General features: G+C 60.8%; 59 protein-coding genes (1 of these 59 running past the window's edge). 33 read left to right on the forward strand and 26 right to left on the reverse strand.

Features of this window, described 5'->3' with window-relative positions; genetic code table 11:
* Together IG629_RS12825 and IG629_RS12830 are read right to left on the reverse strand one after the other, a co-directional pair.
* Positions 1-110, reverse strand: partial view of a DUF427 domain-containing protein gene (locus tag IG629_RS12825; protein ID WP_193172331.1) — the 5' portion only. Its footprint begins 196 nt before the window's first position; the window shows 110 of its 306 coding nt (coding positions 1-110); the start codon lies at positions 108-110; its stop codon lies off the left edge, out of view.
* Between the two features lie 13 nt (positions 111-123).
* The gene (locus IG629_RS12830) at positions 124-993 is read right to left on the reverse strand and encodes an alpha/beta hydrolase (protein WP_193172332.1); all 870 of its coding nucleotides are present in this window, start codon (positions 991-993) and stop codon (positions 124-126) included.
* Positions 994-1,092: 99 nt separating this feature from the next.
* Between IG629_RS12830 and ribA the strand changes: the two genes are divergently transcribed.
* The 3 genes from ribA (at position 1,093) to IG629_RS12845 (ending at position 3,851) form a co-directional block, all read left to right on the forward strand.
* A complete protein-coding gene (ribA, locus tag IG629_RS12835) occupies positions 1,093-2,250 on the forward strand; it encodes a GTP cyclohydrolase II (RefSeq protein ID WP_226886662.1) in 1,158 nt (385 codons plus the stop codon).
* 75 nt (positions 2,251-2,325) lie between these two features.
* Entirely contained in the window at positions 2,326-3,252 is a 927-nt protein-coding gene (locus IG629_RS12840; RefSeq protein ID WP_193172334.1) for a hypothetical protein, read from the forward strand.
* Positions 3,253-3,311: 59 nt separating this feature from the next.
* On the forward strand, positions 3,312-3,851 hold the full coding sequence (locus IG629_RS12845) for a L,D-transpeptidase family protein (protein ID WP_193172335.1): 540 nt from the start codon (positions 3,312-3,314) through the stop codon (positions 3,849-3,851).
* Here IG629_RS12845 and IG629_RS12850 read toward each other — a convergent pair.
* The 5 genes from IG629_RS12850 to IG629_RS12870 all read right to left on the reverse strand — a co-directional run bounded on the left by IG629_RS12850 (position 3,848) and on the right by IG629_RS12870 (position 9,803).
* Entirely contained in the window at positions 3,848-4,555 is a 708-nt protein-coding gene (locus IG629_RS12850) for a YggS family pyridoxal phosphate-dependent enzyme (RefSeq protein WP_226886663.1), read from the reverse strand. The two genes, IG629_RS12845 and IG629_RS12850, sit on opposite strands and share 4 nt — an antisense overlap.
* Positions 4,536-6,467 (reverse strand): tetratricopeptide repeat-containing sulfotransferase family protein, encoded by a 1,932-nt coding sequence (locus IG629_RS12855; protein WP_193172336.1) that lies wholly within the window; start codon positions 6,465-6,467, stop codon positions 4,536-4,538. The genes IG629_RS12850 and IG629_RS12855 overlap by 20 nt, the downstream gene beginning before the upstream one ends.
* Positions 6,468-6,487: 20 nt before the next feature.
* The gene (locus IG629_RS12860) at positions 6,488-7,333 is read right to left on the reverse strand and encodes a sulfotransferase domain-containing protein (protein ID WP_193172337.1); all 846 of its coding nucleotides are present in this window, start codon (positions 7,331-7,333) and stop codon (positions 6,488-6,490) included.
* 19 nt (positions 7,334-7,352) lie between these two features.
* Positions 7,353-8,540, reverse strand: a complete 1,188-nt coding sequence (locus IG629_RS12865) for a JmjC domain-containing protein (protein ID WP_193172338.1) — start codon at positions 8,538-8,540, stop codon at positions 7,353-7,355.
* Positions 8,541-8,687: 147 nt separating this feature from the next.
* On the reverse strand, positions 8,688-9,803 hold the full coding sequence (locus tag IG629_RS12870) for a porin (RefSeq protein WP_193172339.1): 1,116 nt from the start codon (positions 9,801-9,803) through the stop codon (positions 8,688-8,690).
* Positions 9,804-10,116: 313 nt separating this feature from the next.
* Between IG629_RS12870 and IG629_RS12875 the strand changes: the two genes are divergently transcribed.
* From IG629_RS12875 to holA, 4 genes are all read left to right on the forward strand, one after another.
* Positions 10,117-10,668 carry a DUF3576 domain-containing protein gene (locus tag IG629_RS12875; RefSeq protein ID WP_193172392.1) on the forward strand — a complete coding sequence of 184 codons (552 nt, stop codon included), beginning with the start codon at positions 10,117-10,119 and terminating at the stop codon, positions 10,666-10,668.
* Positions 10,669-10,764: 96 nt separating this feature from the next.
* Positions 10,765-13,326, forward strand: a complete 2,562-nt coding sequence (leuS, locus tag IG629_RS12880) for a leucine--tRNA ligase (RefSeq protein ID WP_193172340.1) — start codon at positions 10,765-10,767, stop codon at positions 13,324-13,326.
* A gap of 100 nt (positions 13,327-13,426) precedes the next feature.
* Positions 13,427-13,837, forward strand: coding sequence for an LPS assembly lipoprotein LptE (gene lptE, locus IG629_RS12885; RefSeq protein WP_193172341.1), 411 nt, complete (start codon positions 13,427-13,429; stop codon positions 13,835-13,837).
* Between the two features lie 11 nt (positions 13,838-13,848).
* Positions 13,849-14,889, forward strand: coding sequence for a DNA polymerase III subunit delta (gene holA / locus IG629_RS12890; protein ID WP_193172342.1), 1,041 nt, complete (start codon positions 13,849-13,851; stop codon positions 14,887-14,889).
* Positions 14,890-14,895: 6 nt separating this feature from the next.
* Here the strand turns inward: holA and IG629_RS12895 are convergent, their stop codons facing one another.
* The 5 genes from IG629_RS12895 to mnmE form a co-directional block, all read right to left on the reverse strand.
* A complete protein-coding gene (locus IG629_RS12895) occupies positions 14,896-15,960 on the reverse strand; it encodes a ParB/RepB/Spo0J family partition protein (protein WP_319025077.1) in 1,065 nt (354 codons plus the stop codon).
* Complete coding sequence (locus IG629_RS12900) at positions 15,957-16,784, reverse strand: ParA family protein (protein ID WP_193172343.1); 828 nt, start codon at positions 16,782-16,784, stop codon at positions 15,957-15,959. The genes IG629_RS12895 and IG629_RS12900 overlap by 4 nt, the downstream gene beginning before the upstream one ends.
* Positions 16,756-17,382: a 16S rRNA (guanine(527)-N(7))-methyltransferase RsmG gene (rsmG, locus tag IG629_RS12905; RefSeq protein WP_193172344.1), complete on the reverse strand. Its 627-nt coding sequence runs from the start codon at positions 17,380-17,382 to the stop codon at positions 16,756-16,758. Before rsmG ends, IG629_RS12900 begins: the two co-directional genes overlap by 29 nt.
* Before the next feature lie 29 nt (positions 17,383-17,411).
* Complete coding sequence (gene mnmG, locus IG629_RS12910; RefSeq protein ID WP_193172345.1) at positions 17,412-19,274, reverse strand: tRNA uridine-5-carboxymethylaminomethyl(34) synthesis enzyme MnmG; 1,863 nt, start codon at positions 19,272-19,274, stop codon at positions 17,412-17,414.
* A gap of 117 nt (positions 19,275-19,391) precedes the next feature.
* Positions 19,392-20,753: a tRNA uridine-5-carboxymethylaminomethyl(34) synthesis GTPase MnmE gene (gene mnmE, locus IG629_RS12915; protein ID WP_193172346.1), complete on the reverse strand. Its 1,362-nt coding sequence runs from the start codon at positions 20,751-20,753 to the stop codon at positions 19,392-19,394.
* Between the two features lie 102 nt (positions 20,754-20,855).
* On the opposite strand from mnmE, the gene IG629_RS12920 reads away from it, so the two are divergent.
* The 4 genes from IG629_RS12920 to IG629_RS12935 all read left to right on the forward strand — a co-directional run bounded on the left by IG629_RS12920 (position 20,856) and on the right by IG629_RS12935 (position 25,148).
* A complete protein-coding gene (locus IG629_RS12920; RefSeq protein ID WP_226886666.1) occupies positions 20,856-22,883 on the forward strand; it encodes a thioredoxin domain-containing protein in 2,028 nt (675 codons plus the stop codon).
* Positions 22,880-23,368: a methylated-DNA--[protein]-cysteine S-methyltransferase gene (locus IG629_RS12925; RefSeq protein WP_193172348.1), complete on the forward strand. Its 489-nt coding sequence runs from the start codon at positions 22,880-22,882 to the stop codon at positions 23,366-23,368. The genes IG629_RS12920 and IG629_RS12925 overlap by 4 nt, the downstream gene beginning before the upstream one ends.
* Before the next feature lie 88 nt (positions 23,369-23,456).
* The gene (locus IG629_RS12930; RefSeq protein ID WP_193172349.1) at positions 23,457-24,155 is read left to right on the forward strand and encodes a dienelactone hydrolase family protein; all 699 of its coding nucleotides are present in this window, start codon (positions 23,457-23,459) and stop codon (positions 24,153-24,155) included.
* A gap of 18 nt (positions 24,156-24,173) precedes the next feature.
* Entirely contained in the window at positions 24,174-25,148 is a 975-nt protein-coding gene (locus IG629_RS12935) for a quinone oxidoreductase family protein (RefSeq protein ID WP_193172350.1), read from the forward strand.
* Between the two features lie 88 nt (positions 25,149-25,236).
* Here the strand turns inward: IG629_RS12935 and rho are convergent, their stop codons facing one another.
* From rho to hemE, 3 genes are all read right to left on the reverse strand, one after another.
* Positions 25,237-26,499, reverse strand: coding sequence for a transcription termination factor Rho (gene rho / locus IG629_RS12940; protein WP_193172351.1), 1,263 nt, complete (start codon positions 26,497-26,499; stop codon positions 25,237-25,239).
* 206 nt (positions 26,500-26,705) lie between these two features.
* Positions 26,706-27,140, reverse strand: a complete 435-nt coding sequence (gene hemJ / locus IG629_RS12945) for a protoporphyrinogen oxidase HemJ (protein ID WP_193172352.1) — start codon at positions 27,138-27,140, stop codon at positions 26,706-26,708.
* A gap of 27 nt (positions 27,141-27,167) precedes the next feature.
* Complete coding sequence (gene hemE / locus IG629_RS12950) at positions 27,168-28,199, reverse strand: uroporphyrinogen decarboxylase (protein ID WP_193172353.1); 1,032 nt, start codon at positions 28,197-28,199, stop codon at positions 27,168-27,170.
* 406 nt (positions 28,200-28,605) lie between these two features.
* On the opposite strand from hemE, the gene IG629_RS12955 reads away from it, so the two are divergent.
* Genes IG629_RS12955 through dnaQ form a run of 4 tightly spaced genes read left to right on the forward strand, consistent with a single transcriptional unit; the run spans position 28,606 to position 31,354 of the window.
* Positions 28,606-29,430: a pyruvate, water dikinase regulatory protein gene (locus IG629_RS12955; RefSeq protein WP_319025078.1), complete on the forward strand. Its 825-nt coding sequence runs from the start codon at positions 28,606-28,608 to the stop codon at positions 29,428-29,430.
* The gene (locus IG629_RS12960) at positions 29,430-30,068 is read left to right on the forward strand and encodes a Maf family protein (protein ID WP_193172354.1); all 639 of its coding nucleotides are present in this window, start codon (positions 29,430-29,432) and stop codon (positions 30,066-30,068) included. The genes IG629_RS12955 and IG629_RS12960 overlap by 1 nt, the downstream gene beginning before the upstream one ends.
* Positions 30,069-30,072: 4 nt before the next feature.
* The gene (coaE, locus tag IG629_RS12965) at positions 30,073-30,669 is read left to right on the forward strand and encodes a dephospho-CoA kinase (RefSeq protein WP_193172355.1); all 597 of its coding nucleotides are present in this window, start codon (positions 30,073-30,075) and stop codon (positions 30,667-30,669) included.
* A complete protein-coding gene (gene dnaQ / locus IG629_RS12970) occupies positions 30,662-31,354 on the forward strand; it encodes a DNA polymerase III subunit epsilon (RefSeq protein ID WP_193172356.1) in 693 nt (230 codons plus the stop codon). Before coaE ends, dnaQ begins: the two co-directional genes overlap by 8 nt.
* Here the strand turns inward: dnaQ and secB are convergent, their stop codons facing one another.
* From secB to IG629_RS12985, 3 genes are read right to left on the reverse strand one after another with little or no spacing between them, the layout of a single operon-like run.
* Positions 31,355-31,873 (reverse strand): protein-export chaperone SecB, encoded by a 519-nt coding sequence (gene secB / locus IG629_RS12975; RefSeq protein WP_193172357.1) that lies wholly within the window; start codon positions 31,871-31,873, stop codon positions 31,355-31,357.
* A 46-nt stretch (positions 31,874-31,919) separates the two neighbouring features.
* Positions 31,920-32,474 carry a histidine phosphatase family protein gene (locus tag IG629_RS12980; protein ID WP_193172358.1) on the reverse strand — a complete coding sequence of 185 codons (555 nt, stop codon included), beginning with the start codon at positions 32,472-32,474 and terminating at the stop codon, positions 31,920-31,922.
* Positions 32,475-32,515: 41 nt separating this feature from the next.
* Positions 32,516-33,034, reverse strand: a complete 519-nt coding sequence (locus IG629_RS12985; protein WP_193172359.1) for an FxsA family protein — start codon at positions 33,032-33,034, stop codon at positions 32,516-32,518.
* Between the two features lie 161 nt (positions 33,035-33,195).
* Between IG629_RS12985 and IG629_RS12990 the strand changes: the two genes are divergently transcribed.
* From IG629_RS12990 to IG629_RS13020, 7 genes are all read left to right on the forward strand, one after another.
* Complete coding sequence (locus IG629_RS12990; protein WP_193172360.1) at positions 33,196-33,867, forward strand: Tim44/TimA family putative adaptor protein; 672 nt, start codon at positions 33,196-33,198, stop codon at positions 33,865-33,867.
* Between the two features lie 40 nt (positions 33,868-33,907).
* The gene (gene mltA / locus IG629_RS12995) at positions 33,908-35,089 is read left to right on the forward strand and encodes a murein transglycosylase A (protein ID WP_226886667.1); all 1,182 of its coding nucleotides are present in this window, start codon (positions 33,908-33,910) and stop codon (positions 35,087-35,089) included.
* 63 nt (positions 35,090-35,152) lie between these two features.
* The gene (locus IG629_RS13000; protein WP_319025079.1) at positions 35,153-35,929 is read left to right on the forward strand and encodes a (Fe-S)-binding protein; all 777 of its coding nucleotides are present in this window, start codon (positions 35,153-35,155) and stop codon (positions 35,927-35,929) included.
* Positions 35,929-37,362 carry a LutB/LldF family L-lactate oxidation iron-sulfur protein gene (locus tag IG629_RS13005; RefSeq protein WP_193172363.1) on the forward strand — a complete coding sequence of 478 codons (1,434 nt, stop codon included), beginning with the start codon at positions 35,929-35,931 and terminating at the stop codon, positions 37,360-37,362. Before IG629_RS13000 ends, IG629_RS13005 begins: the two co-directional genes overlap by 1 nt.
* The gene (locus tag IG629_RS13010; protein WP_193172364.1) at positions 37,362-38,048 is read left to right on the forward strand and encodes a LutC/YkgG family protein; all 687 of its coding nucleotides are present in this window, start codon (positions 37,362-37,364) and stop codon (positions 38,046-38,048) included. Before IG629_RS13005 ends, IG629_RS13010 begins: the two co-directional genes overlap by 1 nt.
* 22 nt (positions 38,049-38,070) lie before the next feature.
* The gene (locus IG629_RS13015; RefSeq protein WP_193172365.1) at positions 38,071-38,673 is read left to right on the forward strand and encodes a Smr/MutS family protein; all 603 of its coding nucleotides are present in this window, start codon (positions 38,071-38,073) and stop codon (positions 38,671-38,673) included.
* Positions 38,674-38,692: 19 nt separating this feature from the next.
* Positions 38,693-39,064 (forward strand): helix-turn-helix domain-containing protein, encoded by a 372-nt coding sequence (locus tag IG629_RS13020; protein ID WP_193172366.1) that lies wholly within the window; start codon positions 38,693-38,695, stop codon positions 39,062-39,064.
* A gap of 16 nt (positions 39,065-39,080) precedes the next feature.
* Here the strand turns inward: IG629_RS13020 and hslU are convergent, their stop codons facing one another.
* Both hslU and hslV read right to left on the reverse strand, forming a co-directional pair.
* On the reverse strand, positions 39,081-40,388 hold the full coding sequence (hslU, locus tag IG629_RS13025) for an ATP-dependent protease ATPase subunit HslU (protein ID WP_193172367.1): 1,308 nt from the start codon (positions 40,386-40,388) through the stop codon (positions 39,081-39,083).
* 53 nt (positions 40,389-40,441) lie between these two features.
* The gene (gene hslV, locus IG629_RS13030; RefSeq protein WP_193172368.1) at positions 40,442-41,005 is read right to left on the reverse strand and encodes an ATP-dependent protease subunit HslV; all 564 of its coding nucleotides are present in this window, start codon (positions 41,003-41,005) and stop codon (positions 40,442-40,444) included.
* Between the two features lie 169 nt (positions 41,006-41,174).
* Here hslV and hisB point away from each other — a divergent pair, with 169 nt between their 5' ends.
* From hisB to IG629_RS13065, 7 genes are read left to right on the forward strand one after another with little or no spacing between them, the layout of a single operon-like run.
* Positions 41,175-41,783: an imidazoleglycerol-phosphate dehydratase HisB gene (gene hisB / locus IG629_RS13035; RefSeq protein ID WP_193172369.1), complete on the forward strand. Its 609-nt coding sequence runs from the start codon at positions 41,175-41,177 to the stop codon at positions 41,781-41,783.
* Entirely contained in the window at positions 41,780-42,457 is a 678-nt protein-coding gene (gene hisH / locus IG629_RS13040) for an imidazole glycerol phosphate synthase subunit HisH (RefSeq protein ID WP_193172370.1), read from the forward strand. The genes hisB and hisH overlap by 4 nt, the downstream gene beginning before the upstream one ends.
* Before the next feature lie 11 nt (positions 42,458-42,468).
* On the forward strand, positions 42,469-43,023 hold the full coding sequence (locus IG629_RS13045) for a GNAT family N-acetyltransferase (RefSeq protein ID WP_193172371.1): 555 nt from the start codon (positions 42,469-42,471) through the stop codon (positions 43,021-43,023).
* Positions 43,020-43,763, forward strand: coding sequence for a 1-(5-phosphoribosyl)-5-[(5-phosphoribosylamino)methylideneamino]imidazole-4-carboxamide isomerase (gene hisA, locus IG629_RS13050; RefSeq protein ID WP_193172372.1), 744 nt, complete (start codon positions 43,020-43,022; stop codon positions 43,761-43,763). Before IG629_RS13045 ends, hisA begins: the two co-directional genes overlap by 4 nt.
* Positions 43,763-44,524: an imidazole glycerol phosphate synthase subunit HisF gene (hisF, locus tag IG629_RS13055; protein ID WP_193172373.1), complete on the forward strand. Its 762-nt coding sequence runs from the start codon at positions 43,763-43,765 to the stop codon at positions 44,522-44,524. The genes hisA and hisF overlap by 1 nt, the downstream gene beginning before the upstream one ends.
* Positions 44,521-44,841 carry a phosphoribosyl-ATP diphosphatase gene (locus IG629_RS13060; protein ID WP_193172374.1) on the forward strand — a complete coding sequence of 107 codons (321 nt, stop codon included), beginning with the start codon at positions 44,521-44,523 and terminating at the stop codon, positions 44,839-44,841. The genes hisF and IG629_RS13060 overlap by 4 nt, the downstream gene beginning before the upstream one ends.
* A gap of 31 nt (positions 44,842-44,872) precedes the next feature.
* Entirely contained in the window at positions 44,873-45,238 is a 366-nt protein-coding gene (locus IG629_RS13065; protein WP_193172375.1) for a histidine triad nucleotide-binding protein, read from the forward strand.
* A 30-nt stretch (positions 45,239-45,268) separates the two neighbouring features.
* On the opposite strand, the gene IG629_RS13070 is transcribed toward IG629_RS13065, so the two are convergent.
* Entirely contained in the window at positions 45,269-45,667 is a 399-nt protein-coding gene (locus IG629_RS13070; RefSeq protein WP_319025080.1) for a DUF427 domain-containing protein, read from the reverse strand.
* Positions 45,668-45,968: 301 nt separating this feature from the next.
* Between IG629_RS13070 and IG629_RS13075 the strand changes: the two genes are divergently transcribed.
* From IG629_RS13075 to IG629_RS13085, 3 genes are all read left to right on the forward strand, one after another.
* Positions 45,969-47,231, forward strand: a complete 1,263-nt coding sequence (locus IG629_RS13075) for a pentapeptide repeat-containing protein (RefSeq protein WP_193172376.1) — start codon at positions 45,969-45,971, stop codon at positions 47,229-47,231.
* 77 nt (positions 47,232-47,308) lie between these two features.
* A complete protein-coding gene (locus IG629_RS13080) occupies positions 47,309-48,835 on the forward strand; it encodes a YifB family Mg chelatase-like AAA ATPase (protein WP_193172377.1) in 1,527 nt (508 codons plus the stop codon).
* A 75-nt stretch (positions 48,836-48,910) separates the two neighbouring features.
* Positions 48,911-49,735 carry a DNA/RNA non-specific endonuclease gene (locus tag IG629_RS13085; RefSeq protein WP_193172378.1) on the forward strand — a complete coding sequence of 275 codons (825 nt, stop codon included), beginning with the start codon at positions 48,911-48,913 and terminating at the stop codon, positions 49,733-49,735.
* Between the two features lie 4 nt (positions 49,736-49,739).
* Here IG629_RS13085 and gshB read toward each other — a convergent pair whose 3' ends face one another.
* From gshB to rsmI, 5 genes are all read right to left on the reverse strand, one after another.
* On the reverse strand, positions 49,740-50,678 hold the full coding sequence (gshB, locus tag IG629_RS13090) for a glutathione synthase (protein ID WP_193172379.1): 939 nt from the start codon (positions 50,676-50,678) through the stop codon (positions 49,740-49,742).
* An 82-nt stretch (positions 50,679-50,760) separates the two neighbouring features.
* Entirely contained in the window at positions 50,761-51,582 is an 822-nt protein-coding gene (locus tag IG629_RS13095; protein ID WP_193172380.1) for a SirB1 family protein, read from the reverse strand.
* Between the two features lie 3 nt (positions 51,583-51,585).
* Positions 51,586-52,176: a BON domain-containing protein gene (locus tag IG629_RS13100; protein WP_193172381.1), complete on the reverse strand. Its 591-nt coding sequence runs from the start codon at positions 52,174-52,176 to the stop codon at positions 51,586-51,588.
* Positions 52,177-52,185: 9 nt separating this feature from the next.
* Positions 52,186-52,587 (reverse strand): YraN family protein, encoded by a 402-nt coding sequence (locus IG629_RS13105; protein WP_193172382.1) that lies wholly within the window; start codon positions 52,585-52,587, stop codon positions 52,186-52,188.
* Positions 52,587-53,489, reverse strand: coding sequence for a 16S rRNA (cytidine(1402)-2'-O)-methyltransferase (rsmI, locus tag IG629_RS13110; RefSeq protein ID WP_226886668.1), 903 nt, complete (start codon positions 53,487-53,489; stop codon positions 52,587-52,589). The genes IG629_RS13105 and rsmI overlap by 1 nt, the downstream gene beginning before the upstream one ends.
* Positions 53,490-53,581: 92 nt before the next feature.
* On the opposite strand from rsmI, the gene IG629_RS13115 reads away from it, so the two are divergent.
* On the forward strand, positions 53,582-54,241 hold a 660-nt coding region (locus IG629_RS13115), incomplete at its 3' end, for an ABC transporter substrate-binding protein (RefSeq protein WP_193172383.1).

Below are 54,241 nucleotides of genomic sequence, written 5' to 3' on the forward strand. Positions count from 1 at the left end.
ACGGAATCCGGCGGAAAATAGACACTTCCCTCGACTGTCACGGTGTCCCGCTCCGGCGCCCGGGCAATTTCCGTCTCGCCGAGACGCGCCACCAGAACCTGATCGAACATCGTCGTCCGCCCCTCAAAAAGCCGGTGCCAGAATCAGCCGGAGCATGGCCAGGCAGAGCGGGTGGTGCGGATCGCCGAACGCTTCAAGTGCGGTAAAATGATCGCGATCTGGCAAATCGATACACTCGACCGGCTGCCGTTTCTCCCTCAACGCAGCCGCAAGCTCGTCCCGCTGGCGCAGATATTCCGGCCCCTCGAGCCCACCGACCGTAAGCAGATGAGGCGGCAAGCGCAGCCCGGCAGCATTCGCGTTACGCACCAGCCGGATCGGCGACAATGCGCTCACATCACTTTCAGTGAGAGAAAGTGCGTCGTTCAGATAACAGAGCCGGATCGGCTCCAGATCATGCAGGCCGCTGACAGAGCAAATGCCCTTCAACGTGCCTGCCGCGACTCCCGCCGGGCCACCCATAAGGGCCGAGAGATGACCGCCCGCCGAATGGCCCGCGAGATAGAGGCGGTTTGGATTGCCGCCGAAGCGGGTTGCATTGTCCTTCACCCAGGCAATCGCCGCGCGAATGTCATCGGCGATATCCGCCACCCTCACCTCCGGGCAAAGCCGGTAGCCGACAGAGACGAAATTGATGTCCGCCGCGATGAAAGTCGGTGCCAGAAAATGCGCGATCGACTTGTCGCGCATGTGCCAATAGCCGCCGTGAATGAAGATCAGTACCGGCGCGTCCCGTTTCCCGGCAGGAAAAACATCGACGCACTGGCGTGGATGATCGCCGTAAGGCTGGTCGAGATCGACCGAGAACTGTTTCCGCACATCGGCGCCAGCCGCTTCCCAACGTGCTGAAATCTCAGCACTGTTGGCGACTTTCGCACGATTGTCGTATTCGCGGTCGAGCCCGGCGCGGTCATAGGAATTGAAAAGAGTCATGTCCCGGTCCATCTGTGCACATCTCCTGTAACAGTGCGGGAGGGACAAAGCCGGTTCAAGGTGCTTGACCTCCGGCGCGGTCGGAAGATGATGCGGTCCATGACAGATACACTCCCAAATCAAGGTGCCGGCGCGCCCGCAGGCTCACCGACCCAGACCCATGTTGACCGGGCGATCTCCGAGCTGCGCCGTGGCGGCCTGATCCTGCTACACGGTTCGGCCGAGGAAAGCGTGCTGCTGGTCCTTGCCGCAGAAATGGCAAACGAGAGCGGGCTTGGTACAATGATCCGGCTCGCCGGCAGCCTGCCGTCGGTCATCGTGCCGAAGAACCGGGCACGCGATATCACCGGAAACCCGGAGCTTCCTGCCTATTCGAGCATGGCCCTCCCCAGAGGCGCCGATGCCGCCCTGATCCGGCAGATCGCCGATCCGCTGTTTGAGCCGGAGAAGTTCGGTGCGCTCGGTCGCGGCCTTACCGTGGTCCCGGTGCGCTCTGGCCGGCTGGGGCCGGCGGCGGTACAGCTCGCAAAATGGGCTCGGCTTCTGCCGTCTGTCGTTGTGGCCAGGCTGACCGATGTGAAAGTCGCCGACGCCGAATCCTGGGCGCATGGGCAGGGCCTCCTGTCAGTCAGTGTTTCGGACACCGAAGATTACGTCGCGGAAAGCGCGCGGCGCCTCACCAGGGTTGCCTCTGCGCGGGTACCCCTGGCGGATGCCGAGCAATCGCGCATCGTTGCATTCCGTCCTGCTGACGGTGGTGAGGAACATCTGGCAATCGTTGTCGGAGAGCTGGATGTCAGCCAGCCGGTTCTGGTCCGCCTGCATTCCGAATGCCTGACCGGTGATCTGCTCGGCAGCCTGCGTTGCGACTGTGGCGACCAGCTCCGGGGCGCCCTCCGGGAGATTGGCAAGCACGGGTCCGGAGTTCTGCTCTATCTGGCCCAGGAAGGCCGGGATATCGGTCTGATCAACAAGCTCCGAGCCTATCAACTTCAGGATCTCGGCAGCGATACTGTCGATGCCAATGAGCAACTTGGCTTCGAAGCGGACGAGCGGGTCTATCTGACCGCCGCCGAAATGCTGCACCAGCTCGGCGTCAATGCTGTCAGGCTGATGACGAACAATCCGGAAAAGATTGCCCAGCTCCGGAGCTCCGGGGTCAATGTGGTCGAACGGGTAGCTCATATTTTCCCGTCCAATACCCACAACGAAGAGTACCTGCGGACCAAAGCGAACCGCACAGGCCATCTTTTCTAGGAAAACCGGGTTTTTACAACGCCACCTGTCAGTGGTACGCGGCTTGCATCAAAGCGGGGCAAAGGAGCCTTCGCGATGGATGTCAGTCAAACGGCAGCACAACCGGCCTGGTGGTCACAATCCTCCCCGAGCGGAGAATTGGACCTTAAAGAGGATATGTACAAGCCGGCTCAGGTCGCCTCCGAAGCCGATGATGGCGGCTGGGGTCCTGACGGTTTCGGTTTCGACGATTTCGTAGATATCGTAAATCCGCTGCAGCACCTGCCATTTATTTCCACCCTCTATCGGGAATTCACCGGCGACACGATTGCGCCTGCGGCTCGTACCGCTGGAAGCGCACTTTATGGCGGACCCGCAGGCCTGGTGGCCGGCGTCGCAAACGTGATGTTTGAGGCGGAGGGCGGCTCCGATATCGGTGCGACGATGATTGCTGAGCTTAAGGGGGCCGGAACCACGCCAGCGAATGCCAATGCCCTCCCGGCAGAAGAGACGCTGCTGGCTGAAGCGCCGCAGACATCATCTCCGTCACCGGTACCCACCCCGACCGATGGCGCGATCACACCGGCTGCCGATCAACGCAGTTTTGCTGTTGCCGGCGTACAGACCGCCAGTACGGATGCCGCCATGACGCCCGAGGCCATGGCCGCCTACGCCCGGGCAAGTGCCCTTACAGCGCCGACGCCCGGCAGCGGTTCGGTGGACTGGACCAGTGGCGTGATCACGCAGCCCGCTGCCGAGGCCAGCCCCGGCATCCAGTCAGTTTCCGGAGGGGGCCTCGATGCCCTGATCCGCAGCAGCCAGGCGAAGACTGCAACACGGCGGCGTGGTCCAGCCTTGCCGATGCTGGTGCAGCCCGGCCTGAAAACCCGCGGCGCCCAGGCTCCGGCGAGCGAACCCGCTCTGCCGATCGACCCCTCTCAGCGTGCCGGGTTGGCGGATTGGATGATGAAGGCGCTCGATAAATATGGAACCATGAAAGTCAGTGGTAGCGGCGTCGGGTAAACCCCATCAGACGCCACTTTCCGGCGTCTGACAGGAGTGCCCCCTTGGACCGTCCCCCTTTGGATCTCATCCTCCGCCGTGAGCAAAACGGCTCCCATAGCATCGTGCTGGATGGACATGCCTTGACCTGCGCTATCGGCAAAGGCGGCGTCCGCGAAGACAAGCGCGAGGGTGATGGCGCAACGCCGATCGGGCAATTTCCCTTTCGGCGGATTTTCTACCGGGCAGATCGCCTGGAGCATATTCCCGGATGCCCGGATGCGATCCCGATCGAAGAGGATCATGGCTGGAGCGACGATCCGGCTGACCCGGAACAGTACAACCGGCTGGTCAAACTGCCTTATCCGCACTCTCATGAATGCCTGAAGCGCGAGGATGCGGTCTACGATGTGGTCGTAGAGCTGGGATACAATGATTCGCCGCCAACTCCAGGCCGCGGCAGCGCGATTTTCATGCATGTGGCCCGGCCGGACTATTCCGGAACGGAAGGCTGCATCGCATTGGCCCTTCCCGATCTGCTGCGGGTCCTGGAGCAGGCCGGGGGCAACGGCACCGTTGTTGTACCGCCAGAGCTTGCTGACAAAAGCGGGCCGTCTTAACCGGCGGGCTTCAGCCTGTCACCGAAGATAGCCGTGCCGACGCGGACGTGGGTCGCGCCGAACTCGATCGCAACCTCATAGTCCCCGCTCATACCCATGCTGAGCTTTTCCAGCCCATGGCGCAGGGCAATTTCACGCAACAAGGCGAAATGGAGCGCCGGCTCGTCATCCGCCGGGGGAATACACATCAGGCCGACGACGTTCAGGCCATGCTCGTCCCGGCACGCCTCGATGAACGCATCCGCATCGCCCGGCAGGACGCCTGCTTTCTGGTCTTCCTCGCCGGTATTAACCTGCACGAAACACTCCAGCGTCCGGCCCTGCTTTTTCATTTCCGCAGCCAGAACCCGGGCCAGTTTGGGCCGGTCGACCGTCTCGATCACATCAAAGAGCGCAATGGCGTCCGCCGCCTTGTTGGTCTGCAGCGGGCCGATCAGATGCAACGTCACGTCAGGATAGCGGGCCTTCAGCTCCGGCCATTTTCCCTGCGCTTCCTGCACCCGGTTCTCGCCGAAAATACGCTGCCCTTCCACGAGGGCCGCCTCGACCTTCTCCACCGGCTGCACCTTGCCAACAGCGACCAGCGTGACATCTCCGGGTGCCCGGCCAGCTGCCTTTTCAGCAGCCTCGATCTGTGCCTTCACAGCCCGGAGATTGGCCCCGACATCAACCGTCGCACCCGCCTCAGCCATCTGCTGTTCCATTACTCTCGTCCCCATATCCGAACGCTTTTATTTCTGGTCGGAGTTCCTCGGCAACCACTTCCATGGCCGGGCCATAACGCTTCCACCGCGCGACCGCATGACCATAGAGCGGCTGTGTCACCTGCGCATAGCTAGGCGTCGCGATGTGTCCGCGCCGACGCGCATGTTCATGGAACCCCATCATCCGATCATCCCAATCCAAACCGAGAAATCGCAACACCGGCTCGGCCGCAGCCTGAAGATCACGGGTCATGTCCTCATATTTCACCGTCACTATGCCGGGCTTCAGGTGCTCCACATAAAGCCGCCAGAGACCGAAAACCTCACGATAGAAACGGGCTGTATCCGGCAATGAGCAGAAAACCGCCATGGAATGGTTCAGATTGAAATTCTGCATCAGGCAACTGAGGCAGACATCGCACGGATGCCGGAGAGCGAGGATAAACCGCGCCTTCGGAAAGATCCTCATAATCAAGCCTGCGTGCACAATATTGAGCGGCATCTTGTCGATATAGACAGCACCTTCAGACGGCACCAGAAACCGGTCCCGTTCTGCGAAATACGCGGCCCGCATTTCCGCACGCACGTCTTCCGGAAGGCTTTCCAGCGCACTCGGATATCCTGCCGTCACTGCCAACCGGGCAGAGAGCCCGGAGATAAGCGGGCGCTCCTCGAGCACCTGCACTCCAGGGTGCGCATCAAGGACCTGGTCGAGAAGGGTGGTTCCGGAGCGCGGAAAGCCGACAAGAAATACGGGATCTGTCTCACCCACCTTGCCTTGCGGACCATTGTCGGCCCAGGACGGTGCGTTTTTGAATGCCGACGTGAGAGTCTCAACCTCGGCGAAGGCCCGCTCGGGATCGACAAGTCCCCCTCGAAACTCTTTCATCTGGGTCCGGTTTGCGCTCTCGAACCAGGTAAAAGCGTCGGCGTAGTGCCCTTGGGAGTCGAGGGACTGCGCAAGCTCGAAACCGAGGCGATGCATATCCGGACCCGGCACAGCCCCCTCAAGTGCCTCCCGCAGACAGGAAGTTGCTTCATCAAAGCGTTTGAGACGCCTCAGCGCCCGGCCCTCAAGCGCCACGAGATACTGTTTTCCTGGCTCCAGCCACAATCCCCGACGGGCAACCGACAGCGCGGCTTCCATTGCCGACGTCCGGTCCAAAAGCTCCGCCAGCATTGTATAGGACGCAACCTGAGACGGATCGAAGATCAAGGCACGGGTGGCTAGCCGGACCCCTCGATCCGCATGCCCCGTATCGCGAGAATAGACTGCGAGTGCCCGCAAGGCACGCGGGTCCGAGGCACCGCTCTCCGCCAGCCTGTCAAACAGTGCTCGGGCCTCGTCAAAACGCCCGGTCGCGACATAAATGCCCGCCAGATTGCCTTGAATCTCAATGCTGTCATCACCCAGCATCGCCCGTTCCAAGGCAACCGCCGCCCGATGCAAATCACCCTGGCCGCGATAGATCAGGGCAAGATTGTTCAACACCGCCGGGTCGTCCCCTTGGCGCAGCGCAATTTCCAGAGCCGGAGCCGCTTCATCATGCCGACCCATTTCCAGCAACGCGGTTCCGTAAAGCTTCTGGACCGCGGGATTATCCGCGAAGCGGCCCGCAAAAGGACCAAGCAACTCCAGCGCTTCCGTGGGCAATCCGCGATGAAGCTGAACCTGAGCCAGATTGATGATTATCTGAGGCTCCGACGGCGCCTGCGCGCGGGCTTTCTCCAGCGCCTTGGCCGCCCGATCGAAATCACCGCCGGAAGCCTCGATCATGCCGGCCATATAATATGGCCGCCAATCGCTGCCGGCCTTACGGAGTATCCGGGCATAGCGCTCCCGCGCCTCGCGCCAACGGCCTGCACTCGCGAGTTTGCGGATCGGATCGAAGTCAGATAGCTGCATGGACATGATTGCAGGCACTCATTGGCTCAGACACGGGGTTTCCCGGATTTGAAAACATAACCCAGCTCCAGAAGCAGATCATAATGCCGCTCCGTCAGGCGTTTTACATGATCGTCGCTCAAAAGGTCCCGATACCCGCCAACCCCGCCCGAGCGGAAGAATTTCTGCGATTGATGCACGCGTTCGCGGAAGCCGCTCTGTTTTTCCTGACCGGAGACCACCCTGAAACTGCTGTTCTTGATCGCCCGCTTCAGCCGTTCGGGGTTTTTCGGCACTCCTAGATAACGCATGAAAGAGCCAAAGGCCTTCATCGGGCTCTTGACCATGTCCTCGTATCTCAGCGTCAGCGGATTGAAGTTCTCCACCGCGTGCCAGCTGCGGTAATGGTCTGTCCAGGTACCAAGGACCTGAAAGACCGCCGCCGGACTGGTCCGCGTGGTCTGCAACCCCGAGGTCATTGCCTCGACCGCATCGTCAAGCGTGAGCCGATAGTGATCCGCATAGGAAACCGTCACATCGAACACATTACGCACGACATAGGCCGCGCCCGCCGTGCATTCGAGATAGATGAGCGGCCGCCCCTCATGCATTGCAAGCGCATTGTGGGTCTTCACGATGGTCGTCTGTGCTTCCTGCGCCCATTGCTTTTGCAGGGGCTCGCGCAATGCATGCAGCTCGGCATCGCTCATTTCCTGTAGCGGCTTTCCGGCGATCTTCTCGTAGAGCGGCCCCATCATATCGCCGTAGCGGACCACGCCGAGCTCATTGATCGAGACCGGCTCCGCACTGTTGCGGAACAGGTTCTCGATAAAGACCCGGAGCCAGGTGTTGCCGGACTTTGGAAAGGATGCGAGCCAGAGGATGCCGCTCATGAAGTCTTGCCAGCCCAGCTCATCCGCGCAGGCGCCAGATCACGCGACTCTGGTCCAGCGCTTTGAGCAAAGGCTCGAGGTGCGCGGCGCGCTCGGGGAATTTCGCACGCAGATCCGAAAGCCAAAACTCCTCTGACTTCACGATATAGTCGGCAACCGCGAAATCGTCCTTGGTGATATCGAGCGTAAAGCCTTCCCCGGTAAGCGTCGCAGCCTGACCACGGCGGGCCAGTTTCAGCGGGCGGCGGGTCACCATGAAATTGATGTCGGGTGTGCGGTCAGGCAGCGTATGCCGGACAACTTTGTCAGCGACTTTGCTCATCAGGACGCTGCGAACATGGCTGTGAAACTCGGGACGGGCCATATGATTGGCAACCCGTTTTCCAAGCTCGGTTATGTAGTCTTCCATGTCTGTCCCATCATCAAAATGTGGGATTCGTTTCCGGAAAAACTCATCCTGATGCAGGAAGGGCGCAAGCATCGAGAGCGAGGTGTGGCCATCGACATAGGTCGCGCCGAAAGACAGATGCAGCGAGGCTGTATCGGTGGTCATTGCATCGTGATAGAGGCCGCGCGGAAGATAGAGTACATCGCCCGGGCGCATCACGATCTGCTGCATGATTTCGCCCTTTTGCCGATCATGCTGCTCGCGGGAAAAATCGCCCGGACGTACTTGCGGGACGTCGATCGCTTCGTTCACGCGGCCGCGATAGATGTTCCAGGTCTTCTCACCCTCAACCTGGACCGCGAACACGCACATCGTGTCAAAATGTGAGTGATAGGCCTGAACGCTCTTCCAGGAACAGTACGCGTTGCAGGAAACATGTGTTCCCGTCAGGCGCTCGATAAAGCGTGTGGCGTCCTGGATAGAGGGATGAATGCCCTCGATATAGTCGAGAACCAGACTGGCACCCTTCGACATCAGGAAGCGGACGCGCTCCGGGTCTGGAACCAGCACGTTCATGCCCTTCCGGTCGAGCCCCGGACGGCAATACTGCTCGGACGGCAGGACGTTTCCGTCAACTGCCATCTCCATATAGTTGGCGTGCCAGAGCTTGGAGCGATTGACCAGATCGTTCATCTGATCCCAGTTGAACAGATCGCTGACGGGATCGAAGGCCCCCTGCTCGAAATAGTAGGCCTTGTCCCAGTAGTCTTTCAGGAACTGATCGCGTGTGATTTTCTTGAAGAAAGTCTCGAACTGCACCGTCTTGCCCCCAGATACCGGTTGGTAGGTGATCTGTATAACAAGGACGTTGTGAGTTCCAGAGGGCAAGCCGCTTACTGAAGAGATAAGCAAAAGAAAAGGGGCCGCGCGAGGCGGCCCCTTCCCATAGTCCCTAACCCGTTTGGATTAGAAGGACACTTTCATGCCGACGACGAAATAGGTGCCGTCGGTTTCGCTGTTGCCAACCGACGCGGTGTTGTCGGTGGTCAGCTCGGTATAACCGAGAGTGGCGGCTGCGGTGACACCCGGGCCCAGAGCGTACTTGCCGTTCAGGGAGTAGGTGTTGTGCTCGCCGTCGTTGGTGATCACGCCACCGGTGTTGATCGCATCGCTTTCGCCATGGAAGTAGTTCAGGCTGACGCCCCACGGACCGGTCGCATAAGCAGCACCGAGAGCGTAACCGGTTTCTTCGTCACCGGACGTGGTGCCTTCGCTGGCAGCATAAGCGGCACCGAGGGAGAAACCGCCGAAACCAGCGGTAGCACCGAAGGAATAAGCAGCCGGATCTTCATTGCCAGCCACACCGTCGGTGAAAGCACCGTAACCAGCGGACAGGCCGAGGTTGAAGCCGTCGAAGTCGCGCTTGAAGTTGGCAGCGATGGCATAACCATCGGACACTTCGGTGGTGCGATCAACGGTACCGTTGTCATCCTGGCCGGATTCCGGAATGTAGGACACACCGAGCTGGAAGCCTTCGATACGCGGCGTATAGTAGGTCAGCTTTTCGGAGTCGTTTGTGCGGCCCGGCTCAACGTTGGTGGAACCGAACGGGCTGCGGAAGAAGCCGCCGGAAGCACCGACCGAGTTCGGAACCCACGCGGTCTGGTCACCGGAGTTGATGCCGATACCGTAGTCAGACGGACCGTAGTTCATCTTGTAAAGCGCGGAGTTTTCAGAACCCAGGTTGATCTCACCAAAGTTGCCTTTGACGATCAGGTAGGATTCATCAATCTGGTCGTTGCCCTGATTGGCGCCATTGGTGTTGGCTTCGAGCTGGACATTGACGCCGACAGAGATGCCGTTGTCGAGGGTGGTCATGCCCTTGAAGTGGATTTCCGCATCAGAGACGATAGCGAAGCCCTGATAATCAGCAGAGCTTTGATCGTCAGCAGTCGTATAGCCGAACCACTGTTCCATGTAACCACCGACAGACACTTTAAGCTTTTCAGCAGCGTCGACGGACGGTGCAGCGATCATGCCAGCGGCAACAATCGCAGTCGTTCCGAGAAGAATCTTTTTCATCTTTTCCCCTACTCCCGAGAGTCATCGGTTAAGTAACGTGGTAAGTTGTTTGCAGACAATCTGCCTAACCCCCTAACCTCACGTCACAGCATCACTATTCTCTCGCCATATGACCGTCAAGAAAGACAGACCGGGCATTTATGCAAATGTGTCTCAATGTGGCGAAAATGCCACAAATCGGTGGCTGCGCTTGTATTTATCGGGATTCTTGCATGCAGAACCGGCGTGATCATATGTCAAGTTGTTCACGGGCAAGAGAAACGGTAAAAGGCGTCTCGTCCGTATCGAAACGCGAGTGCGAGTCTTGGCTGATATGAAAATTCCGGGTCTTCTGGAGCTAAACAAGAGCCTGCGCCTGCTGGCGCTGCTTGGGGTGGCATCCCTTACGGCATGTTCAGGTGCTGATATCGAGTATGAGTATCCGCGCTCCGGTGCCGGAGGAAAACCGACCTACGAGAAAGAAGAAAAGATCTTTGGCGAGGACGGCTTCACGCTGCTCGGGAGCGATGTGGACGACCAGCAGGCTTCTGTCGGCTCCGGCATTGCCGTCAACAGCTACCTCTGGCGCGCCTCTCTCGACACGATCTCCTTCATGCCTCTGGCCTCGGCAGATCCGTTCGGCGGCGTCATCATCACCGATTGGTATTCGCCGCCAGACACGCCGAGCGAACGCTTCAAGATCAATATCTTCATCCTCGACCGCGCATTGCGGTCCGACGGCATAAGGGCAAAGGTCTTCAAGCAGAAGCTCGCGGCATCCGGCCAGTGGCAGGATCTGGGCATAGAAGAAAAGCTGCACAGAGACCTCGAGGACGCGATTTTGACGCGGGCGCGGCAATTGCGCATCGGTTCCACCAAGAACTGACCCTCTCTCGTCCAGATGCATTTTGGCACCGGCCCCGATACAGGCCGGACCATCACAGAAGACCAGGCGCAGAGCGCCACCGACTAAGGCCAAGCGATGTCCCGTTATAATTTCCGTGAAACCGAAACCAAATGGCAGCGTGCCTGGGAAGAGAACCGCTGCTTCGAAGTGACGGAAGACCCGGCCAAGCCGAAGTATTATGTGCTTGAGATGTTCCCCTACCCGTCGGGGCGCATCCATATGGGACATGTCCGGAATTACACGCTCGGCGATCTGGTTGCCCGCTACAAGAAAGCCAAAGGCTTCAACGTTCTGCACCCGATGGGCTGGGATGCCTTCGGCCTGCCGGCGGAAAACGCCGCCTTCGAGCGTGGCGTTCATCCGGCGAAATGGACGCATGAGAACATCGCTTCGATGCGTGACCAGCTGAAGACCATGGGTCTGTCCTACGACTGGCGCCGTGAGATCGCGACCTGCGATCCGGACTATTACCAGCATGAACAGAAGATGTTCATCGACTTCTACAAGGCTGGCCTCGCCTACAAGAAGGAAAGCTGGGTCAACTGGGATCCGGTCGAAAACACCGTACTGGCGAACGAGCAGGTGATCGACGGCATGGGCTGGCGCTCCGGCGCGCCTGTCGAAAAACGCCTGCTGTCCCAATGGTTCCTGAAAATCACGGAATATGCCGAGGACCTGCTGCAGGCCCTTGAAGGCCTGGACCGCTGGCCGGACCGGGTCACACTGATGCAGCATAACTGGATTGGCAAATCCGAAGGCGCCCGTGTCTTCTTCAAACTGAAGAATGCGGACGACAAGCTTGAGGTCTTCACCACCCGGCCGGATACGCTGTACGGCGCCTCCTTCTGTGCGATCGCGGCCAATCATCCGATCGCGGCGAAGGTTGCCGAAAACAATCCCGCCCTGGCCGAGTTCATCGCCGAATGCAACCGCATGGGCACCAGCGAGACCGAGATCGAAACCGCCGAGAAGAAAGGCTTCGATACCGGCCTCAAGGTCACGCATCCGCTGGACGACAGCTGGGAGCTGCCGATCTATGTCGCGAATTTCGTGCTCATGGAATACGGCACCGGCGCCATCTTCGGCTGCCCGGCGCACGATCAGCGCGATCTGGATTTTGCCCGGAAATACGATCTGCCGGTGACCCCCGTGGTTCTGCCGCCGGAAGCCGATGCCGACAGTTTCGAAGTCGGCACCGAAGCCTATACCGGCCCCGGCAAGATCTACAATTCGGACTTCCTGGATGGTTTGTCCGTCGAAGACGCCAAATCAACAGTTGCCGAGCGCCTGCAAGGTGCCGGACAGGGTGAGAAAACCACGACCTACCGTCTGCGCGACTGGGGCGTATCCCGTCAGCGCTATTGGGGCTGTCCGGTTCCTTTCATCCATTGCCCGGATTGTGGCGAGGTTCCCGTTCCGGAAGCCGACCTGCCGGTGGAGCTGCCGGAAGATGTCGATTTCGAGGGTACCGGCAATCCGCTGGACCGGCATCCGACCTGGAAGCATGTCACCTGCCCGAGCTGCGGCGGCAAGGCCGAGCGCGAGACCGACACATTCGATACCTTCTTTGAATCCTCCTGGTACTTCGCCCGTTTCGCGGATGCCAAAGCCGAAAATGCCTTCTCCAAGGAAGCGGCCGAGTATTGGCTTCCGGTGGATCAGTATATCGGCGGCATCGAGCATGCGGTCCTGCATCTGCTCTATTCCCGCTTCTTTACCCGCGCGCTCAACAAGTGCGGTTATCTGGATCTCGACGAGCCGTTCGCCGGCCTGATGACCCAGGGCATGGTCTGCCACGAGACCTTCAAGGATCAGAACGGCGCCTGGCTGTTCCCGACCGAGGTCCGCAAGGAAGGTGACAACTACGTCACGATCAAAGACGGTGCGCCGGTCAAGACCGGCCGCATCGAGAAAATGAGCAAGTCGAAGCGCAACGTGGTCGATCCGGAAAACATCATCGGATCCTACGGCGCAGACACGGCTCGCCTGTTCATGCTTTCGGACTCCCCGCCCGAACGGGATCTGGAATGGACGGAGTCCGGCGTAGACGGCGCCTGGCGTTATCTCAGCCGCCTCTGGCGCTTGATCACCGAGCCCGCGAAACCCTTCGCTCCGCATGGCACAGCCCGGCCGGCCGATATCGGCAAGGCTGCGGAAGCGGCTGAGCGCGCGACACATAAAGCGATCAAGGCAATTGAAGAGGCCGTGGAACGGTTTCGCTTCAACACTGCGGTCGCTCAGGTCCGCGAACTCAGCAACAGCCTTGCAGAGCTCGATGGCGACGATGACGGCTCAGCCTGGGCGCGGCGCTTCGGTTACGAAACGCTGGTCCGGCTGATCGAGCCGATGGTGCCGCACATTGCCGAGGAACTCTGGCAGCAACTCGGCGGTGAAGGCATGCTGACGGACCGGCCCTGGCCGAACTTCAATGAAGCCCTCGTCACCGACGACACGCTGACCATCGGCGTTCAGGTGAACGGCAAACTGCGTGGCACAATTGAGGTGGCGCGCGACGCCGACAAGGGACTGGTTGAAGAAGCCGCCCTTGCCGTTGAAAATGTGCAGAAGATACTTGAAGGTAAACCGCCGCGCCGCGTGATCGTGGTGCCGAACAAGATTGTGAATATCGTTGCCTAGGTCGCGAACAGCTCTCGTTCTCCTTCTTCTGCTGACGCTCGGCGCCTGCGGATTTCAGCCGGTTTATGGCACGCGGAGTCCGGGCAACGCGAACAGCAGCGTGACGAGCGACCTGGCCGCCATCAAGATCGCTCCGATCGCCGACCGCGCCGGCCAGTTGCTCCGCAACAGCCTGCAGGACAAGCTGACACCGCGGGGCGTTCCGGCCCGGGCCCGTTACCGGCTTGATGTCCGCCTGACCGAAAATCGCTCTGATCTTGTGATCCTGAAGGATTCCACCTCGACCTTTTCCAAGGTCCGGTTTGTCGCGGATTTCGTACTGGTGGATCTGACAAATGGCCAGCCGGTCAATCGTGGCCAGGCTGAGTCCACCACAACCTTCAACCGGGTGGATTCCGATTTCGCCATTCTTGCGGCGGAGAAGGATGCTAGGCGCCGGGCCGCTGATGAAATCGGCGAAGATATCCGGCTTCGGCTCGGTCTCTATTTCAACCGCATTCGCGGCACCTGACCGGATAAGCGATGAAGCTGAAATCCAACGAGATTGCTGGTTTCATCCGCCGCCCGCCGGACAGTGTCGGGGCCGTTCTGATCTATGGCGCCGATGGCGGACAGGTTCGCGAAGTCTCTGATAAAATTGCCAAAACTATCGTCGAGGATCTGTCGGACCCGTTTCAGGTCGCGGATCTTACGCCGGAAGTTCTGAAAGACGAGCCAAGCCGCGTTGCCGATGAGGCCGCAGCGATTTCACTGACCGGTGGTCGTCGTCTCGTTCGCTTGCGCGGCGCAACCGATACGGTGACCGCCGCTGCGGAGCTGGCACTGAACGCCGAGACCGGCGATAGCATGATCATCATCGAGGCCGGCGCCCTTGAAGCCCGCTCGAAGCTCCGCAAACTTTTCGAGACAAGCAAGAGCGCGGCCGCCATCCCCTGCTATCTCGACAGCGGTGCAGGACTGGACGCGGTGATCCGGGAAACACTCGGCTCTTTCGAGGTCCGGGCCACGCCGGATGCCCATGCCTACATGATGGAGCATCTGGGCGGTGATCGGCGGGTCACGCGATCTGAGCTTGAGAAGCTTGCGCTCTATGTCGGCAAAGGTGGCGAAGCGAGCCTCAAGGATACGCAGAGCATGGTCGGGGACAGCAGCGCCCTCGCCCTTGACCAGATTGCGATCGCGGTGGCCAGCGGCGATATAACAGCCGCCGACCGCCTGCTCCGGCGTGGCTATGCGGACGGACTTAATCCGGTCGGTGTCCTCAGAGCGGCGATCCGGCATTTTCAGCGCCTGCATCGGGCCGCGTCGCATATCGCCGCCGGCGACAGTGCAGACCAGGCCGTGCAGAAGTTAAGGCCGCCATTATTCTTCGCCGTGAAGCCTGCCTTCATGGCTCAGCTCAGATCCTGGCCAATTCAGCGGCTTCGTCTCGCTTTGACCAGGCTTTCCGAGGCTGAAACGCTCTGTAAGTCCACAGGAACGCCGGATCTCTCTGTTGCGGGGCAGACCCTGCTGGGACTTGCTTACAGTGCCGCCAGAGGGCGTCCTAGAGGGTCGCGATAAACCGGTTCAGGCCGGTTTCGCCGTATCGCCCTCTTCCATCGGGTCGCTGAAGTCGATCGAATTGCCATCCGCACCGGCAATCTCGTCCGCCGGCTCTTCATCGTAGTCCGGAACGTCCGCCAGAAATCCGGACATGGCCGGCGCACTCATGTCGGCCGACACCGTCCTTGGCGCGCTCATGATCGCTAGCAGCGAGTCCAGTTGCTCCAGGGACTCATACCGGATCATCACCGCGCCCGACTGACCGTCGACGCCCGCGGCGATTTCCACATGCAGCCCGAGCGTGTCCGAAAGATCCTTTTCAAGCGCCCTGGTATCCGCGTCTTTCTCTGCCGATTTTTTCTGCCGGGGCCGACGCGACGCCGAGGGTGAGGAAGGCTGCTTCTCTTTCTGCACCAGACGCTCGGTCTCGCGCACATTGAGATGACGCCGGACAACTTCGGAAACCAGTGCCGCCGGATGCTCCGCCGTCAGCAGAGCCCGGGCATGACCAGCCGAAATATCCCCATCTTCGAGATGCGTTCTGACCTCAGCCGGTAGTGCCAGGAGACGCATCATGTTAGCGACGTGACTCCGGCTCTTTCCAACGGCTTGCGCCACATCGGACTGGGAGTGGCCATGGCCGTCCACGAGGCGTTGGTAGCCCTCCGCCTCTTCCAATGGGCTGAGATCCTCGCGCTGCACATTCTCGATGATCGCGATCTCGAGCGCTTCGCGGTCATCGAACTCGCGGATCTGAGCCGGGATCTCATGGAGCTGCGCACGCTGGGCCGCCCGCCAGCGGCGTTCGCCAGCGATGATCTCGAACGTGCCGTCCCGGTCCGGATCCCGCCGCAGCAGGATCGGCTGGATGACACCCTTCTCGCGAATGCTCTCGGCAAGCGCCTCGAGCTCGTCTTCGTTGAAAATGCGGCGTGGCTGGAAACGGCCCGGATGGACATGCTCAATCGGCACCGTCCGGCTTTGCTGCATCCGGTCGACCGAGCCGGTCTCCGAACCGTCCTCGCCAAGCAGAGAGGCAAGCCCCCGTCCGAGGCGGCGTTTCTTTGCGCTGCCCTCTTCCGTACTCACGCGGCAATGCTCCTTTCGCGCTTCATCACTTCGCTGGCCAGATGGATATAGGCCTGCGAGCCGGTGCAGCGCATATCATAGACAATCACCGGCAGCCCATGAGACGGGGCTTCCGAGATCCGCACGTTGCGCGGGATCACCGTCCGGTAAACCTTGTCCCCGAAATGCTCCCGCACATCCTCTGCGACCGCAAGGGAGAGATTGTTGCGGCGATCGAACATGGTCAGCACCACGCCCTGGATTTCCAGGTCCGGATTGAAAGCCTGACGGATCCGCTCGATGGTCCGCATCAGCTGGCTGAGACCTTCCAGCGCATAGAACTCGCATTGCAGCGGCACCAGCACCGCGTCGGCCGCGACCAGCGCGTTCAGGGTCAGCAGCCCAAGCGAGGGCGGGCAGTCGATCAGGATATAATCATAAGTGTTCCGACCGGCGGCGAGATGCCGGACCAGAGCTTCGCGGAGGCGGAACTCACGATCTTCCATGGTGACCAGTTCGATCTCCGCGCCGGACAGGTGGACGGAGGACGGAACAATGGAAAGTCGGGGAACATCGGTTTCCGTGATCGCTTCGGAAATCGGCGAAGCGCCAATCAGGACCGAGTAGGAGTCATTCTCACGATTATTGCGCGGGACGCCGAGTCCGGTGCTCGCATTGCCCTGCGGATCGAGGTCGATCACCAGGACCTTTTTCTGACAGGCCGCAAGCGCGGTCGCGAGGTTGATGGCTGTCGTGGTCTTGCCAACCCCACCTTTTTGATTAACAACCGCCAAAATCCGGGGCGCTACGGCTGCATCACCCCTCAGCACCATTGCTTCTGACATATGATATGCCCTCCAAGCGCAAGAGACATCCCTCGGGGTCCGACCAGCTCGGGGTGAGGGTTTCAGCCATATTCCACCTTTCCCGTGCAGTAGTCAATTCCTTCTGGACAGCCCTACCCTTCAGGAAGAGGCAACGCCCGTCCTCCTTGAGGTGTGGCTTGGAGTAGTCGAGTAATACGTCGACAGTCGCAAGAGCACGCGCCGTGACTACATCTACATCTAGTGGCTCGAGTTCCTCAATCCTACAAGAGTGAACCGTCGCCTGGGCTCCGCAGGCCCGCGCCACTTCCCGCAGAAAGACCGATTTTCGCTGATCGGATTCACACAGATGCACATCCCGTGCGCCCATGATCGCCAGGACCATCCCGGGGAAGCCGGCCCCGCTTCCGAGGTCGAGAACACGATTGTGGTTTTCGGGTAATTCAGGAAAGACCTGTGCGGAATCCAGAAAGTGCCGCCGCCAGATATCGCTGAGCGTATTTTTGGATACGAGATTGATGGCCCGCTGATAACGCTCGACCATTGCTGCGTAGATCTTAAGCCGCTCCAGCGTTTCACGTGAAACGCCGGCGCGTGCTGCAAACTCTTCTGGGTTCACGCTGTTTCCGTCCTCAGAGGGGGCCGTATTCAAGCGGCGTCTTGCTTAGCCAAACGCCTGACATACCGCAGGAGCAGGATCACGGCCGCTGGCGTCACACCGTCGATCCGGGCGGCCTGCCCGATGGTACGCGGCGCCACCTTGATGAACTTCTCGCGCACCTCGTTAGAGAGGCCGGAGATCGCCGCATAATCGAGACCTGCCGGGATCTCAAGCGCCTCGTCCCGACGATAGGCCGCAACGTCGACCTCCTGCCGCTCTATATACCCGGCATATTTCGCATCGATCTGCACCTGCTCGGCTACGGCCGGCTCCAGAGCGCCAAGATCAGGCCAGAGCGCGGCAAGCGCATCCCAGCTGACTGTGCGATACCCGAGCAGATCGTAAGCACTCCGCCAAACGCCATCCTGGTTGACCTTGATCCCGGCTTTCTGAAGCGCGTTGGGTGTATCGCCAAGCTTCACAGCGAGCGCCCGGCCGTGCTGGATCGCGCCAAGCTTCGTCTCGAACAGCCCTGCCCGCTCCGCACCGACACAGCCTATTTCCATGCCTTTGTGCGTAAGCCGCTGATCCGCATTGTCGGCCCGCAGCCGCAGCCGGTATTCGGCGCGGGAGGTCAGCATGCGATAAGGCTCGCTCACTCCCTTGGTCACCAGGTCGTCGATCAGGACACCGATATAGGCATCCGCACGATCCAGCACTAAATCCCGGTCCTGGCCGCCGGTTTGGAGCGCGGCGTTCACACCGGCCATCAGGCCCTGCGCCGCAGCTTCTTCATACCCGGTCGTTCCGTTGATCTGCCCGGCGAAATAAAGCCCCGGAATCTTCTTGGTCGACAAGGTGTGGGAGAGCTCGCGCGGATCCACATAATCATATTCGATCGCGTATCCCGGGCGGATGATCCGGGCATTCTCCAGACCGGGAATGGTCTTGAACATTTCCGCCTGAACATCGGCCGGTAGCGATGTCGAAATTCCGTTCGGATAAACCGTCGGATCATCAAGCCCTTCAGGTTCCAGAAAGATCTGATGCTGAGAGCGGTCTTCGAACCGGACCACCTTGTCCTCGATAGAGGGGCAGTAGCGCGGCCCGACCCCTTCGATCCGCCCGCCATACATGGCAGACCGGTGTAGGTTGTCCCTTATGACCTGATGGGTTTCAGGGTTCGTATAGGTGATATGGCAGCTGATCTGCGGCACCGTGATGCGGTCCGTCAGATAGGAAAACGGCTCTGGCGGATCGTCCGCTTTCTGCTCCTGCAGACCAGACCAGTCGATAGTTGTTCCATCCAGCCTTGCCGGAGTCCCTGTCTTGAGCCGTCCGAGCCTGAAGCCGAAGCGGCCGAGCGTTTCAGCAAGCGCGACAGACGGTGCATCGCCGACCCGGCCAGCGGGGCGCCGCTCCTCACCCAGATGGATCTCGCCGCGCAGGAACGTACCGGTCGTCAGCACAACGGCACCGGCTTTGATCTCCCGGCCGCCATCGACAACGATCCCTGCAATCGCACCGGACTCGTCCAGCAACAGGTCTTCGACGGAAGCCGCTTCGATCGTCAGGTTTTCCTGGTTCTCGAGCAGATCCCGTATAGCCGCGCGATACAGTGCACGATCCGCCTGGGCGCGAGGACCGCGAACGGCTGGGCCCTTGCTCCTGTTCAGCATGCGGAACTGGATGCCTGCCCGGTCGATGGCCCGGCCCATGATGCCATCAAGCGCATCCACCTCGCGCACGAGGTGCCCCTTGCCGAGCCCCCCGATTGCCGGGTTGCAGGACATCTCTCCGATAGTCTCGATCTTATGGGTGGCGAGAAGCGTGCGAGCGCCCATCCGGGCCGCTGCTGCGGCCGCTTCGCAGCCTGCATGGCCGCCGCCAACGACTATCACGTCGTACATCGCGTCCGTCTCCGGATCAGTGCGGAAAATATGTAGCCCAAAATGCTGTGACGCCCGGCAAAAGGCAATCTCTGTTTCGCGATATCCGCTCTGCATGTTTCACGTGAAACAGAGCCTCTATTTGCCGATGCAGAACTCCGAGAACACAAGATCGAGGATTTCCTCGATATCAACCGCTCCCGTCACACGTCCCAGCGCCCGCGCCGCCAGCCGCAAGTCCTCAGCCACGAGGCCGTATTCAACATCAAACTCATCCGCCTCAAACGCACATTGTGTGAGCGCGCGCCGCAAATGCTCCAGGGATTCCGTCAAGCCTTCACGATGCCTGGTCCGTGTAATCGCCGGCGCTTCACCCAGATCCATCAAGACCGCAGCTTTCTCGGCAATCATTGCCAGAAGCCGATCCATGCCTTCACCCGTTGCCACGGAAATCGCGATACGGTCCTTGTCGGACTGGCCTCGATCGGCATCGGGAAGTAAATCAGTTTTGGTCGCGATCAAGATCCGCTCGGCATCTCCGGAAGCCGGCACCGCCTTTTCCCCCTCGCCGGTAGAGCGCGCGTCCGCCAAATCAAGGACCAGGTCAGCCGTCTCAGCCCAGGCACGCGCCCTGCGAATGCCCTCGGACTCGATAAAGTCAGCCCCTTCTCGGAGTCCTGCCGTATCCGCTACCAGGATGGGATACCCCGAAATGTCCAGATGGATCTCGATGACGTCTCGTGTCGTACCCGCTACGTCGGACACTATCGCCGCATCCCTTTTGGAGAGCCAGTTCAGGAGGGAAGACTTACCAGCGTTCGGGGGGCCTATAATGGCCATACGCAGGCCGTCTCGAAGGCGCTCCCCCCGTCCGCCGTCATCCAGATGAGCCGAAATCGACGCATCAAGGTCATACACCTGGCCCCGGATCCCATCCCAGACCTCCGGTGGCAGATCCTCGTCCGGAAAATCGACCAGCGCCTCGATATGGCCGAGCACCCGAAGCATCCGTTGCCGCCAATCCTGGTACAGCGCGCCCAACGCGCCCCTGCTCTGCCGCCGTGCCTGAAGCCGTTGGGCTTCCGTCTCCGCATCCACCAGATCGGCGATGCCTTCCGCGGCTGTCAGATCCATTTTGCCGTTGAGCACCGCACGGCGGGAAAACTCGCCCGGCTCGGCCATCCGGTATCCCGGCTGGGCCGCCAGCGCCCGCAGCATTGCGGACTGCACGGCACGGCCGCCATGCATCTGATACTCCACCACGTCCTCGCCGGTGAAACTGGCAGGGCCCGGAAAGGCCAGAATCAGACCGTCATCAATCGCGCCTTCACTGTCGGAAACCGTCGCCCGCACGGCCATCCGCGGCTCAAGCCCGATCAGCCCCGTCAGGCGCTGCAATCCCTCGAATGCGGCCGGGCCGGATACCCGGAACATGGAAACGCCAGCGCGCCCAGACGCGGTGGCAAGCGCGTAAATCGTCTCTTCCGCCGATCCGTTCATTCCGTTCCCAACTCCCGTGCCGCACACAGCGCTGGACCTCATGGGTCCAAGCCCTCACCTTTGGCCTAAGAATACCGCAAACCCCGACCCCGGATGCCGTACATGCGCAACGAGCTCGACAAGGAAACCAGCCCCTATCTGCTGCAGCACAAAGACAACCCGGTGCATTGGCAGACCTGGTCCGAAGACACCATCGCCGCGGCGCGCCGGGCGGACAAGCCGATCCTGCTTTCCGTCGGATATGCCGCTTGCCACTGGTGCCATGTCATGGCCCACGAAAGCTTCGAGGACCCGGATACCGCAGCGGTGATGAACGAGCTGTTCGTCAACGTCAAGGTAGATCGGGAGGAGCGGCCGGATCTCGACATGATCTATCAGACCGCGCTCGCCATCACAGGCCAGCAAGGGGGCTGGCCGCTTACAATGTTCCTCACGCCCGAGGGTGCACCGTTCTGGGGCGGCACATATTTTCCGCCTGATAATCGCTATGGCCGGCCGGCTTTCCGGGACGTGCTGCGCCAGATCGAAGGCGTCTACCGGGAAGACCCCGGCCGCGTTGCCAGCAATGTCACGGCCATCGCGCAACGTCTGGAAACTGTGTTCGCCGGCAACCCTGGCACGCGCATTCCGCTGGAGGCCGCGCCGGAAGTCGCCGCGCAATTCCTCTCTCAACATGACCCGATCTATGGCGGCATCGGCGATGCACCCAAATTCCCCCAGCCGACCATCCTGAAGTTCCTCTGGCGGACGGGCCAGCGGACCCGGAACAGCCAGATGCTGCAGGCTGTGCGGACTTCCGTCACCGCCATGTGCGAGGGCGGGATCTACGATCATCTGGGGGGCGGCTTCGCGCGCTATTCGACCGACGCGGAATGGCTGGCACCGCATTTCGAGAAGATGCTCTACGACAATGCCCAGCTGGTCGCATTGATGGTTGAAATGCAGCGCCAGGACCCGAACCCGCTCTATGAGCAGCGTATCCGGGAGACAATCGACTGGCTGTTCCGGGAGATGGTTTCGGACGGCGGCGGTTTCGCCTCCTCTCTCGACGCGGACAGTGAGGGCGAGGAAGGCAAGTTCTACGTCTGGAGTGCGGAAGAGATCTCCGAAATCCTGACGGAAGCCGGGCACGATGCCGCGCTCTTCGCAGAGCATTACGACGTGACGCCCGGCGGCAATTGGGAAGGCACGGTGATCCTGAACCGGCGCCACCGCAAAGGCCCCTTCCCTGAAGATATCGAGGCCAAGCTGACCGCTGCCCGCCAGCACCTCCTGACCCGGCGCGAGAAACGCATCCGCCCGGGCTGGGACGACAAGGTGCTGGCCGACTGGAACGGCCTTATGATCGCGGCACTCGCCGACGCGGCAATCCTGCTGGGGGAGGCGGACTGGCTCGCCCGTGCCGAAGTCGCCTTCGCCTTCATCACGAGCAATATGCAGAAAGACGGGCGCCTGCTGCATGCCTGGAGGAACGGTCAGGCGAAACATGCGGCCACCCTGGACGACTATGCGAACATGATCCTTGCGGCGCTTTCCCTCGAAGCCGCGACCGGAAAGCCGGCTTATCTGGAAAAGGCCGAAGCCTGGATCGCTGTCCTCGATCTGCATTTTCGCGATCCGAAGGACGGCGCCTATTTCTTCACTGCGGACGATCAGACGGACCTGATGCTGCGGACCAAGACCGCGATCGACAATGTGACCCCGGCCGGAAACAGTACGCTGGTGGAGTGCCTGGCCCGGCTCTGGCTCCTGACCGGGAAGTCGGCCTATGCAGAGAGCGCCGACAACTTGACCAAGGCTTTCGCCGGATCTTTCCAGCAACAGCCGCAGGGCTTTCCCGGCCTGCTCAACGGCATGGAATGGCTCCTGCACGGCCGACAAATCGTCATTGTCGGCGACCCGGATACGGCCGAAAACAGAGCAATGGTCACTGCCGCCCGCACCGCTGGCCGAGCCCTTTCGACCGTGCAGGTCATCCGGGACGGCATCGCCCTTCCGGACAATCATCCCGCCCACGGAAAGGGACCTGTCGACGGCGCGCCCGCCGCCTATCTCTGCGTCAATCAGGTTTGCTCCGCGCCGGAAGTTGATCCGAAAGCATTCCAAGCCGCGCTTGAGGCCCGGCCGTGAGCGAGCCTCGTCAGCACAGCTTCAACAGCCCCATCGGCCGTATTCACCTGACCGAAACAGGTGGCGCCATTACAGGTCTGACATGGGTTTCACGTGAAACATCTAAAGCTCATTCCGATAACGCAATGACAAGTTTGCTCGCGGAAGCAGAGCGTCAGATCCATGCCTACTTTGCCAAGACGCTCAAGGATTTTGATCTGCCACTTGCTTTTGACCGGGGCTCCCCCTTCGAGCAATCGGTGTGGCGGGCCATGCAGGAAATCCCCTTCGGAACAGTCTGGACCTACGGTGATATCGCGGACCATGTCGGCGGCGTCGCCCGAGCGGCGGGCGGTGCCTGCGGGTCAAACCCGATCCCCCTCATCATACCCTGCCACCGGGTGGTCGGAAGCAACGGCAAGCTGACCGGCTTTTCCGGCGATGGCGGCATCGCCACCAAGCAGCAGTTGCTCGATCATGAATCAGACCAACTCTCCCTGTTTTGACGGACACCCATGCCGCAACGGAGCGTGGACACGGGATCACCCGCACGCCTAGTCTCTCGCCAATGACAGCTTCAGAGGGAGGCATTCAATGGCATATGTGACAGTCAAAGCCGCTGATGGCGGCTCTTTTCAGGCCTATCACGCGGCACCCGCAGGTGGCGGAACAGCCCCCGGCATCGTCCTGATCCAGGAAATCTTTGGCGTTAACAAGGTGATGCGCGATCAGGCCAACGCCTACGCAGCCGAGGGTTATCACGTGCTCTGCCCGGATATCTTCTGGCGCATCGAGCCCGGTATCGACATCACCGACCAGAGCCAGGCCGAATGGGACAAAGCGTTTGAGCTGTTCAATGCTTTCGATGTGGATAAAGGCGTCGAGGATCTGAAGGCGACCCTCGCCCATATGAAATCCATGGATGGCTGCAGCGGCAAGGCGGGATCCGTCGGCTATTGCCTCGGCGGCAAGCTCGCCTATCTGATGGCTACCCGGTCCGATGCCGACTGCAATGTCAGCTATTACGGCGTCGGCCTGGATGAGCTTCTGGGAGAATCCTCCAGTATTTCCAAACCTTATCTGAACCATATGGCATCCGAAGACGGTTTCGTCCCGAAAGAGGCGCAGGCGAAGATCAAGGCCGGTCTGGCAGACAATCCGCAGGTCACACTGCATGTCTATGAAGGCCAGGATCACGCCTTCGCACGTCAGGGAGGCGCGCATTACGATGCGGCAGCAGCCAAGACGGCCAATGCCCGCACCGCAGACTTCTTCAAAACCCATCTCGGCTAAAACAAGGGAACAAGAAAAATGGTCAAGGCAATCCAGTTCAAGGCACCGGGCGGTCCGGAAGTTCTCGAAATGACCGATATCGATCTCGCGGCCCCGGCGGCCGGCGAAATCACCGTGCGGCACACCGCAATCGGCCTCAATTTCATCGACACCTATCACCGCAGCGGTCTCTATCCCCTGCCGCTGCCCTCCGGTATCGGTATGGAAGGCGCAGGCGTGGTCGAGGCTCTCGGCAGTGGCGTCTCGGACCTAGCCGTGGGTGACCGGGTGGCTTACGCCTCCCCGCCTCCGGGTTCCTATGCCGAGGCCCGTAACATCGCGGCTGATCGCGTTGTGAAGATCCCGGCCGGTGTCGAGGACCAGACCGCCGCAGCGATGATGCTGAAGGGCATGACGGCGCAGTATCTGATCCGGCAAATCTACAAGGTCGGCAAGGGCGACACGATCCTGATCCATGCCGCGGCCGGCGGCGTCGGCCAGATCGTCAGCCAGTGGGCCAACCATCTCGGCGCCACCGTCATCGGCACCGTCGGCAGCAAGGAAAAGGCGGAAATCGCCAAGGCCAACGGCTGCCATCATCCGGTGCTGTACAATGACGAGGATTTCGTCGAGCGGGTAAAGGAGATTACGGACGGCAAGATGCTGCCGGTGGTCTATGATTCGATCGGCGACACCACCTTCGAGAAATCCCTCGATTGCCTGCGTCCGCGCGGCCTGATGGTCAGCTTCGGCCAGGCCGCCGGCCCGATCCCGCCCGTCAATCTCGGCATCTTCGCGCAGAAGGGTTCCCTCTTCTTCACCCGGCCGACCCTGTTCAACTACATCTCGACCGCCGAGGATCTGCGGGCAACGGCTGGCGATCTGTTCGATGCAGTCTCCTCCGGTGCGGTGAAGATCCATATCGACCAGACTTTCCCGCTGGCCGAAGCCAGGGCCGCTCATGAAGCGCTCGAGGCCCGCAAGACCACCGGCTCGACCATCCTGATCCCGTAAAGATCCGGTCTCTGGACAAACAAAAAGGGCGGTGCTGCAAAGCACCGCCCTTTTCTTTGACCTATATGCCTGATCAGGAGTTCCCCGGTCAGGAATTCATGGCATCGAAGAAATCGTTATTGTTCTTCGAGGTCTTGAGCTTGTCGATCAGGAATTCCATGGCATCGACCGTGCCCATCTGGGTCAGGATCCGGCGCAGCACCCACATCTTGTTGAGGGTCGCACGATCCACCAGAAGCTCTTCCTTCCGGGTACCCGAACGGGTGATATCGATGGCCGGGAACGTCCGTTTGTCGGCCAGCTTCCGGTCCAGGATAATCTCGGAGTTACCCGTACCCTTGAACTCTTCGAAGATGACTTCGTCCATGCGCGATCCGGTATCGATCAGTGCGGTCGCGATGATCGTCAGCGAGCCGCCCTCCTCGATGTTCCGGGCCGCACCGAAGAAGCGCTTCGGCCGCTGCAGGGCGTTCGCATCCACACCACCGGTCAGCACCTTGCCCGAAGACGGCACCACAGTGTTGTAGGCGCGTGCCAGGCGGGTGATGGAATCCAGCAAAATGACCACGTCGCGTTTGTGCTCGACCAGGCGCTTTGCCTTCTCGATCACCATTTCCGCGACCTGGACATGGCGTGATGCCGGCTCGTCGAAGGTCGAGCTGATAACCTCGCCCTTCACCGAACGATCCATGTCGGTCACTTCTTCCGGCCGCTCGTCGATGAGCAGCACGAGAAGATAAGCATCCGGATGGTTCTCGGCGATCGCATGAGCGATGTTCTGCAGCATCACCGTCTTACCGGTGCGCGGCGGCGCAACGATCAAACCACGCTGACCCATGCCCAACGGCGAGATCAGGTCGATCACCCGCGTTGTGGCACCCTGCTGCTTGTTCACCGGATCTTCGAGCTCGAGGTTGAGCCTCTGTTCCGGGTACAGCGGAGTCAGGTTATCGAAGTTGATCCGGTGGCGAACCGCATCCGGGTCTTCGAAATTGATCTGATTGACCTTGAGCAGTGCGAAGTACCGCTCGCCGTCTTTCGGTGCCCGGATCTGCCCCTCGACCGTATCGCCGGTGCGCAGCCCAAAGCGCCGCACCTGGCTCGGAGAAATGTAGATATCATCCGGGCCTGGCAAGTAATTCGATTCAGGCGATCTAAGAAAACCGAAACCATCCGGGAGCGTTTCAAGAACACCCGTACCGTAGATCGGTAGATCGTTATCAGCTAATTGTTTCAGAATAGCGAACATCATGTCCTGCTTGCGCAGAACACTTGCGTTCTCGATCTCCAAGTCTTCCGCAAATGCGAGAAGATCTTGAGGTGTCTTCGATTTCAGCTCTTGAAGATGCATCGTCCTGTCGATGATCAGGTATAACGAATGTTTTGAGAGTTCGGCCTCATGAGCAAGCCGCACGAGTGTGCTGGTTAGAGCAGACTTTTATTATTCGTTCTTGTGCGGGAAAGACCTGACGCAACGCCCTACGGCGATCAGCGCTGTTTTCAATTACAGTGCTTCAGCGCTGAATGTCAAACCCGAATATTTGAGAAAAATGGAATTCATCCGGAAAACGGCTTCACGATCACCATGATGACGATGACGATCAGCAAAATCGTCGGAACCTCATTCGCTATGCGGTAGAAGCGTTCGCTATGCGGATTTGCATCCGCGGCGAATTGGCGTCTCCAGCGCGCCAGTCCACCATGAAAAGCGGTCATGAAAACGACACAGGCCAGCTTCACATGCATCCATGGCTCCGACAGATAATCCGGAACCAGAACCAGCATCCAGATACCGAATACGAACGTCGAAATCATCGCCGGGTTGATGATTGCCCGGAGCAACCGCCGCTCCATCACTTTCAGTGTTTCGGAGAGCTCGGAGCCGGCTCCGGCACCCACGTGATAGACGTAGAGACGCGGCAGATAAAACATCCCCGCCATCCAGGCGACCATGCTGATCACATGAAGAGCCTTGACCCATTCGTAGCTCATGCGTGCGGCTCTCCCCCTCGAATAGCGTCAGCGCCCGGCGCGAACCTGCCGGACAAGCTGTTCCACATGCTCGATCGGCGTGGTCGGCAGGATGCCGTGCCCGAGATTGAAGATAAACGGCTTCGAAGCCGCCGTCGAAAGGATGCTCTCGACTTCCGCCTCAAGTCCGGCTCCACCGGCAAGCAAGGCGATCGGATCGAGATTTCCCTGGATCGGCATCTTGGTCTGGATGTTCTCGACAGCCCAACGGAGCGGCATCGCCGTATCCACCGCGACCGCATCGACACCGGTTTCCTCGATGTAATCGAGATAATGAGCGCCCGCCGCGCGCGGAAATCCGATGATCGGCAGATCCGGATACTGGGCTTTCACTGCCGAGACGATTTTCTTTGTCGGCTCCAGTACCGCCATGCGGAATAGTCGCGACGACAGCACACCAGCCCAGGAATCAAAGAGTTTCAGGACTTCGGCCCCGGCCTTCGCCTGACCGAGAAGATAGGTAATCGTGCCCTCGACCACGATATCGATCAGCTCCTGAAAGCCTTCCGGATCCGAATAGGCCCAGCGCTTGGTGGCAGCGTAATCCTTACTGCTCCCGCCTTCGACCATATAGGTGATCACGGTCCAGGGACTGCCCGAGAAGCCGATCAAGGTGGTTTCGGCGGGGAGGGCTGCCCGAACACGCGACACAGTCTCGTAGACGTTCCCTACGCGCTCTGAGAGGCCATTGATGTCGAGACCCTTCAGCGCTGCACGATCTGTCACCGGTTCCAGAACCGGCCCCTTGCCTTCGACAAAGCGCAGCGGCTGGCCGAGACCGTAAGGCACAATCAGGATATCGGAGAACAGGATAGCGCCATCCATGCCGAACCGGCGGATCGGCTGCAAGGTCACCTCAGCCGCCATCTCCGGATTGAGACAAAGATCGACGAAAGACCCGGCCTCTGCCCTGATGGCCCGATATTCCGGCAGATACCGTCCAGCTTGCCGCATCAGCCAGATAGGAGGGATCTCGGCTGTTTTTCCGGCGAGCACGTTCAGTAGAACTTTATCGGTCATCGATTGACTGTCCGTTTGGTGATAAGCGCGCCACTCCTAACAAAGAATCTTATTATAAATAAGTAGGAAGTGATTGTAGTGGTGCTGTGAGTCCTGTGGATTACCGTTTCGGCACAGGTAATCCACAGTTCTGTTCGGCCCGGAGCATACAGGCCCGGATCGGGGACAAGGAGGGGTAAAAATGTCGCAAGCTCCCGGAATGTATCAGCCCTGATACTTGTGGATAGCGGGGATATCTTGTCTCTGGTCGGCAAGTTGGGAGTTGTGCGCAGTCCGGGAAAAGATTGCCCCCTGCCGAACAACATGCCTGTTAGCGAATGCATGAATGGGTGCAGATTTCCTTTCGGAAGAGATTCCGGATTCTGTAAACAGTTCGTACGCAGTTATCCCCAGCCGGATGTGGAATGTGACCGATACGGATATTCATCTTCACCTGGTGTCTGATGCGACCGGTGAAACCAACCATCAGGTCGCCCGGGCCTGCCTCGTCCAGTTTGAAGGCGTCCGCGCGCGTGAGCACGTCTGGTCCCTGGTCCGAACATCGGGCCATATCGAGAAGGTGCTCGCTGCGGTCAGCGTCTATCCGGGACCGGTGCTTTTCACCCTGGTCAATCCGGAGCTCCGGCAGCAGCTCGAAAAAGGATGCCAGCAACGCCGCGTTCCCTGCATCTCCGTGCTGGATACGGTGGTCAACGCCCTGGGCACCTTCCTTGGTCAGGAAAGCCACGGACGGCCCGGACGGCAGCACGAACTGGACGCGGCCTATTTCAACCGGATCCGCGCCATGGATTACACGCTGGCGCATGATGACGGGCAGATGGTCCATGATCTGGAAGATGCCGACATTGTGATCGTCGGCGTCTCCCGAACCTCGAAGACTCCTACTTCTCTCTATCTCGCGAACAGAGGCTATGCGACGGCGAACATCCCGGTGGTGCCGGGGGTTGCCCTGCCGCAAGAGCTATACAGCCTTAAAAAGCCCTTCGTGATTGCCCTGACCAACGATCCGAACCGGCTGACGCAGGTTCGGCGGAACCGCATGCTGATGCTCCAGCACAGTAACGAGACGGACTATGTCGATCCCGAAAAGGTCCGCGCGGAGGTGATCGAAGCACGCAAGCTCTTTACCAAGGGCGGTTGGCCGGTGATCGATGTGACCCGCCGTTCGATTGAAGAGACCGCTGCGGCAGTGCTTCAGAAATACGCAAAATTTCACGGTCTGGAATCCTGATGACCGAGCCTCTTGATCTCTCTCATCTCGCTGGCACGGGTGAAAAGCCGGTCGTGTTGGCTTCCGGAAGCCGGACCCGCGCCGATATGCTCCGTTCGGCAGGCCTGGCCGTGGAAATACGAAAACCGGCCGTTGACGAGTCCGAGTTCAAACGGAGCCTTCGGGCCGATGGGGCGAGCGCGGCTGAGGTCGCCACGTTTCTTGCGGAAATGAAGGCGAACACAGTCTCCCGTGCGATACCGGAAGCATTGGTGATCGGCGCCGATCAGATGCTTGATATCGATGGAGAGTGGCTGGATAAACCGGAAGACCGGGCTGGTGCCGCCGCGCATCTTCGCCGTCTTTCCGGCAAGCGGCACAGTTTGATCAGCGCCGTGGTCGTTTCAGCCGGCGGAACCCGGATCTGGCACAATATCGCTACGGCAAGCTTGCTTGTCCGTCCGCTCTCCGACGAGTTCATAGACGCCTATCTCGATACGGTCGGTGACAAGGTGTTGGATTCCGTCGGGGCCTATCACCTTGAATCTGTTGGCGCGCAGCTTTTCACTTCTGTCGAGGGTGATTTCTTTACCGTTCTCGGACTGCCGTTGCTTCCGCTTCTCGATTTCATGCGCACGCACAGCGCCCTGCGGACCTGAATTGATGCTGGTCCTCGGTCTGACTGGCTCCATCGGCATGGGGAAAAGCACCGCGGCCGCGATGTTCCGCCGCCTGGGGCTCCCTGTGCATGATGCGGACGCTTCAGTGCATGCGCTTTTCCGGGCAGGTGGTTCGGCGGTGGCACCGATTTCCCGCCGGTTTCCCGAGGCCATCGTCAACGGGGCGGTGGATCGGGAGCGGCTCGGTAAGATCGTGTTTGGCAATGCGGATGCGCTGCACGATCTGGAAGCGATCGTCCATCCGTTGGTGCGTCGCGAGCGGGACCGGTTTCTCGCCCTGCACCGCCGGGCCGGGCGCCGCGCGGCCGTGCTCGATGTGCCTCTTCTGTTCGAGACAGGCGGAGAGGAGATCTGTGACTATGTCTTCGTTGTATCCGCGCCCGCTTTTTTACAGCGGCAACGGGTTTTGGCCCGTCCCGGCATGACAGCGGAGCGGCTCTCTTCTATTCTGGAAAAGCAGATGCCGGATCGTGAAAAGCGTCGGCGCGCGGATTACGTTCTGCCGACCGGCCTGGGCCGAGCCGTTACGATCCGGGTGATCAAGAAGATCCTCCGCCAGCTGGGAATTAGACATGCGTGAACTGGTTCTTGATACGGAAACCACGGGTATCGATCCGAAACAGGGGCACCGGATTATCGAAATCGGCGCCATTGAACTGATCAATCATGTGCCGACCGGCGAGAGCTATCACGTCTATATCAACCCGGAGCGCGAGGTCGAACAGGGCGCGTTCGAGGTCCATGGCCTTTCAACAGAGTTCCTTGCCGACTATCCGAATTTCGCTGGGGTCGTGGACGGGTTTCTGGAATTCGTCAGTGACGCAACTCTGGTTATTCACAATGCCAAGTTCGACATGGGGTTTATCAATGCCGAGCTGAAGCGGCTCGGCCATCCGGAAATGCCGATGGAGCGGTCGATCGATACGCTGACCATGGCGCGGCGCAAATATCCGGGGGCCCAGGCCAGCCTGGATGCACTCTGCCGGCGGTTCGAGATCGACAACGGGCATCGCGATCTGCACGGCGCACTGGTCGACGCGGATTTGCTGGCTTCGGTCTATCTGGAACTGATCGGCGGACGGCAGCCTGGCTTCGAGCTCGCGGGGCAGGAAAAGGCCGGAGCAGCCGCGCCAGAAATCCGCGAGGCAGTTATCCGGCCGCCGCGCCCGCACGCGCCGAGCCCTGACGAGCTCGCGGCGCATGCAACGCTTATGGAAAAGGTGAAGGACCCGATCTGGAACCGGGCTGGGGAAGCCGCAGAATAATCAGGCGTTGCCTTCGGTCTCGACCGCAGCAACGTCGACGCCGCCGGTTTCCTGACGCTTCAGTTCGTTTTTCTGGAACACGCCCAGGAAATCGATCGGCTGGATATGCAGCGGCGGATAACCGCCATCGGACGTCACCTGCCCGATGATCTGGCGGGCAAACGGGAACAGCAGCCGCGCACATTCGACCATCAGCACATACTCAGCCTGATCAGGCCGCACGTTTTCAAATTGGAAAACACCTGCATAGGACAGCTCGACGATGAAGACCTTCTCGCCTTCGTGAACGCCGTTGACGTTCAGCAGCAGGGTGACCTCGAAGACATCATCCGTCATCCGCTCGGCGCGGACATCTACACCGATTTCGATGTCGGGGCGAATATCGGCACGCAGGCTCCACGGCGCCTTCGGATTTTCGAAGGACATATCCTTGATATATTGCGCCTTCACAGTCATCGAGAAGGTGTTGATCGCTTCACTCTGTTGGGCGGGCGCGGTACCGGTATCTGTGTCGGTCATCGGTTCGATCTTATCTCTGCCGGGTCAATTTGAAGGCGCGTGGGTATCACGGATCGGGGGTGTGAACAACCTCTCCGGCGCCGTCCCGCTGGACCTTGACGACGGTTCCGTTGCCGACCGGCAGGCCCGTGAGACGGTTGATGAAACCCCAGTGGCTGACACAGACAACGCGATCCCAGTCCGTCCGCCGATGGTTGGCATCGAGGAATGCGCTCACCCTGGCATGAACCTCGTGCTCCTCTTCGTGATGATCGGTCCACCATTGCTCATCGATATGGTCAAACGCCAGATGCGGCCAGTCGGCCTGCAACTTTGTTCGCGTGCGGCCGATATCGCAGATAAAATGCCGGTGCTCGCGGATCAACGGCTCGATCCTGATCTCCCGGTCGATGACCTCGGCGATGATATGCGCTGTCTCGAGCGCCCGGCGATAGGGGCTGGAGACAATGTGATCGACATCGTGTCCGCGCAATGCCTGGGCACTGTGCCGGATCTGGGCTTGGCCGAGTTCGGTCAATGCCGGGTCTTCAATTCCCGGGTCGCGGCCGGTGGCTCCATAGACGACATTGAATTCGGACTGGCCGTGACGGACGAACAACATGCAGGTGAAATCCCTCAGATATGGATGCAAAAGCGGTTTGATCAGCGTGGTGGCAGGTCGCGGCCGGAGCCGTCGCCACCAGTTCCGGAATTATCTTCCTTGTCCGTCAGATCCTCGAACTCCGCGTCGATGACTGTTTTGGAACCGGAAGCGCCGGAGGCTTTATCCGACCGTCCCCGGACAATCCAGACGTGAGAGTCGGCGGCCCGTGCGGCGCCCCGGAACAACATTCCGATCAGCACCACGCGCAGCGGCGGTATGAAAAGCAGAAAACCGGCGGCATCGGTCACGAAACCGGGCAGGAAGAGGAAGGCCGCCGCCAGCAGAAGGCCAACCCCGTCAATGATTTCGGCCAGCGGGGTCTCTTCCCGCTGCAGCTGCTCCTGGGCCCGCTGAAGAACGGCCGTGCCCTGGCTCCGGAACAGTATGGCGCCCAGTGCGGCAGTGAGCAGGGTCAGGCCGACGGTTGCCCAGCCGCCGATGATCCCGCCAACTTCGGCGAAGACGAAAATCTCGATGACTGGGATGCCGATCAAGATGAAAAGGATTAGCAGGGCCATAGTTGTTCTTTCAAAAGTGACAGCCTATGTATGCTGTAGTACGGTCGCCCGAAGGTTAAAGCGGCAGGTCTCTGACCAAAACATGGTTGGTCTGCCGAACAAACCGGTGGCGATTTCTTCATCAATGGATAAGGGTTTTCATACCCGCAGTTAAGGACGATATGGGCGACGGTTCCGCTTTGTTCGAGATAATTCTATTCGCAATACTTGCGGGGTTCCTCGTTTTCAAGCTGCGTAGCGTGCTTGGAAAACGCACCGGGCATGAAGAGCGGCACAGCGATCCGTTTTCGCAGGCACCCGAGCAGGGCAACACGTCGGACAACGTGATCCAGCTTCCGGGCCGTGATGCGGATAACGGCGACGCCGATCAGCAGGACGGCGAATTGTCCGAAGCCATGCGCCTGAAAATGGCGGATCCGTCCTTTGATGAGATCGAGTTCCTGAAAGGGGCGCGGACCGCATTCGAATGGGTCGTCGAATCTTTTGCCAAGGGCGATCAGGAAGCTCTCCGTCCGCTACTGGCAGACGATCTGATGTCTGCTTTCGCCGGCGCGATTGATGCGCGCGAGCAGGCGGGCGAGACGCAGGAAACAACGATTTCTTCCATGCGGTCGGCTTTGATCAGCGAAGTTCACCTGGACGGGTCAATTGCCCGGGTGACGGTCGAGTTCATCACCGATCAGGTGAAGGCGACCCGCGCCGAGGATGGATCGGTCGTAGACGGCGACCCGGACAAGATCGAAACCGTGACCGATCTCTGGACATTCGAGCGTGATATTTCCGGACGGGATCCGAACTGGCGTCTCGTCGCAACACGTGTGCCTGAAGAATAAAGCATCGATCACTATGGTCCGAAACGGACTGGAGAATATTTTGACGTGGCGCGGCTTGTGGCTGCTGACAGTTTTGGTTCTGGCCGCATGCACGCCGGATCAGGAACCCGATCGCGCGGACTCGCCTCCGGTCAGCTATAAGAGGACCGACCTTGCGGGACTGCCGGCCTGGAACAGCGACCGGGTCAGCGAGGCACTCCCGGCCCTGAAGCGCTCCTGCGGGAAACTCCGGCGTCAATCCGATACCGCGACCATCGCACCGGCAGAAATCGGCGGCACCGTTGCCGCTTGGCGGGGCGCTTGCGATGCCCTTTCCCGACTGTCCGATGGCAGCGGCGATGGTGCCGTCCGCGATTTTCTCTCAACCTGGTTCGATGCTTACGAGGTCCGGGCGGGCAAGAGCGAGGGGCTCTTTACGGGATATTACGAGCCGGAGCTGAATGGCTCGCTTGAGCGGCGCGAAGGTTTCGAGACCCCGTTGCTGGCAAAACCGTCCGATCTGGTTCTGGTCAATCTCGGGGACTGGCGGACGGGTCTTCGCGGTGAGCGCATTGCCGGCCGGCTGCGTAGCGGCCGGTTGATCCCGTATGAAAGCCGGTCAGAAATCGAGTCCGGGGCGCTTGGCAACAATGCGGAGACGCTGGTCTGGCTCGACGATCCGATTGACGCCTTCTTCCTGCACATTCAGGGATCGGGCCGTATAAGGCTTGATGACGGCCGGGTGCTGCGGGTCGGCTACGACGGCCATAATGGGCACATCTATTATCCGATCGGCCGATATCTCGTGGAAAGCGGTGAGATCGACCGGGAAGCGGTATCGCTGCAGACCATTCGCGACTGGCTGCATCGCCATCCGGATCAGATGCGTGGCGTCATGGACCGGAATCCCTCTTACATCTTCTTCCGCACGATTGATGGCGAGGGCCCAATCGGCGCCCAGGGTGTGGCGCTGACGGCCGGGCGCTCTCTTGCTGTCGATCGGCGTTATATCCCACTCGGCGCACCTGTTTGGCTCGATGTCGATTATCCGGACGAAAGCGGGAAGCCGTTGCAGCGCCTTGTTGTCGCACAGGATACCGGCGGTGCCATCAAGGGTGGCGTACGTGGCGATGTGTTCTGGGGCCACGGTCCGCGGGCGGCTGAAAAAGCCGGACCGATGGCTGCGACGGGTCGATATTTCGTGCTTCTGCCTAAAAATCTCGATATTGCCTTTAAGCAATAGGATGCGGCGTGCCGGTCCATGGCCCCCGCATCCTCAAAAAAGAGATGTGAGTGGGAGCCTGCTGTGTCTGCGTCCGAGAATGCCCGTCCACGCGTCGGCCTGTTCGTGACATGCCTTGTCGATTTGTTCCGTCCGTCGGTCGGGTTCGCAACCCTGTCTCTGCTTGAAAAAGCCGGGTGCGAGGTGATTGTGCCGGAGGCGCAGACCTGTTGTGGCCAGCCGACCTTCAATTCCGGTGACTTCAAGGATAGCCGTGATATTGCCGCCAATGTGATCGAGGCCTTCGAGGGTTTCGATTATGTGGTCGCGCCGTCTGGCTCTTGCGCCGGGATGATCCGGGAGCATTACCCGGAGCTGTTCGAGGATGATCCGGCGATGGCCATGCGGGCACAGCATCTGGCCAAGCGAACCTACGAGCTGACCTCATTCCTCGTGGATATAATGGGTGTGGAGAGCACCGGCGCGGCCTTCGACGGCACGGTGACCTATCACGATTCCTGCTCCGGCCTGCGCGAACTTGAGGTCAAGACCCAGCCCCGCAAGCTGCTGGCAGCCATGGACGGCACCTCTATCAAGGAAATGCCGGGGGCCGAGATCTGCTGTGGTTTCGGCGGCACCTTCTGCGTCAAATACCCGGAAATCTCCGACAAGATGGTGACTCAGAAAGCCGCTGAGATCGTCGAGAGCGGTGCCGATCACCTGCTGGCGGGTGATCTTGGCTGCCTCTTGAACATGGGCGGCAAGCTGAAACGCCTCGGCGCCAGGACGGAGGTTCGGCATGTCGCTGAAGTGCTGGCCGGCATGACCGATCAGCCCTCCATCGGTGAGGGAGAGCGCTGATGGAAGCCACCTCCCACAGCTTCAAACAGAATGCGCGTGACGCACTAACCGATGCCCAGCTGCAGAAGGCGCTCTCCAAGATGCGCCCCGGCTTCCAGCAGAAGCGGGCGGACGTCGTCGCCAAGCTGCCGGAGTTCGAGGATCTCCGCGACCGGGGCCGGGATATCAAGAACCACGTGCTGGAGAATCTCGATTTCTATCTCGAGCGCTTCGAAAGCAACGTCATTGCCAATGGCGGGCAGGTTCACTGGTGCCGGAATTCCGAGGAAGCCCGGCAGACCATCATGGAGATCTGCCGCTCCGTTGATGCGAAGACGGTGACCAAGGGCAAGAGCATGGTGGCCGAGGAAATCGGCCTCAACGAGTATCTGGAAGAGCATGGTGTCGAGCCGATCGAGACCGATCTCGGCGAATACATCATCCAGCTCCGGGGTGAGCCGCCGAGCCATATCATCGCGCCGGCGATCCACGTGAACAAGGAACAGGTCGTCGAGGCCTTCCGCAAGAAACACACCGATTTGCCGCCGGACCGCCCGCTTGAGGAAGTCGGCGACATTACCGACGAGGCCCGCACCCAGCTCCGCTCAAAATTCTTCGCGGCAGACGTTGGGATAACCGGTGCCAACTTCCTGATCGCCGAGACCGGCCAGACCGTGATCGTTACCAACGAAGGCAACGGCGATCTGACCCAGACCCTTGGTAAGGCGCATGTCGTGGTAGCCAGCCTGGAGAAGATCGTGCCGACGCTGGAGGATGCGAGCTGCATCTTGCGGCTGCTGGCCCGCTCGGCGACGGGTCAGGAGTTTTCCGTCTACACCACCTTTTCCAGCGGGCCGCGCCGGGAAACAGATCTCGATGGCCCGGAGTCTTTCCATGTGGTGCTGATCGACAATGGCCGCTCTGCCATGCTCGGCACCGAATATCAGGACATGCTCCGCTGTATCCGCTGTTCCGCCTGCATGAACCATTGCCCGGTCTATGCGGCCGTCGGCGGGCATGCCTATGGCTGGGTCTATCCGGGACCGATGGGCGCGGTGCTCACACCAAGCCTGATCGGCATCGACGAGGCGGGTCATTTGCCCAATGCATCGACCTTTTGCGGCCGTTGCGAGCAGGTATGCCCAATGCGCATCCCCTTGCCGAAAATGATGCGTCACTACCGGGCAAAAGAGTTCACTGAGAACAAGACTACCTCGCAGGTTCGCGCGGGTTTGGGGCTTTGGTCGTACTTTGCCAAAAGGCCTTGGCTGTATCGCCAATCAACCAAGCTGGGGGCTGCGCTACTGCGTGCTCTGGGCGGAAACCGGGGCCGGATCGCGACGTTGCCGCTGGCATCCGGTTGGACCTCGGTTCGTGATATGCCGGCACCGGAAGGACGCACCTTTCAGCAGCTCTACAAGATGAGCGGACACGGCAAGAAGGGGAGCGCGTGATGAGCGAGGCGCGGGAACAGATCCTTGCGGGCATTCGCAAGTCCCTCGGGCGCGGCAGGCTGGAGGGCGCGGCGGCCGAGGCCGTGGAGGCGCGCCTGAAAGGGCATGCGCGTGTTCTGGTGCCGAAGCGCTCCGATGGGGATCAGGCGCACAAGGTCGGTCTTTTCGTCGAGATGGCGGAAGCTGTCTCCTGCACCGTGGACAGGCTGGAATCCCTTGAATCCGTGCCGGAGCGGCTGGCGGACTATCTGCGCCGGGAGAACCTGCCGGCCCGGATCAAGCAGTCCCCGGCCCTGGAAGACACGGTGATCCCGTGGGAAAAGGCGCCTGCGCTTGAAATCACCAGCGGAGCCGCGGTGAACGAGGATGCTGTAGGGCTGACACCGGCCCATGCCGGGATTGCCGAAACCGGCACGCTGATGCTGCATTCCTCAGCCGAAACCCCGACAAGCCTGCATTTCGTGCCGGATACGCACGTGGTACTGCTGCGCGAGAGCCAGATCGTTGGCGCTTACGAGGATGCATGGGACATGCTGCGACAGAAGTTGGGTCTGGAACCGGGAGCAAGTGTGCCGCGCACGGTCAACCTCGTCACCGGGCCGTCGCGGACAGGGGATGTGGAGCAGATCATCCAGCTCGGCGCACACGGTCCCCGGCGGCTTCATATCATGTTGGTCAAGGACTGAGCCCGGAAGCGGAGCGGATTTCATGGCGCGGCGACCGACAGCGGACGAGCTCGATCTATGGCGCAAGGTGGTAGCCGACACGGTGCCCCTGACGCCTGAGCGCCGTGCGGCGCTGGCCGAGGCTGAAGAGACGCCGAAAGTCCCGGAACTCAGCACAAAACAGCCAAAAAAGAGCGCCAAGGGCCAGCAGGCGGCACGCCATCACAGCCGGCCACAAAACGATCCCGGCTTCATCGCCATCAAGGTGCCGAGTGCGCTGGCGGAGCACGATCCGGGCAAGGTCCCCGGGATAGACCGGCGCACGGCGCTCAAGATCAAACGCGGCAAGCAACAGATCGACGGCCGCATCGACCTGCATGGCATGCGCCAGGAGGAAGCCCACCGGGCGCTGAACGGCTTCATTGCCTCTGCCTACAGGCGCGGCCAGCGCTGCGTGCTGGTAATTACCGGCAAGGGCAGCCGCACCGGCGATGGAGAGCGCGAGGCGGGCGTGTTGCGCCGGATGACGCCGCGCTGGCTGACCGACGGCATGAACAAGGATAAGGTGCTGGCCTATTCCCCAGCCCAGCCGCAGCACGGCGGCAGCGGCGCGCTCTATGTCATGCTGCGCCGGCAGAAGAGCTGATGTCAGGGCGAGACGGCAGATGACCCCCTTCGGCGCAAAGATCCGGCAGCTCAGGGCCGCCCGCGGCGTCACCCTGAAGCAGATGGCGACCGCCCTGCAGGTATCCTCCGCCTATCTCTCGGCGCTGGAGCACGGCAAGAAAGGCCGTCCGACCGTCGGGCTGATCCACCAGATCTGCCAGTATTTCGGCCTGATCTGGGACGATGCGGAGGATCTGAAGAAGCTCGCGAAGCATTCGAACCCGCGCGTCGTCATCGATACGGCCGGTCTCAGCCCGAAAGCGACGGAGCTCGCCAACACTCTCGCGATCCGTATCCGCGATCTCGACGATCCACGGATTGACGCGTTGCTTGCCGAACTCGCGCCACCGGGCAAGGGGCCGCGCTACTGAGTGCGGCCCTGTCCGGTCAGAGGATGAACTTGCTGAGATCCGTGTTCTTCGCCAGCTCGCCCACACGTTCGTTCACGTAAGCCGCATCGATTTTCAACGTCTCGCCACCCTTGTCGGAGGCGGTGAAGCTGATTTCGTCGAGCAGCTTTTCCATCACCGTGTGCAGGCGGCGAGCGCCGATATTCTCGACATTCTTGTTGATGTCGACCGTGAGGTCGGCGAGTGCGTCGATGGCGTCGTCGGTGAAGTCGAGGGTGACCTCTTCGGTTGCCATCAGGGCCGTGTACTGGCGCAGCAGGCTGTTCTCCGGCTCGGTCAGGATACGGCGGAAATCGTCCCGCTCCAGTGCCCGCAGCTCGACGCGGTTGGGCAGACGGCCCTGCAGTTCCGGCAGCAGATCGGAGGGTTTCGCCAGATGGAAAGCGCCGCTGGCAATGAACAGCACGAAGTCGGTTTTCACCGGCCCGTACTTGGTCGCCACCGTGGTCCCCTCGATCAGCGGCAGCAAATCGCGCTGCACACCCTCGCGGCTGACATCGCCGCCGCGCTCCGCACGGCTGGTGATCTTGTCGATCTCGTCCAGAAAGACGATGCCGTTCTCCTCCACCGCCTCGATGGCCATGCGGGTCACTTTTTCCTCGTCGAGCAGCTTGTCCGCCTCTTCCTCGACCAGCACCTTGTAGGATTCCGCGACTGCCATGCGGCGCTTTTTGGTCCGGCCACCGAAGGCTTTTCCGAACATATCGTTCAGATTGAGCATGCCCATCTGGGCGCCGGGCATGCCGGGGATATCGAAAGTCGGCATACCGCCGCCACCGCTATCCGCGGTCTCGATCTCGATTTCCTTATCGTCCAGCTTGCCTTCGCGCAGCATGATGCGGAATTTCTGTTTGGTATCCGCGCTTGCGCTTTCGCCGACCAGGGCGTCGACCACCCGGTCCTCGGCCGCCAGCTCCGCCTTGGCATGCACGGATTTGCGCATCTTCTCGCGGACCTGACCGATAGCCACTTCCACCAGGTCGCGGATGATCTGCTCGACGTCCCGGCCGACATAGCCGACTTCGGTGAATTTCGTTGCCTCGACCTTGATGAAGGGCGCTTCCGCCAGTTTGGCGAGGCGCCGGGCGATCTCTGTCTTGCCGACGCCGGTCGGGCCGATCATCAGGATGTTCTTCGGCTGTACTTCCTCGCGGATATCGTCGGCCAGCTGCTGGCGCCGCCAGCGGTTGCGCAGGGCAATGGCGACAGCGCGCTTGGCGTCGGTCTGGCCGATGATGAAGCGGTCGAGTTCAGAGACAATTTCACGCGGGCTGAAGGAGGTCATGCGTGGGCTTACCTATCGTGATAATGCGATGGCCGATCCGGAGATCGGCGGGGTCAGTCGGACTCGAGCGTCTCGAGGGTGAGATTCTCGTTGGTGTAAATGCAGATATCGGCGGCGATCTTCATCGCCTTTCGGGCAATCGCTTCGGCTTCCATGCCGTCGATATCCACCAGGGCCCGTGCGGCGGACAGGGCGAACGTGCCGCCGGAGCCGATGCCGATCAGGCCGTCCTCGGGCTCCAGCACATCGCCGTTCCCTGTCAGGACCAGGGAGACCGACTTGTCGGCCACAGCCATCATTGCTTCGAGCCGGCGCAGATAACGGTCCGTCCGCCAATCCTTGGCGAGTTCGACAGCGGCGCGGGTGAGTTGGCCCGGATGTTTCTCGAGCTTCTCTTCCAGCCGTTCGAACAGGGTGAAGGCGTCCGCCGTGGCGCCGGCGAACCCGGCGATCACGCTGCCGTCGCCGAGCTGGCGCACCTTGCGGGCCTGCGCCTTCATCACCGTATTGCCGAAGCTGACCTGTCCGTCGCCGGCGACGATCACGCGCCCGTTCTTGCGGACCGAAAGGATCGTGGTGCCATGCCACTGGATAGGGTCGGTGGCCTGATTGCTCATTAGAACTCCATGGATAACGTGCCCGTCCAATTTGGGCATCGGCTGGATAACGTCAAGGGAACGCTTCTGGCAAGGCTTGCGGCAAGAGAGCCCTCGCGCAGTCCGGTGATTGGCATTCTGCCGTACTTCCTGCTACATAGCCGCCGTATATTGCCCGGGAGCAGAACCCATGTCGGACAACCGCAGCGCGACCGTCAAGCGCGTGACTAACGAAACCAGCATTTCCGTCGAGCTTTCGTTGGACGGAACCGGAAAATATGACGTCGAGACCGGGATCGGTTTTCTCGACCATATGCTGGATCAGCTGTCCCGGCATTCCCTGATGGATCTGAAGGTACGGGCCGAGGGCGATCTGCATATCGATGCGCACCACACGACCGAGGATTGCGGCTGGGCCATTGGCGATGCGTTGTCGAAGGCCCTGAAGGACCGTAAGGGTATCAACCGGTATGGCTCTTCCTATTTGCCGATGGACGAGGCGCTGAGCCGGGTCGCGCTGGATTGCTCGAACCGTCCCTTTCTTGTCTGGCGGGCCACCATGCCGGCGCAGAAGCTGGGAGACATGGACACGGAGCTGTTCCGTGAATTCTTCCAGGCCTTCAGCCAGGCGGCCGGGCTGACCCTGCATATCGAAAATCTCTACGGCGACAACACGCACCATATCGTTGAATCCATCTTCAAGGGCGTCGGCCGGGCGTTGCGGATGGCGATTGAAATCGATCAACGCCGCGCCGATGCCGTGCCCTCGACCAAGGGCACCCTCGGGGGGAGCCTGTGACCGCCTCTGGCAGCCGGACCACAGTCGCAGTTGTTGATTACGGGTCCGGCAACCTCCGTTCGGTGGCGAAAGCTTTCGAGCGGGTGGCGTCCGAGCATGGAAAAGGCACCGAGATTGTCGTGACGTCGGATCCGGCGGTGGTACGCACTGCCGGTCGGATCGTGCTGCCGGGGGTTGGCGCTTTCGCCGATTGCCGCAATGGACTCTACGGTCTCCCCGGCATGGTCGAGGCGCTGTCTGACGCGGTGCTTGAGAATGGCACGCCGTTTCTCGGTATCTGCGTCGGGATGCAGCTCATGGCGGAGCGCGGGCTGGAGCACGTGACCTCGGAAGGGCTCGGCTGGATCGGCGGCGAGGTCCGCCTGATCGAGCCTGCGCCGGCGCCGGACGGTCTTGCCCTCAAGGTTCCGCATATGGGCTGGAACCAGCTCAACTTCATCCAGAGCGGGCACCCATTGCTGAAAGGCATCGAAGACGGCGCCTTCGTTTACTATGTGCATTCGTATCTGTTTGATGTAGCGGATCGGTCCGATCTGATCGCGGTGAGCGATTACGGTGGAGAGATCGCAGCGCTGGTTGGACGCGAAAATTATTTCGGGACCCAGTTTCACCCGGAGAAAAGTCAGGCCAACGGCCTTGCTTTCATCCGGAACTTTCTCGACTGGGCTCCATGAGGGAGGGCGGCATGGACGACAGCGGCTCTGAAACGCAGCTTCAGGCAGCTCCCACGGTGGAGATGCTGAACGAGTTCGGCCCGGGTGACCTGCAGGATCTGTCTGACGCGGCGGAAGCGGCAATCATTGACGGCGGCGGGTTCGGCTGGATCTCGCCGCCACCGCGGGAAACGCTTGAAGCTTTCTGGCGCGGGGTTCTGTTGATTCCCGAGCGCGATCTTTTTGTTGGCCGGCTTGACGGTGTGATCGCCGGGTCCTGCCAGATCCAGAAACCGGCCCGGAACAACGAGGCGCAGCGCCATACCTGCAGCCTGACGACGACCTTTGTCGCGCCCTGGGGCCGGGGACACGGACTGTCACGGGACCTGGTCGAGATCGCGGAAAAGCACGCGCGGGACGAAGGCTTCAAGGTACTGACGCTGGATGTGCGCGAAACCCAGCATGCGGCGATCCGGCTCTATGAACGGCTTGGCTATGTCCGTTTCGGCAGCCTGCCGCATTATGCCTATGTGCGGGACGGCTTCGTCTCCGGGCACTTCTATTACAAGGATTTGGACGCGGCATGATCCTGTTTCCCGCCATCGATCTGAAAGGCGGCCAGTGTGTGCGGCTGCTCAAGGGTGAAATGGACACGGCGACGGTCTTCAACGATGATCCGGGCGCTCAGGCGCGTCTGTTTCAGGACGCCGGGTGCGGTTGGGTTCATGTGGTCGACCTGGACGGTGCCTTTGCCGGCGAGACCCGGAACGGGGACGCCGTCGACCGCATTCTTGCGGCCGTCGATGTGCCGGTGCAGCTCGGTGGCGGCATCCGCGACATGGCGGCGATCGATGCCTGGCTTGAAAAGGGTGTTGCCCGGGTCATTCTCGGCACCGTCGCGCTGCGCGATCCGGAACTGGTGAAAGCCGCCTGCGCGCGCCATCCGGGCCGCATCGCGGTTGGTATCGATGCCCGTGATGGCATGGTCGCTGTCGAGGGCTGGGCCGAAACCTCGACCTTGTCGGCCGTCGATCTCGCCCGTCGTTTCGAAGGTTGTGGCGTGGCGGCGATCATCTTCACCGATATCGACCGGGACGGCGCGCTCGGCGGCGTCAATGTGGCGGCGACAGCCGCTTTGGCAAACGCGATCTCGACGCCGGTGATTGCCAGTGGCGGCGTTGCCTCGCTGGAGGATCTGGCGGCTCTGAAGGCCGCGGGAGCACCGGGCATTGCCGGCGCCATCTCCGGCCGCGCGCTTTATGACGGACGGATCGATCTGGCGGAAGCGGTCGCTCTTCTGGCCGCGCCCGAAGCGGAGGCCGTCTGATGCTGACAGCACGCGTTATACCCTGTCTCGACGTGAAGGACGGCCGGGTCGTCAAGGGCGTCAACTTTCTCGATCTGGTCGATGCCGGCGATCCGGTGGAGCAGGCCAAGATCTATGACCGTGAAGGCGCGGACGAGCTTTGCTTTCTCGACATCACGGCCAGCCACGAGGAACGGGACACCCTGTTCGATGTCGTCGGCCGGACGGCGGAGCAATGCTTCATGCCGCTGACCGTCGGCGGAGGCGTGCGGACGCTTGAGGATATCCGCAAACTGCTGCTGGCAGGCGCCGACAAGGTGTCGATCAACACGGCAGCAGTGAAGGATCCTGATTTCGTGCGCCGCGCGGCGGAGAAATTCGGTAGCCAGTGCATCGTCGTTGCGGTGGATGCGAAAAGCGTCGGGCCGGATAAATACGAGATTTTTACCCATGGCGGGCGCGAGGCAACCGGTATTGATGCCGTGGCCTGGTCCCAGCGCATGACCGAGTACGGGGCGGGCGAGATCCTGCTGACTTCGATGGACCGGGACGGTACCAAGCAGGGCTTCAACCTGCCGCTGACACGGGCGATTTCCGATGCGGTGAGCATTCCGGTGATTGCCAGCGGCGGCGTTGGCACGCTGGAACATTTCGCCGAAGGCATTCTCGAAGGTCACGCCTCGGCGGTGCTGGCCGCCTCCGTGTTTCACTTCGGCACTTTCCGCATATCCGAGGCGAAAGCGGCGATGGCGAAGGCCGGTATTCCTGTGAGGCCGCAATGAGCGAACATATCCTGGACCGGCTGCACGCGGTCATAGACTCCCGCAAGGGCGCCGATCCGGAAAGCTCGTACACTGCGAAGCTGTTCGACAAGGGTCCGAAAAAGATCGGGCAGAAGGTCGGCGAGGAAGCGGTCGAGGCCATTATAGAGGCTGTTGCCGGGGACCGAGACGGGCTGACATCGGAGAGCGCGGATCTGCTTTATCATCTGCTCGTGCTGTGGAGTGCGACCGGGGTCAAGCCCGATGATGTCTGGGCCGAACTGGCACGCCGCGAGGGCCTGTCCGGGATTGAGGAAAAGGCCAGCCGCTCCGAGTGAGCGCCGGCCGATGGTTAGTGGGGGAAAATCGATGTCCTATGATGAGCAGAATATCTTCGCCAGGATCCTGCGCGGCGAAATTCCCAACAAGACCGTCTATGAAGACGATCACGTTCTCGCTTTCGAGGATATCCAGCCCCAGGCACCGGTCCATGTGTTGGTGATCCCCAAGGGTCCCTACAAGACCATGAACGAGTTTTCAGAGCAGGCGAGCGACGCCGAAATCGTCGCCTGGGTCCGCGCCATCGGCAAGGTGGCGAAGATCATGGAAGCTCGCGAGGATGGGTATCGTCTGATCGTCAACACGGGTGAAAACGGTGTGCAGGAAGTTCCGCATCTCCATATCCACCTGCTTGGCGGCCGACGTCTTGGCCGGATGTTGCAGAAGCAGGACTGACGCCGGGCAGGGCGGTGAGATTACAGGAGGTTATTCCCCCTCCACGATCCGCATTGTATCGCCCCAGAACGAATAGAGCCCGTTGAGCACCGCGGCAAAGTCCAGGCTGCGATAGGCCCAGGCGATTTCCTGTCCTTCCAGTGAAAAATAAACCGCATCCCCTTTCAAAGGGCAGTGCGTGACCTTGTCCAACTGTGCCAGCGGCACAGTCAGAGCTTCCTGCGGCAAATAAAGCCGCGGCTCGAAGGCATGGCGTCCGATCTCGATCACCCGTACCGCATCCCTGCTGTCCGCGACGAGACGGTCACCGAAAAAGATCCGGATTCTGCGCCCTGCGGGCTGTACCACCATGAAATGATGCGGGTTGGCGGGATTGCGAATGGCTCCCTCGACCGGGGCAACAGTGTCGGGCAAATCATTCTCTGCCACAGGTATTCTCCCTCGATGACCAAGACTGAAGATCTTGGGTGCGGCTATCCAAACTGCAAGGACACGGCTGCGCGAACAGGCGCCCGATTGAGTTGAAAATAAGTCTTTTGGTAGGGGTGATTTAAGGATCAGCTTTTAATCCACACCATAGAGTGTTGATTTTATTGATTGATATGCGCTCCTGGATTGATTAAAGTAAAACTCTAAATAGGAACCAATATATAGATAAAACAGTATCCATTTTTTCTATATGTTGTTGTCTGTTTGACCAGACGCCCGAAGACTGGCCTGGAATTACACAATGGTTGTCGATGAACTTCAGCAAGAACTCGACAAAATCGTCTCGAAGCACGAGGCGTTTTTGCGGCGCTATCCAGGCGGTGAAATTGCCGATCTGAGGCAGCGCGATTTGCGTGGCGTTCGTTTGCCGGGTGCGGATTTGCGTCAGGCCTTGCTCGCGGGTGCCAACCTGCAGAACAGCATCTTTGCCGGCGCCAATCTTTCGGACGCCCAGATGCTGACAGCGCGTCTCAGCAATTCCGACCTGTCCGGCAGCCGCCTCGTCGGCGCTAATCTGCGCGGGGCCTCTCTCGCCGGTGCGAAGCTGATGGCGGCGGACATGACCAATGCCGATCTGCGGCCGATGAAGCTCCGCGACGTGCATCACGCGATCGAGCAGGTGGCCGACCTGCAGAACAGCGATATGTCCGAGGCGAAGCTGATCCATACCGATCTCAGTAATGCCAATCTTTCCGGTGCTGTTGCGGTCAACGCGAATTTCTCCGCCGCAAAGCTGGTCGGAGCCAATCTCCATCATGCCGATCTCAGCCGGACGATCTTCAAGGATGCGGTGCTGCAGAACGCCAATCTTCAGGGTGCGAACCTGAGCCAGGCGCAGCTGCGAAACAGCGATCTTTCCGGAGCCGACCTGCGTTCCTGCAATTTCGATGGAGTTGACCTCACCGACGCGGATCTGACCGATTGCCGGATCGCTTCCGGCATGGAAGACCTTCCGGAAGATATACGGCACAAACTGGTCGAGCATTTTCACTGGGTTTCGTCCGGCGGCGTCAAAGGGACGCGAGGGGATTTCCGGGATATGGACCTTTCCGGCATGGATCTGAGCGGGACGGAGCTCAGCGCTGCCGAAATGTCGCGGGTCAAGCTGAACGGAACCAAGCTGAAAGGCTCCTCGCTGCGGCTCGCCAATCTTCAGAATGCCAACCTGACCCAGGCGGACCTGACCCGCGTCGACCTGCGCGGGACTAATCTGAAAGACGCGGATTTGAACGGCGCGATACTGGTTTCCGCCCGGCTGTCCCGGATTTCGATCCTGAAACCGGGGACGCTTGAGGTCTTGCGGGAATGGCCGACGGATCTGCGTGGCGCCTCACTGGTCGGCGCTGATTTGCAGCGCGCCGATTTCGCCGGCGCCCTGGTTGAAGAAACCTGCTTCGATCATGCGGACCTGACCCATGCCTGCTTTACCGAAGTGGCTGTGCGGTCCTGTTCTTTCCTCGATGTTCGAGGCGGCGATCCCGCCATGCTTCAAGAGAATTCCTGAGCCTGCATTTGCGGATTTCCTGAAAATACGTCAAATCGCTCCATGACCTTGCGGGATACAGTCTCGGTGGGGCGGATATGGTTGCGCGGGTTCGGACAGTGGCGTTTCAGGGGGTCGATACACTCGATATCGATGTCCAGGTGCATATGGGTAACGGGCTTCCGGCCTTTTCCATCGTCGGGCTCCCGGCCAAGGCCGTGGATGAGAGCAAGGACAGGGTAAGAGCGGCGCTGAGTGCGCTTGGCCTTGCCCTGCCGCCGCAGCGCATCACCGTCAATCTCGCCCCGGCCGATGTCATCAAGGAAGGCAGTCACTACGACCTGCCGATCGCCGTCGGGATCCTGGTCCAGATGGGCGTCCTTCCGGCGGAGGAAATCGCCGGGTATCTGGTGCTTGGAGAGCTGGCACTGGATGGGCAATTGACGGAAGTCTCCGGGATACTGCCTGCAGCGCTCGGGGCGGTTTCTCGCGGCGTCGGTATCATCTGCCCGGAAAAGGTCGGCCCGGAAGCCGCCTGGGCCGGGGATCTGGACGTGCTGGCGCCGCGGACGCTGCTTTCGCTGATCAACCATTTCAAAGGCAGCCAGGTTCTGACACCGCCCGAGCCCGCCGGCTCCGAAGAGCCGGGCTATTTCCCCGATCTTGCGGATGTGAAAGGCCAGGAAAGCGCCAAGCGGGCGCTCGAGATAGCAGCAGCCGGGGGGCATAACCTGCTGATGACCGGACCGCCCGGTGCCGGCAAATCCATGCTGGCGGCTCGCCTTCCCGGGCTTCTGCCGCCGCTCGATGCGCGGGAGGCGCTGGAGGTCAGCATGGTGCGCAGCGTTGCGGGCGACCTGAAGGGCGGCCGGATATCGCGCGCGCGGCCCTACCGGGACCCACACCATTCCAGCAGCATTCCGGCGCTTGTTGGCGGCGGCCTGAAGGCCCGGCCGGGGGAGGTTTCGCTGGCCCATTGCGGGGTGCTGTTTCTGGACGAGCTGGCCGAGTTCCCGCGCACGGTCCTGGACTCGCTGCGGCAATCGATCGAGACCGGGCAGGCGGTGGTCAGCCGGGCCAACCACCGGGTCACCTATCCGGCCCGTTTCCAGCTCATTGCGGCAATGAACCCCTGCCGGTGCGGGTATCTCTCCGATGCGGCGCAGGCTTGTGGCCGGGCGCCGAAATGCGGGCTCGACTATCAGGCGCGTCTATCCGGTCCGCTGCTCGACAGGTTCGATCTTCGCATCGATATCGAACCGGTATCGGTCCGGGAGCTGGGTCAGCCCCTTGATACCGAGCGGTCGGAAAAGGTGGCGGCCCGGGTGGCTGCCGCCCGCCGCCTCCAGCACCGCCGGTTCGAGAGTGTTGCAGAGGGAACCTCCGGCCGGGTCAATGCGGATCTTGGCGGCAAGCTGCTGGAGGAGCACGCCCGGCCCGATCCGCCGGGGCAGGCGCTGATGGAAGAGGCGGCGTCCCGCCTTTCGCTCTCGGCGCGCGGGTATCACCGTATTCTTCGGGTGGCCCGGACCATCGCCGACCTGGAGCAGTCGGAACCAGTCAGGCGGCACCATGTTGCGGAGGCTTTGGCCTACAGGGGGCTGGTTCTGAAAAAAGCAGCCTGAGGCGCATATAATTCTACTCAAACGAGTGAATAATATGATATTCGATCGCATCGATAACCATCGGTGCGATTGTTCATGTTCGCTCGAAATACAAGCAGGCTCCGCCTTCTTGCTCCTGTTCTGCTGTTTGTCCTGTTCCTGCCGCCGGTCCGTGCGGAGCCTCTGGATACCAACTGCTTCCAGCAATGCCCGGTCGCAAAGACGGATAACCGGGTGCTGATCAGGACCAGCCATACGCTCTCCAACAATGCCGAGACGAAGTTCGCCGATTGGGTTGCCTATGACGTTGTTCCGGCAGGGATCGGAAAGTCCCAACGCCGGGTCTGGCGTCCCGATCCCATGCTGCCGCCGGATGAATCGCTGGAGCCGGCGGACTATAAGGGCGCGCACAAGGCGCTGAAAACGGACCGGGGGCATCAGGCGCCGCTTGCCAGCTTCACGGGGGCGCCGGGCTGGAAGGCGACAAACACTCTCTCGAATATCACGCCGCAGAAAAGCGCTCTCAACCAGGGACCGTGGAAGAGGCTCGAGGGCGCTGTCCGGAAACTGGCAAAGTCCAGGGCCGGACATGTTCATGTCATTACAGGGCCGCTCTACGAGCGCGATATGCCGCCGCTTCCGCAAGCGGACGAGGCGCATCGCGTGCCGAGCGGTTACTGGAAAATCATCTCCCTGTTGCGCGGGGATGAGCTTGAGGTCGCGGGGTTCGTGCTGGATCAGGAAACGCCGCGAAAAGCCGATTTCTGCGACAAGGCCTATAAGGTTTCCGTTGCTGAAATTGCCTTGCGGTCCGGCCTGACGTTTGCCCCGGGCCTGGTAAGCAGTCCGGTCAAAACGCTGCGGGCGCGCCTCGGTTGCGCGGCGATCATCTCGTCGTCCGAGGCGGCGCCGCGCAGTTGAGGGTTCAGCGTTTGGACTCGATGGCGTCCCAGAGTTCCGCCTCGATGGAACGGCCCTCGAAACGGCCGAGTTCCTGCAGGCCGGTCGGCGAGGTCACGTTGATTTCCGTCAGATAGTCGCCGATCACATCAATGCCGACGAAGATCAGTCCCTTCTCGGCGAGGGTAGGGCCGATGATCTCGCAGATTTCCTCGTCGCGCTTGGTCAGACCGACCTTTTCCGCCCGCCCGCCGACATGCATGTTGGAGCGCGCCTCGCCAGCGGCCGGTATCCGGTTGATGGCGCCGACCGGCTTGCCGTCAATCAGGATCACCCGCTTGTCGCCCTGCCGCACTTCCGGCAGGTAACGCTGCACGATCACCGGCTCGCGATACATTTCAGTGAACAGCTCCAGCAGCGAGTTCAGGTTCTCGTCGCCAGGCTTCAGGTGGAACACGCCAGCGCCGCCATTGCCGAACAACGGCTTGACGATGATGTCCTCATGCTCGGCCCGGAACTCCAGGATGCGCTCCCGGTCATTGGTGATCAGGGTCGGCGGCATGACATTGTCGAAATGTGTGACGAAGAGCTTTTCCGGCGCGTTCCGCACATGCACGGGGTCGTTCACCACCAGAGTTTTCGGGTGGATGTGTTCCAGAATATGGGTCGCGGTGATGTAGGACATGTCGAAGGGCGGGTCCTGGCGCATCAGAACCACGTCCATCTGGGAGAGGTCGATCAGCTCGGGCGCGCCCAGCGTGAAGTGGTTGCCAACTTCGCGGCGCACGTCGAGGGCCCTTACCCGGGCTAGCACCTTGCGGTCCTGGAAGCTGAGGTCCTTCGGCTGATAATGATACAGCGTGTGCCCGCGCCGCTTTGCTTCCAGCGCCATGGCGAAGCTGCTGTCGCCGTTGATGTCGATATGTTCGATGGGATCCATCTGAATGGCGACGCCGAGACCCATAGCTTCCTCCGTCAGGTAAGCGCATTTTTACGAGCCGCGACTATGTGGTGATCCGGCATGCCGGATCAACCGGATTTCCGGCTCAGTTCAATTGACTTTCAAGAACTTGAAGAACCCGCGTGACATCGACGCGCTCTGGCTCGCGGATGCCGTCCCGGGTCAGGAAGTCCCGCAGGCAGTCGATGGCCGCCCGGCGTTCCCCCTTGCGGGCCAACAGCAGACCCTCTTCGCGAAGCAGGCCGGGGATGCCGGGCGCGAGTAGCCGCATGTCCCGGACGACTTGCAGGGCGGGCTCCAGTTTGCCGTCGCGGATCAGGCGCAACTTTATATTGTTTTGTAATCGCAATAAAATATCGAGATCACTGACATCGCTGTAGTGAGCCTGGGTGAGTTCGGCACTTGGCCCCTGGAACTGGGCGAGCAGATCGCGCAGGGCACGGGCATCCAGGCTGACGCCGCCATTGAACGGGTCGACGATGGCACGTCCGCCATCCCATTGCAGGCGGATCAGGAAATGGTTCGGGAAATTCAGACCGCAGGCTTCGAGGCCGAGTGCGCGGGCCGTCACGATATTGAGGATGCCGAGGGCAACCGGCAGACCCTTCCGCCGGTCGATTACCCGGATCAGATTCGCATTTTGCGGGTCGTCGTAGGTTTTCTGATCACCTTCATAGGCAAATTCGCCAGCGATGGCCTGACGCAGGGCGGCGTCCGGAGTCTCTGCAGTCGATTTCATCGCGGTCGTGACAATGGAAGCGAGATGGTCCCGGTATGGGGCCAGCGGCACACCAGGACAGTCCAGCGAGGCGAGCAGCAGGGCCGCTTCGCCGAGATCGCCGTCCGTTAGGTCAGATTGGCCGAAACCTGCGAGGGTGGCGCGGATGGAATCCAGGTCTGGGTCCATGATTTACGGGGCGCCGCGGATGCGCACATAGCTGACGACATTGCGGACATATTTAAGATTGCGCGCATGATTGATGACGCGCTGCTGTTCCGCATTATCCTGGGCGGTTCCGAAGATATAGACGGTGCCGTTGACCGTATCGATGTCGTAGTTGATCGACTGGATCGAGCCATCGAACAGAAGCTGGGCTTCAAGCTGGGTTTCGATCCAGGTGTCGCGGGCCTTGTCGATGATGTCGGAATTGTCGACGACCTGAATTTCGTTAATCACCTCTCGGACAGTATCGGCCTTCCAGGCAAGCCGTGCAGCCTCGATCCGGTCTTCCGGTTTCTCCACCGAGCCGGTCAGCAGCACACGCCCGTCCTTGACGGAAATTCCGACTGCGGAAAACAGATCGACATTGCTCTGGAACAGATAGTGGTTGATCTCCGTACTGAGGGCGATGTCACTGGCGGTGCCCTCAAGGCCGCGCTCCGTCTGGCCGGCGGTGCCGGCGGCCGCACCAGCTCCGATCGCAGCGCCGATCGGCGTGCAGGCGCCAAGGCCGAGTGGGGAGAGCAGGAGAAGCAGGACGAAAACGAGGCGGTTTGGCATCGGGTCACTCTATCGGTTGGGATCGACGGTCCAAGCATTCTGAATATGGCGAGGAATGCGCCAGTGTGCCACTGCGAAGAGGTCAAATCTAAGGCAATGGTTTGCGAGCCGGCTATCTCCGTGCTGGACCCACAGAGCGGCGCGTTCGAGACGCCGCCGTTGCGATATCGAAACGGCATCGAGCGCGGCCGCTTCTGTTGGCCGTGCCTTCACCTCGATGATGGCAAGGACGCGGCCCCGCTCGGCGAGAATATCGATTTCTCCGACCTTCGTGCGCAAGCGGCTCGCCAGCACCCTGTAACCTTTCAGGCGGAGGATCAGACGGCAGGCCCATTCGGCCAAGGCACCGTAGCGGAGGGCGCGGCGTTTGCGTTCCCTTTGGGTGCCCGGCTTTCCGCTCAGGCGGAACATCACCCGGCCTCGTCCTTCAGTTGCACGGCACGGTCATAGAGTGTCTTGCGGGGCAACCCGGTCTTCGCGGCGATTTCCTTTGCCGCATCCTTGACCTTCAGGCGGGTGAGGGCCTCCGTGAGCATGTCGTCCAGCTCTGCTTCGCCGATTTCGTCGCGTTGCTCCGGAGGGCCGAAAAGCAGCACCGCTTCGCCCTTCGGCGGCTCGGTTTCCGCATAATGGCGGGCAAGATCGTCAAGGCGGCCACGGTTCACATCCTCGAACCGCTTTGTCAGCTCCCGTGCGACGGCCATGTCCCGGGGGCCGAGGATTTCAGCCGCTACAGCCAGGGATTCGGCCAGCCGGCGCGGCGCTTCGAAGAAGATCAGCGTGGCGCGCAGTCCGGATACCTCTTCCAGAATACGGCGACGTTCGCCCTGCTTGGTCGGCAGGAAGCCGCCGAAGAAGAACCGGTCGGTCGGCAGCCCGGAGATGGAGAGGGCAACAATCGGTGCCGCTGGCCCGGGTACCGACGTTACCGGCGTTCCCTGGGCGGCGGCCTCGCGTACCAATTTGTAACCGGGATCGGAAATGGTCGGCGTTCCGGCATCGGTCACCAGAGCGATGCTTTTGCCTTCGGCGAGCAGGCGCAGCAGCTCGGGGCGGCTGCGCTCCGCGTTGTGGTCCTGATAGGCGAGGGTGCGGGCCTTGATGGCGAAACGCTGCAGCAGGCGTCCGGTAAGCCGGGTATCCTCGCAGGCGACAATGTCGGCCGCGGCCAGGGTTTGCAGTGCCCGGCGCGATATGTCGCCGAGATTTCCGATTGGTGTGGCAACCAGAATCAACCCCTCGACAGGGCGCCCCGGGGTCTCCGCAAGCTGCTCATTCTCCGGCTCAGGCCCAAGGCTCATATCAGGGTTCATGGCGGAGGTCACAATGGTGCCATTTTGCAGCGGTTTACTCTCGTCGCCGGCTTGATTAGCCTTTGGCGCCAAAGAGCGGGAGGAGATCTGAGGTGTACGAGTCTTCATACCGTACCGAAAGTGACTGGAGCGACAGTCGAGTTATGGGAGGAACCGGGCGGTTTCTCCAAGCCCTTTTCGCCAACGCGGGTGGGGCTGCCCGACTTTGTCTGCTTTTGGGCCTGCTTCTGGTCTGCGTCGCATTGACGGCTTGCCAGACACCGAATCCCTTGGCGGGCCTCGGTCGTCAATCCGGCACTGTGCCCGCTCCGACAGCGGAGCCGCAACCCATCAACCCGCCGTCAGGTGCGGTAAGCACGGGGGCTGAAGCAACCGGTTCCGGCAAGACGCTTGTGGTTCCCGAGACCGAGCTGTCGCTCGAGACTCCCGCCGCGCCATTGCAGCTGGTTGAACCGGAAGGAACGGCTGTTGGCGTTGCCATGCTGCTGCCGTTGAGCGGTGCCCGCGCCTCGGTCGGGCAGAGCATGCTCGACGCCGCGCAGATGGCGGTGTTCGACATTGCCGGCGAAGATTTCAACCTGATGGTCTACGACACGCAAGGCACGCCGGAAGGCGCGGAAGACGCGGCCAAGCTCGCCGTGGCGGATGGGGCGCGGATTGTACTTGGCCCGCTATACGGACGTTCCGCCGCCGCGATCCGGCCGATTGTGGCGGCTGCCGGGGTCAATGCCGTTGCCTTTTCCAATGATCGG

The organism is Nisaea nitritireducens (genome assembly GCF_014904795.1).
GTDB classification, from domain to species: Bacteria; Pseudomonadota; Alphaproteobacteria; order Thalassobaculales; family Thalassobaculaceae; genus Nisaea; species Nisaea nitritireducens.

Coding starts and splice junctions, on each gene's coding strand:
- rsmI (WP_226886668.1), bottom strand. CDS start 53,489: ATGAACCCTGATATGAGCCTTGGGCCTGAGCCGGAGAATGAGCAGCTT.
- hemJ (WP_193172352.1), bottom strand. CDS start 27,140: ATGAGCTACGAATGGGTCAAGGCTCTTCATGTGATCAGCATGGTCGCC.
- mnmE (WP_193172346.1), bottom strand. CDS start 20,753: ATGAACGGATCGGCGGAAGAGACGATTTACGCGCTTGCCACCGCGTCT.
- IG629_RS12840 (WP_193172334.1), top strand. CDS start 2,326: ATGGATGTCAGTCAAACGGCAGCACAACCGGCCTGGTGGTCACAATCC.
- IG629_RS13005 (WP_193172363.1), top strand. CDS start 35,929: ATGGAAGCCACCTCCCACAGCTTCAAACAGAATGCGCGTGACGCACTA.
- IG629_RS13015 (WP_193172365.1), top strand. CDS start 38,071: ATGGCGCGGCGACCGACAGCGGACGAGCTCGATCTATGGCGCAAGGTG.
- IG629_RS12935 (WP_193172350.1), top strand. CDS start 24,174: ATGGTCAAGGCAATCCAGTTCAAGGCACCGGGCGGTCCGGAAGTTCTC.
- IG629_RS13085 (WP_193172378.1), top strand. CDS start 48,911: ATGTTCGCTCGAAATACAAGCAGGCTCCGCCTTCTTGCTCCTGTTCTG.
- IG629_RS12855 (WP_193172336.1), bottom strand. CDS start 6,467: ATGTCCATGCAGCTATCTGACTTCGATCCGATCCGCAAACTCGCGAGT.
- IG629_RS13100 (WP_193172381.1), bottom strand. CDS start 52,176: ATGCCAAACCGCCTCGTTTTCGTCCTGCTTCTCCTGCTCTCCCCACTC.
- coaE (WP_193172355.1), top strand. CDS start 30,073: ATGCTGGTCCTCGGTCTGACTGGCTCCATCGGCATGGGGAAAAGCACC.
- IG629_RS13045 (WP_193172371.1), top strand. CDS start 42,469: ATGGACGACAGCGGCTCTGAAACGCAGCTTCAGGCAGCTCCCACGGTG.
- IG629_RS12930 (WP_193172349.1), top strand. CDS start 23,457: ATGGCATATGTGACAGTCAAAGCCGCTGATGGCGGCTCTTTTCAGGCC.
- IG629_RS12960 (WP_193172354.1), top strand. CDS start 29,430: ATGACCGAGCCTCTTGATCTCTCTCATCTCGCTGGCACGGGTGAAAAG.
- IG629_RS12870 (WP_193172339.1), bottom strand. CDS start 9,803: ATGAAAAAGATTCTTCTCGGAACGACTGCGATTGTTGCCGCTGGCATG.
- hisF (WP_193172373.1), top strand. CDS start 43,763: ATGCTGACAGCACGCGTTATACCCTGTCTCGACGTGAAGGACGGCCGG.
- IG629_RS12860 (WP_193172337.1), bottom strand. CDS start 7,333: ATGAGCGGCATCCTCTGGCTCGCATCCTTTCCAAAGTCCGGCAACACC.
- IG629_RS13060 (WP_193172374.1), top strand. CDS start 44,521: ATGAGCGAACATATCCTGGACCGGCTGCACGCGGTCATAGACTCCCGC.
- leuS (WP_193172340.1), top strand. CDS start 10,765: ATGTCCCGTTATAATTTCCGTGAAACCGAAACCAAATGGCAGCGTGCC.
- hslV (WP_193172368.1), bottom strand. CDS start 41,005: ATGAGCAATCAGGCCACCGACCCTATCCAGTGGCATGGCACCACGATC.
- hemE (WP_193172353.1), bottom strand. CDS start 28,199: ATGACCGATAAAGTTCTACTGAACGTGCTCGCCGGAAAAACAGCCGAG.
- IG629_RS12900 (WP_193172343.1), bottom strand. CDS start 16,784: ATGTCAGAAGCAATGGTGCTGAGGGGTGATGCAGCCGTAGCGCCCCGG.
- IG629_RS12830 (WP_193172332.1), bottom strand. CDS start 993: ATGACTCTTTTCAATTCCTATGACCGCGCCGGGCTCGACCGCGAATAC.
- mnmG (WP_193172345.1), bottom strand. CDS start 19,274: ATGTACGACGTGATAGTCGTTGGCGGCGGCCATGCAGGCTGCGAAGCG.
- dnaQ (WP_193172356.1), top strand. CDS start 30,662: ATGCGTGAACTGGTTCTTGATACGGAAACCACGGGTATCGATCCGAAA.
- IG629_RS13080 (WP_193172377.1), top strand. CDS start 47,309: ATGGTTGCGCGGGTTCGGACAGTGGCGTTTCAGGGGGTCGATACACTC.
- IG629_RS13065 (WP_193172375.1), top strand. CDS start 44,873: ATGTCCTATGATGAGCAGAATATCTTCGCCAGGATCCTGCGCGGCGAA.
- hslU (WP_193172367.1), bottom strand. CDS start 40,388: ATGACCTCCTTCAGCCCGCGTGAAATTGTCTCTGAACTCGACCGCTTC.
- IG629_RS12920 (WP_226886666.1), top strand. CDS start 20,856: ATGCGCAACGAGCTCGACAAGGAAACCAGCCCCTATCTGCTGCAGCAC.
- IG629_RS12875 (WP_193172392.1), top strand. CDS start 10,117: ATGAAAATTCCGGGTCTTCTGGAGCTAAACAAGAGCCTGCGCCTGCTG.
- IG629_RS12985 (WP_193172359.1), bottom strand. CDS start 33,034: ATGGCCCTGCTAATCCTTTTCATCTTGATCGGCATCCCAGTCATCGAG.
- IG629_RS12990 (WP_193172360.1), top strand. CDS start 33,196: ATGGGCGACGGTTCCGCTTTGTTCGAGATAATTCTATTCGCAATACTT.
- gshB (WP_193172379.1), bottom strand. CDS start 50,678: ATGGGTCTCGGCGTCGCCATTCAGATGGATCCCATCGAACATATCGAC.
- rho (WP_193172351.1), bottom strand. CDS start 26,499: ATGCATCTTCAAGAGCTGAAATCGAAGACACCTCAAGATCTTCTCGCA.
- hisB (WP_193172369.1), top strand. CDS start 41,175: ATGTCGGACAACCGCAGCGCGACCGTCAAGCGCGTGACTAACGAAACC.
- secB (WP_193172357.1), bottom strand. CDS start 31,873: ATGACCGACACAGATACCGGTACCGCGCCCGCCCAACAGAGTGAAGCG.
- IG629_RS12850 (WP_226886663.1), bottom strand. CDS start 4,555: ATGGAACAGCAGATGGCTGAGGCGGGTGCGACGGTTGATGTCGGGGCC.
- IG629_RS13075 (WP_193172376.1), top strand. CDS start 45,969: ATGGTTGTCGATGAACTTCAGCAAGAACTCGACAAAATCGTCTCGAAG.
- hisA (WP_193172372.1), top strand. CDS start 43,020: ATGATCCTGTTTCCCGCCATCGATCTGAAAGGCGGCCAGTGTGTGCGG.
- IG629_RS13105 (WP_193172382.1), bottom strand. CDS start 52,587: ATGTTCCGCCTGAGCGGAAAGCCGGGCACCCAAAGGGAACGCAAACGC.
- IG629_RS13010 (WP_193172364.1), top strand. CDS start 37,362: ATGAGCGAGGCGCGGGAACAGATCCTTGCGGGCATTCGCAAGTCCCTC.
- IG629_RS13020 (WP_193172366.1), top strand. CDS start 38,693: ATGACCCCCTTCGGCGCAAAGATCCGGCAGCTCAGGGCCGCCCGCGGC.
- holA (WP_193172342.1), top strand. CDS start 13,849: ATGAAGCTGAAATCCAACGAGATTGCTGGTTTCATCCGCCGCCCGCCG.
- ribA (WP_226886662.1), top strand. CDS start 1,093: ATGACAGATACACTCCCAAATCAAGGTGCCGGCGCGCCCGCAGGCTCA.
- IG629_RS13095 (WP_193172380.1), bottom strand. CDS start 51,582: ATGGACCCAGACCTGGATTCCATCCGCGCCACCCTCGCAGGTTTCGGC.
- IG629_RS12980 (WP_193172358.1), bottom strand. CDS start 32,474: ATGTTGTTCGTCCGTCACGGCCAGTCCGAATTCAATGTCGTCTATGGA.